The organism is Sulfurimonas sp. NWX79 (assembly GCF_039667035.1).
In the GTDB taxonomy this organism is placed as follows: Bacteria; Campylobacterota; Campylobacteria; order Campylobacterales; family Sulfurimonadaceae; genus Sulfurimonas; species Sulfurimonas indica.
Genome location: NZ_JALCZL010000004.1, coordinates 1 through 57671 on the forward strand (window position 1 = coordinate 1; position 57671 = coordinate 57671).

A 57671-nucleotide genomic window follows, 5' to 3' on the forward strand; every position below is an offset into this window, starting at 1 on the left:
CAAACCCAAATGACAATATAGGTGCAAGATACTCTATAGTGGCTATTTTAGAAGGCTTTGACTCTCAAGAGGAGTATGAAGAGCAGTTTGAGAGTAAAAATGGGATGGGACTTGAGTATGAGGCTCTTGAAAAATGGTTCTACGAGTCTGCTCAAAAGCATTTAGATGTTATTGGGTGGTGGTTTGAACTCGATAATGTGATGTAAAATGAAAAATACTCATATTAATTCTCAATACATAGAGAATATTGATTTTTTTAATTGGCATGATAAAGTTCGTATTGAAGGCAATCTTATCATATATGAAAATATTTCTTTTAAAGATGATGTTGTTCTACATTCTAATAATTGCTTGACCAGGACATGTGATAGATATAATAAACAGTTTTATTGAACACCTTTATATTTTCAGCAGTATTGATGCTTCCACTCATCCAATAGTTTTTTTATTTCACAGGCTAAGTTTAGGCTATTTATATTATCAGTTTTTAATTTCAATAAGAAAGTACACAAGAAGATAAGTTCTCAAATCAACTCTTCTAAAATTAAAACAATAATGAAAATTTCATATTCATATGCTAAAGTACCAAAGTGATTATTCTATTGGGAGTTGTGAAATGATGTTTAACAAGATGCAGTTAAAGACAAGGTTATATTTAACACTTGGAGGTTTGATATTTTTAGTCTTTATCATCGGTGAGTGGAGCTTGTGGCAATCTTCTCAGATCAATAAACGAGTCGATAATATTTACACACAAGAGGTTGTTCCTTTAGAAAACATATCACATTTAAAGGGTGCTTTGTATAGAATACGAGATAGAAGCTTACGACTACTTGATGCAAAAGAGCCTTTAGAAATCAAACATCACAAAGAGATTATAGCCAAGCAGGTACAAAGAATTAAAAAAGAACTTGACTTTTATGACAACACCAGACTCTCAAAAGAGGAGCAGTTAGAGCTTGAAAAGTTTCAAACAAATTTTCAAGAGTATCTTTCTATTATTTACAATAAAATTTATCCTAATCTTTTAAAAAAGAGTGAAAACGAACTTGAGCCAATTCTCTACAAAGAGGCTATTTTTGAGTTTCGCCAAGCAAGAGAGGCACTTAATGAACTCTCAGAATACCAGATACAAAGAGCAAAACTGAGACACCAACACTCTGATGAGATTTTCAGTAAGCAAGTTATTATAATTCAGCTTATTATTTTAGTTATAGTAAGTTTCAGTGGTTTTTTTGCAAAAATGCTTATGAATTCTATTATAGAACCAATTAAGCAGATAAATGAGGTACTTACTACCATTTCTCATGAAGATTTTTCTAAGCGTATTCGTGTCACATCAGAAGATGAGTTGGGGAAGATGTCTCAGATGCTTAACAACAGTATAGCGATGCTACAAACGACTTTTCATGAGCTTTCAACTCTAGTCAATTATGATAAACTGACAAATCTGCCAAACCGAAAAATGTTTCAAGAGGAGATAGAGAAGTGCATAAGTAGATGTCACAAAAGTGATGAACTCTTTGCAGTGATGTTTATTGATGTTGATAATTTTAAAAATATTAACGACACTTATGGACATACAACGGGAGATAAACTTTTGGAGATTATTGCAAAAAGGATGAAAACACATATTCGCTCCAATGATCTACTTGCACGACTTGGTGGTGATGAGTTTGCCATACTGCTTCAAAATATCAAAAATCCAACAGTACCTGGCAATATCGCAAACAAAATTCTAGATACTATGCAAAAACCCATCTATATAGACCAGCATACTATCTTTACCTCCATATCTATCGGTATATATGTTTCAGACCACCAAAACGAATCACGCGAAAGAATACTCTCATATGCTGATGTTGCGATGTATGCTGCAAAAAATTCAGGAAAAGCAAAATACATCTATTTTAATAAAAAAATGTATGAAAAACAAGAATCTGAAACATTGTTAGATATTCAACTAAGAGATGCTGTAAAAAACAGAGAGTTTCGAGTATTTTTCCAGCCTATAGTCGAGCCAAAAACAGAAGCACTCTACGGCGTTGAGACACTACTGCGATGGGAGAGAGATGGAGAAGTTATCGCTCCTGCTAAGTTTATAGCCAAACTTGAAAGTAATGGGATGATTCTAGATGTCACTTATATGATTATAGAAGAGGTTTTTGAGATGATAGAGCGAAGAGGATTTAAAAATGTAGTTTCCATAAACCTTTCCATCTTACAGTTTTATGATGAAAACTTTATCCCATTTTTAAAAAGGGTATTGCAAAAGTATCCATCAATCAACCCTCAAAAAATCTACTTTGAGATAACAGAGAGTGTTTTTGCTCAAAACAATGATCTTATTTTTAGCACTATGGAACTTATTAAAAAGTTAGGCTTTAAGTTTTCTTTGGATGATTTTGGGACCGGGTACTCTTCATTATCGTACATTAAAGATTACCCAATTAATACTATAAAAATAGATAAAAAATTTGTTGACAATCTTTTAGATGATGTAAGAGCACAAGAACTGCTTGAAGGGATTGTCTATTTGGCAAAAACACTGCATCTTACTATTGTTATAGAGGGAGTTGAAGATGCTGCAACACTCAAAAGTGTCACAAAACACAACAGTGTAAAAATTCAAGGTTACTATTTTTACAAACCAATGACAAAGGAGTCATTTGAGAGACTTTTAGATTAAATATGAAATATATTTCATATTTAAATCATCATAAATTCATATCGGTTTGCTAGTATTAGATAACTTTAAACAAAGGTGCTTATATGTTGAAAAACATTACTATTAAACAACAACTCCTCATTGTTCCTGTCGTAATCTCCCTTGCATTTATCTATCTCTATTTTGCTATTGATTCAAATTTGGACAAACTTGAAGATAAAAGTCAAAAAGCTTCCATCTCCAACAAAATTGTTAAAGAGATGCTAGAAGCAAGAATAAACGAAAAAAACTATATACAAAGAAAAGATGCAAACTATGCAAATGAGCTTCAAAAACTTGTGCAAGAGAGTTTACAAGAAGCAAATGCTTTAAAGAAGAGTTTTAAAGATCCACAAAACAAGCAACTTGTTCAAGATGTTATAACAAACATAGAGCAGTACTTAAGCCTATTTGAAAAGTTTCAAAAATTTCGAGATGCTTCTTTGGTAGAGGAAGCAAAAATGATACAAGAGGCGAAAGATGTTGAGATAATTGCTTCAAAAGTAAGAGATATTCAAAAAAGACAGCGAGATAAAGTCATACGCACCTCAAAAGATGTACGAGTAATAGCTGATGAGATAGAGGAGGCATCTTTAGCAAACAAAATAGTAAAAGAGCTTTTGTTTATGCGAATAGCAGAGAAAAATTACCTTCGCCGTAAAGATATAAAGTATCAAGACCAAGTAGAGGAATACATCAGAAATATTGAAAAACTCTCTTTACATGTAAAAGATGTTTTAGACTCTCCAAAAAACAAAAAAATGATAGATGATATTTTAAAGGCTTTAAGTGAATATAAAAAAGCTTTTTATACTTTTAGTGAGCTGCGTGAGGAGTCACTTCAGGTAAATAAGCAGATGAAAAAAGAAGCAAAAGAGGCTCAAGAAGCTCTTATGGCATTAAGAGAGGATCAAAAGCAAGAAAAAGAGAAACTCGCTCACAATCTTCAAATGCAGTTGATTACTCTTTTTACAGCTATAGGTTTAGGTGTTATTGTTTTTATGCTTTTTGTATCTACAACTATTAGTAGAAACCTTATGCAGATAGCGAATGCTGCAAAAAATTTAGCTTCTGGAGATGGTGATTTAACAAAGAGAATCCATATTGAAGGTAAAAATGAATTGGCTAATGTTGCCAAATATATTAATCAATTTATTGAGAAGGTTCAAAATGCCATAAGTGAAGCTAAAACAGTCAGTAATGAAGCCTCATCAATATCAAACGAACTCTCTGCTACATCTTTAGAGATTGGCAAACGGGTAGAAGATGAAGCTACTCTTGTAAAATCTATCAACAACGATACAGATCAAACAACACAAGAAGCAGAGTTTGTTGATGATACAGTTCAAGAGATGCAAAAGATCTCACAAAACTCTTTTGAAGCACTAAGTGAAACAACAGCAAAAATAAATACTCTAATCACTACAGTAAAAGACTCTAGTGTTAAAGAAGAAGAGCTTGCACTGAAGATGCAAGAGCTTAAAGAGAGTACCAATGATGTAAAAAGCATACTTGAACTCATAGGTGATATAGCGGAACAGACAAACCTGCTCTCACTCAATGCAGCCATTGAAGCAGCACGAGCAGGAGAGCATGGACGAGGTTTTGCTGTTGTTGCTGATGAAGTAAGAAAGCTTGCAGAGAGAACCCAAAAAAGTCTTACAGAGATAAATGCCACCATCAATGTTGTTGTGCAGTCAGTTGATGAATCAAGCGATAATATGCAAGAAAACGCAAAAGAGATAGCTCAAGCAGCTGAACAGGCAGGTGATGTAGAAGAGAGCATAGACAGTGTTATGGATGCTATAGAAAAATCAAAATCAATGGCACAGGAGAGCTCTTTAGCTGTAGATAAACTCAAAAACAGAGTTGTTGACATCTCCAAAAATATGGCGAAGCTCAATGATGTATCTATCACTAATGCAAGAAGTGTTGAAGAGATTGCTGCAGCAGCTGAGCATCAAAATGATATCATTGAAAAATTAAATGCTCAACTTAGCAGTTTTAAAAGTTAGAAAATGCACAAGCTAGTACTCATTGGAGCATCAACAGGTGGACCAGGGCATATTAAAAAGATAGTCCAACATTTGGATAAAAACACTAAAGCATCATTTATAATAGCCCAGCATATGAACAGTAATGTAATGGAGAGTTTTACTACAGAACTCTCAAATGTTTCCAAGTTACCTCTACACCTTGTAGAAGATAAAACAAAGATTGAACAATCTTCTATCTATATATGTAAAACAAGTTCGAAGTTCTCAATCCAATCAGATTCTATCTATTTAGACTCTTTAGATAAAGAAACACTTTATACACCAAGCATTGATGCTCTTTTTGAGTCTGCACTTGGATGTTTGCCTCAGTATGGAGTTACAGCTGTGATTTTAACAGGTATAGGTGATGATGGATCAAAAGGGATGGATTTACTTTATAAAAAAGGGGCATTGTGCATAGCTGAAAGCAGTGAGAGTGCTAAAGTTTATGGTATGCCAAAAGCAGCATATGAACTAAATCAAAGCATTGAAATCATGCATATTGACAATATAGCCAAATATCTTCAAAATGTTTAATTTTTTTAGAAAAAAAGCTTTAAATTCTCTTGAGTATTCTCACGAGACTAATAGTGTCGAAGTAAATAGAAGTGCTAAAAAACAACTTTATATATACATTGAGAAGCAATCAGGAATAATTTTAGATGAAAACAAACCTCTTATTGAACAAAAAATAGTCGATTATTGTAAAAATAATAATATAGCCTCTTTTTCTAAACTTCTTGAGCATATTCAAGAGAGTACATTTAATTTTGAAGAGTTTATAACCCTCATTACGATTAATGAAACCTACTTTTTTCGTGAGCATACACAGATTCAAGAAGCTTTAGAAAATTATAAAAATACTCATAAAAAATTACATATTTTATCTCTCCCATCTTCAACAGGAGAGGAAGTTTATAGCATTGTTATTACTGCATTAGAGATGAATATAAGTAATTTTACAGTTGTCGGAGTTGATATTGACAAAAATGTTATACAAAAAGCAAAAGAGGGGATCTATAAAGAGCGTTCACTTCATAGAGTCAAACAAGATATTATAGAAAAATACTTTACAAAGAAAAATAATAGTTTTTATGTAAAAGAGGATGTTAAAAAGTTTGTAGAATTTCATATTGCCAATATATTTGAAACAAATCTTACTAAGCTTGGAAAATTTGATATCATTTTTTCTCGTAATATGTTTATATATTTTAATAATGAAAAGAAACTTCAAGCTTATAAACAGCTACAAAAGTTAAAAAAAGAGAATACAACAAACATTTATCTAGGACATGCGGATGTATCAAGTCAACTAGAACATTATATTAGGAGTTGAAGTATGAAAAAAATCTTTTTAGGTACTGCTTTGGTAGCATTTATATCTGTCAATATACAGGCAGAAATTATTGCTGACAGACCAGGTTTTAGTACAGGAACATATACAGTGAAACCTGGAAAGTTTAACATTGAGATGGGATACAATTACACTTTTGACACATTTTCATCTCAAAACAATACTCAAGATTTTCCTCTTTTTGAACTTCGTACAGGGGTTACAGAAGATATTGAGTTTGATTTTTTATGGGATGGATGGAGTACTACAAAAGATTTTAAGGAGAGCCCTACATCTGATATAACCATAGGTGGAAAATATAGCCTCATTAAAAATGAGAAATATAATTTTACATTTATGACACTTGTAACATTGCCAACAGATAGGCAAAGCAGCTTTAAAACAGAAAATATTTCACCACTCATTGGACTTTTGTGGGATTATACACTGAATGAAACTATCTCATTTTTTGGAACATTTCAATCAAGTACTTATAGGGATGAAAAACGAATCTATGATTTTCAACCTGCAGCTGGAATTACTTTTAGCCATACAGAGAAGTTTGCCAGCTTTATAGAACTCTATTCCATCATACCATCTTCATCAATAATACCTACGGAAAAAGTAGTCGATGGAGGTTTTACATATTTACTACAAGAGAATATTCAACTTGATATAAACGGAGGATTAGGACTCAATAGAGAGTCTGAAGACTTCTTTGGACTTGGCATTGCAATAGAGTTTTAACTAGTGTAAAACTTGACTCCTACAAAGGTTCCTTTGCCTTTTTTGCTTCGAATTTTTATAGAGGCACTGTGAAGTTCAAAGATCCAAGTTGCCAAGCTAAGTCCAAGTCCATACCCATCACTATTTGAAAAAGCATTTTCACCTCTATAGTAAGGATGAAAAATTAACTTGAGTTCTTTTTTATCTATTCCTATGCCGTAATCAATTATTGCAAGAAAAATAAAGTTTTTCTTTTTTCTAAGGATAATTTTTATCCTCTTATTTGGTAATGAATATTTTATTGCATTATCAATAATATTTCCAATAGCATGTTGAAGTAGTTTTTCATGTCCGTGCATTGAGATTGCTTGATTAATCTCTATATCTATTTTGAGCTGTTTAGCTTCTATCTCACTTTTTTTTGTGTCTAATATAGAGTAGAGGATATCATTGAGTAAAACCCGTTGCATAGAGTTGTTGAGTTTTTGTATATTATTATTTGAGACATAGAGCATTTGAGAGACTATGTTTTCAAGACTAGTTATTTTTTGTATAAATGCTCGCAACTCTGTTGCAAGATTATCTTGAAGTGCTGTGTAGTAAAGAGAGTATTCTAGCTTAGCTTTAAGCTCAGCAAGAGGTGTTTTTAGCTCATGTGCCATATTTGCATTAAATGATTGTGCAACTTTATTTTTTTGATTCAAATAAAAGATTATTTTATTTACCTCTTCTACAAACTGTTTAATCTCTTGAATGTTTTTAGGTATACAAAGAGGTTGGATATTATCATGTAAAATCTCTTTTTCAATACTGATAATAGTATCTGTTATATAACTATTGAGATGCACTAGTTTTATTTTTAGCCAGAGAAAGTAAAGAATGGTAAAAATATTAAATATAATGTAGTATTTTATATATGGCTCTAAAGAGTTCAAATTTTCTAAAAAAACTATATGAACTAAAAGCAGTGTTAGTAAAAAAAGAACTTTTTTATATCTCAAAAGTCTACTCAACAATTTTATAACCAATACCTCTTACAGTGTGTATGATTTTTGTATCTTTAGAACTTTCTATTTTTTTTCTGAGATTATAGATCGTAACATTCAAAAGATTTGGGTCTATAAAGTTTTCCATATTCCATATATAATCTATAATCTCGGTTTTTGAGACAACACTGTTTTTTCTTTTCATTAGTAGCAGAAGAAGATTAAATTCATTGTTTCTTAATTCTATAATTTTATCTCCTTTTTTTAGTTCTCTTGACATGATGTTAAGTGTTAAGTCTCTTACTTTGAGAATATGACTTTTTATGTTAGTTAAGCGTTTTGAGAGTGCACGGACTCGAGCCACAAGTTCTATGAAACGAAAAGGCTTTGTGAGATAATCATCAGCTCCTTTGTTGAGTCCATCAACAATATCGTCACACTCATCACAGGCACTTAACATTAAAATAGGTACACTATTGCCATTGTTTCTAAGTTCAGTACAAAAAGAGCTTCCATCACCATCAGGAAGTACTTTATCTAATATAATAACATCATAAGTTTTCATCTGAATATATGATTTGGCTTCATCAATTAGAGATACACTATTGACATGCATCCCCTCTTCATATAAACCTCTAGTGAGTGTTGCTGTTAGTTCTTTATCATCTTCTACTAAAAGAATGTTCATTTATACTACTCTCATATTTAGGTTTATAGTTATTATTTTACAGAAACTTGACAAAGAAAATCATTAAGTTTGATTAATCTTTAAAGCTATCACGAATTTTTAAAAATTTATCTAAATTCTCAAAAAAGAGATCAACAAGTTTTGGATCAAAATGTTTAGCACTCTCTTCTTTAAAAAGTGCTAATATTTTTTCAAGTTCCCATGCTTTTTTATAGACTCTATCACTTCCAAGTGCATCAAAAACATCAGCAATTGCTGTTATACGACCAAAAATATGAATCTCATTTCCTTTTTTTCCTCGAGGATATCCGCTGCCATCCCATTTTTCATGATGTGTATATGCAACTACAGCTGCGGCTCTGAGTGTTGGTCTTTTTGATACTTTTAAGATATTAAAACCTATTTCAGCATGTGTTTTCATAATCTCAAACTCTTCAGGGGTGTGTCGTCCAGGCTTGTTCAAAATAGCATCAGGGATGGCAACTTTTCCGATATCATGCATCGGAGATGCAATAAAAAGTAGATTGGCATTTTTTTCACCTAGTCCAGCTAAAAGTGCAAGAAGCTTAGAGTATTCTGCTACTCGTTTTACATGGTTTCCTGTCTCTTGAGATCTACTCTCACCAATCTCACCCATTGTGTAGATAATCTCTTTTTGTGTCTCTTCAAGCTCTTGATGCACTTTGACAACTTCAGTTACATTGTGCATCAAGTGCACATACTCCTGTATGTCTTCATTTTTATCTATAAGTGGGTAAATAAATGTATCGGTATAGAAACTTTTTCCACTTTTGTCAATATTTTCAAATAAAAAAGAGACAGTTTTTTTATCTTGTAACTGCTTGTGCAATTTGTCGCAATCACCTTGTTTTATATGTTTAATCGCTCTAATAGATTTACACTCTTTTCCATATAACTCATTTTTTGAGTAGCCACTAAGTTGTAAAAAGTTATCATTTACATAGATGATTTTTCCACTTTTATTGGTTTTCATAACAGAAATAAAACTATTTGTAGCATCTTCATGCTGTTTTAAGTAGTTTAAATTATTTCCTGATATCTCAAGGTTTTCTTCTAAAAGCTCCTTATATGCTTCAAGTTCACTGATATCAGTACGAATTGATATAAATTCTACAATATCACCATTTATATCTAGTATGGGCTTAATAGTACTTTTTATATAGTAAGGATGTCCCATTTTAGTACGATTTTTGATGACACCTTTCCATGTTTTTTTTGATAGAATCGTTTTCCACATTGTTTTAAAAACTTCTGCTGACATATCGGGATGCCTTACTATATTGTGGGGTTTTCCTATAAGCTCTTCTTGGGTGTACCCAGAAACCCTGCAAAACTCATCGTTTGCATAGGTAATAATCCCTTTTGTATCTGTTTTTGTTACTAAAGAGCTCTCGTCAACTATCTCTTTATACTCAGAAACCATCTGTTGTGAGCAAAGCAGTTGCACTCTTTTTCGATATGTCGTTACACTTAAGTCAACTTTTAATGTGAACTCTTCTATGTTAAAGGGCTTTTTTATAAAGTCTGAAGCTCCTAGTTTTAAAGCAGAACGAACCACTTCAGGGTCATTGCTTGCAGAGAGGATGATAACAGGAAGATGACAATATTCAGTCATTACTTTTAGCTCTTGAAGAAGCTCTAAACCATGTTTGTCAGGAAGTTCCATATCTAAAATAAGAGTACTGATACTATTGCTATACAGTATCTCTAAGCCCTCTTTTGCATTTAAGGCAGTAAGTACATTGTAGTTCTTTACATGTAATAGAGATTCTAACTGTTTACACATAAATTTTGAGTCATCTATAACCAAAATGGTATCTTTTTTATTGATTTCTACATTTTCAATAATTTTTGCAATTGATTTTAGAGAATATGAAAAAGTCTTATCTTTTACAAGATAATCTAAAATTCCTTTTTTAAAAAGTGTTTCTCTAATCTGAACATCAACTTCAGACGTCAAGATGATTAATTTGGCTTGGGAAATTTGTTTTATTGTATCAACAAGTTCTTCACCAAAAGCATCAGGAAGATTAAGATCTAAGATAATAAAGTCAAAGTGATCTTCTTGAAGAAGATTTTGTGCATCATTGAGAGTGTATGCTTGTTTACTCTTAAAGTTTTTGTTTTTAGAGAGTTCGCTAGAAATAGCTTTATTAAACATCTCTGAATCTTCAACAATTAATATATTGTACTCAACTTTTTCATCAATTGTATGATAGATATCATCACAATAAAGCATTATTTACCCCCCCCCCATTAGAGGTCTTTTCCTGTAATATTTTATCAAGTATTTTAAAAACATCCATACTGTTTTTCTCCATTGTTTCAAAATCTTCGAGGTATTGTTCAAAATGAAGATTTTGTTTCATTTTTTCAAAAATCTTTTTTGTTGAGTTATGCACAATGGCATGAGGAGACTCTAAAAATTTGTAGCTTTTTGTTTGTGAAAACTGTTTTTCTCCATCACCTTTCTCATACCACTTACCAAGTCTACAATTATGATGATCCACAAAAGAAAACTGCTCTTTTGCAGTTAAAATAGAATAGTAAGTATTGATTTTCCATAACACATGATCTAGTTTTGCCAAAGACATAAAAGTATGATTATTTGAAAGATACATTGTATCAAAAGTTTCAAGAAGTTGTAAAAAGTCTTGTTGTAAGTATCTACTTAATCGATTCATAGATTCATTGGAATTTTGAATTAAGCTTTGCATCTCTACAGATTGTTCTGAGACACTACTGACATCCTGTTTCATAGATTGCAATGAAAGTCCTATCTCTCCTACAGCTTTATCAGTTTTATCTGCTAGTTTTCGCACTTCATCAGCAACAACAGCAAAGCCTCGACCATGTTCACCCGCCCGAGCTGCTTCAATGGCAGCATTTAAAGCAAGCAAATTGGTTTGATCTGAAATATCTTTAATAAGTTGCAGTATTAGTGAGATATCTTCTGTTTTGGAAGATAAGCTTTCAATATTTGTAATAGACTCATCCGCTAAAACTGTTAAACCCGATAATTTTTCTACAATTTCATTAATTCTCTCTATGTCCATTTTTATACTGCTTGAGAGTTCTGTAGTTTTTTCTAAACTGTTTTTAGAAGCATCAATAGCATCTGCCATATTTTTTTGTATATCACTAATGTTGTTTTTTAAATTATTGTTTTGTAATTGTGCGAGTGTGTCAAATGCAGAGTGCATACAAGAGGAATCAGTATCTTGCACTTTGAACTCTTGCAATTCTTTTGCAAGATCATCATAATCTTCCTGTAACTTTTCATGTTCAGATAAAAGTTGGTAATACTTTTCTTTGTATTTATTTTTAAACATCGATAATGCCTTATGTACTTTTAATTACTTAGGATTATAGTTAAGTATTGTGAAATTTATATTTATTATTTATGAAGTTTATTTCATAAATAAAATCTAGTAGTATCAAATGCAAAATAAGAATCTTTCTAAAGTTGATTAATCTTTATTATGTAGAGCTAAATTGGAATTTTCTTTACGATTTAGTTCTTGTTTTATAATTTCTTGTGCATCAATAAAACTTTTCCCATGTATCCTTAAATAATCATCAGCGATTGGAAATGTATGGTAAATATCGGTAAAATCATCCCACCAAGGATGATTTCCTTGAACCCCCATGTCACCTATTAGGCAACTACCTGGAAATTTTTTTCCATAAAATATAGCAAAAAATTCTTTACTTTCAAGTTTTAATCCATAACATTTAAGATAAAACATATTTGACTTAAGTTCTTTTACAAGTCTATATAAATCATATATTTGACTTCTCCCTCCAGCTCCTACATGATTGCTAATATGCCAAATTTTTGTACAAACCATATAATACCAATCAGAAAATCCTAGCATAATAAATGTTTCAGCGATATCTGATTGATTTTGAATAAAATATATTCTTTCTGGATTGAGTTTTATAATATCATTTAAATAATTCATTGGACTATAGTATAAATATGAAACCTCAAATGGATGACCTTTGCCCTCATTAAGCCAATGGTAATTAATACGAAAAGTGTGACAAAATTGCTTGATGAAGTCAAATGTAGGTTCAATACGTCCTGTGACAATATTATCTAAGATACTTCTTTTTTCTAAGTTTAAAATTTCTGATAAATTGGCAATAGTAAACTTGTTGTATTCGGAACGATTTTCATTCATTAGAATAATTATTTGCTGAAACCGCTGTGCTAATAACATGGATTCAGTTTCTATTTCTACAATAGGAGGATTTATATTTGGAGAGGTATTTTGTGTAACAGTCACATATTCTTGATCTGATTTCTTTAAACTTTTGTCAATTTTATTAGCAATCCAACTTGCTATTATACTTAATCCAAAATCCGGTGGTGTCATATACAGTTTCCTCAAATATATTTGTAACTTGATAACATCTTATCATAAAAAAAACATAGAAGTATTGATGATCTCCTATGAAAAGTAAAGTCTTTTTTCTTCAATATTAGAAAAATGTTCATTATCAAGTAGTAAGCATTTTTTAAGTTCTTCTGTGTATATTTTTGTTAATAAATTTTCATTTTTACCACAATCACCTAAATCTTTCCACCATTTAATATAATAATGCATCAATATTTTGAGCATGAATGACATAGGTGTTAATTCACGTTTGACTGGCCATCTATTTTCAGCATGAAATCCAATGTGAAAATGTGCTGTAGGATGATAGTTTTCACAATATTGATTTTTTGATAAATCATATCGTATTAATGGAATATCACTTGTAAAAAATTCTTCAGATAAAAACTGTTGATATTCTTCTAATGTAATTTCATTATTTTCGTACATATGTTCAATTTCTATTTTATTTTCTTGGTATTCAACAAATTTATAGGGATTTGGATAGTAAGTAAAACGCAAGTCAAAATTTTCTTCTCCTGTTTTTTTGTTTATAATTTTAGTTCTTGAAAATTGAAAAAAAGACTTATCTATTAACATGAAATTAAAGTCCTGATATTTTGTCCCAATATCATACAATCTTTTATATGATGTTGACTTTCTTGCATTTTTTTTAAATTCGCTTGATGCAGATAAAGAAGTTATGCATCCAGCCTGAAATAATAAATTATATTGATCTAAAAATTGTATACACTGAGTAATATTTTTATTAAATTCACGATTCAATATCATCCTTTTCAAATAACATTTTTAATTGCTCTTTTGAATATCCTTTCTTTTTTAAATCTAAAATCATCTGTTGAAACTCTTTCATCTCTTGTGGATTAGTATCCAAATCTCTTTGTATTGTTCTTATCTCTTGAATTGTAAATCTTAAATTTGGAGAGTTATCTAAACTTTGTTTGATTTCATCAAAGAATACATTAATATTTTCACCTGCTCCACTAACTCTAAGCCATGCTTTAGTTCTGGTAAATGCTGTAAATAATTTGTTTCTACCTCTTATTGTATTTCGTTGTGAATATAGAGCATCAAGTCCTGCAGCAAAGACCATAGCGGCTTCATTCCCTTTAGCTTTATGTACAGTAGATAATGTAACCATATCTTTTATACTAAAAGGGGGTGCGGCAAGTGTAGATGCTTGAAGATTATTTGAACGAATACCTTTTTCTGATAAATATAAAGATAATTTAGAAAAATATGCTTTAACATAACGATCATCTAAAACAATAACAAGTAAATCCTGGGGTTTTAGTCCATCTTTAATAGCTTCCTCTATTTTATCTGCTATCCAATGGCATTCTTCTCTTAAATCTTCTGCTTGATAACATTGAATAATATCTTCTTTCTTTTGATAATTGTAAATTGAAAGTGGACTATTCTCTTTATCTCTTCTTACGGTAACAGTATCCCCAATATCAAAGGACTGATTGCCTTCTACCGTATAACCTACATCTCTCCAATGATTGGCATCTTCAAGCTTTTGAACATGTTGCGGAGAATACAAACCAAAACCTAGTGCATGTGCAGTAATTAAAACCTCTAATGGATTTCGATAACACTTATAAAGAACTAAATCATTTTTTTGTGTTGCATGCAAGTCTCGTTGGAATAGACTTAAATCAATACATGGCTCTCCATTACTATCATTTCCAAATAACTCTTGTGGTGTTCTTTGATAAACATTAAATATAGATTGTAGTTCATCATACGCCCATACTATATTTTTTCCATTTCCATTTTCCCCATGTGCTAATTGATAACAAAGTTTAAAAAACTCATTTGGTAAATCTTGAGCTTCATCTATTAAAATATAATCATATTTACTTTGAATATCATGCTGAATAATATCATTACAAACCACTTGAAACACATCATCAGAACTTATTTTTTTAGCCTCTTTAAAGGAAAGTATCTCTAGTGAATTATCAATACATGCATTATATGCAACACCATCAATACTTCTTCCTCCCCAAGAATGAAGAATATCAATTAAATCCCAATTTGGTTCTGTACCAGCATAGTGCCAATAAAATTTAGTTATTAATTCTTTAATTAAATTATAAAGACTTTTCGTATAAAAAGTAAATAATATTTTTTTATTAGGATATTGCAAATGAATATTAGCTACTTTCATTGCTAAAACTATTGTTTTACCTGAGCCTGCTAAACCACGAATTCTTTGTGGTCCATTAATTAAGCTAATAGCTATTTTTCTTTGTTCTTCATCGAAATTAGATATTTCCTTTTCTAACTCAATTAAAATATTTGATTTGCTTGTTGGATCCTCCGAAACTTTTTCTCTTTTAGTAGTTTTAGATAAAGCTTTTGAACCTTCAATAATAGACCTGGATTCATTTAAAATATTATCTTCAAGTTTCTTATCTAACTCAATTTCTTTTAGTGTTTCAGATATTGCTGAAAGAGATGTCAATATATTGTTTTCCAACTCATCATATTTGTTTGTTGTAGATAAGTATAAAAAGCTATCTAGTGGTATTGCTAAATTTCTTTTATTTATTCTTATGATTTTACTTCGTTTTAAAGAGGTTTCTATAAAACTATATAATTGTTCAAGACTTTCATCATCTTCAATAATTTTATCTTCGCTAGATGGGTAAAGCAAAATTAATCCATGATAAGGTGATAGAATAACCAATCTGGCTTTAATTGAGACATCATCATAATCTTTAAATATAGGAAAACCATAGTAGATAATTGCATTTTCTAATCTTAGTTCAGTTGAATTTTTTTCCAAATAATCAAGTATAGTACTATCAATACCTTCTGGTTGGATCTCTGTTGCTATTATTTTTTCCACGCTAAGAACCTTTTTGTAATATTTCAGATTATATCTAAATTTTGTTTATACAAATTTTTAAAAATTCAAGTCACAACATCCACAGTCCACCCATTCCCAATCATCTTATACCTCTGAGAGTTAGAAACTCCCTCTGTATAGTTATCGGGTAGTGTCTGAAGCCTCTCGCACTCCAAAGGTGTGAGTTTTCTGACATATCATTTTTTACTGTAGTGCATAAATTCATAATTCGCTGCAGTTAAACAGTTAGACTTTTCTATCATAGCCCTTCATCTTCTTGTTTTTGAGTTTAAAAATGTAGCATCAAAGCACTCTCAAGGTTTTATCTCACAGTAGCCTTTTTTGGTGTTTTCTCACACTAAAAGTATTTTAGGTCACTGGTTCCCTCATGAGTTAGCTGTAAGAGTTGGAGACTTATGGTTGATATCATAGACTCTTTTGCTACTCTCAAACCCTGCTATATCTACTTTGGCAACAGGTTTTAGTCCGTTTACACTCAGTTTTGAGTTTTCTAAAATTGTGAAGTCTTTAAATATTAACTGCCTTCTTGATTTTAAGAAGTAGTTTTTTACACTTCACCCACAAGCATAGTGTGCATCAAGGCAGTATGATTTACTTCTATCGGTTACACCATCTTCTAATATATTTGCTAGAACTATATTTTTGTCTTTTGGTTGTGTTATATTTGGGATATTTGTCCAGTAGAGTCTTACTCTATTTTGGGCAGAGACAAGAGAGCTGTTTATCATGATGGGTTCTACTCACAGGTATTTACTTATAACATCTTGGTACTCTTTTTTCATTCTTACATTTTCAAAGAGGAAGTACTTTGGTTTAGTGAGTTTTAGTACTCTTACATACTCGAAAAAAAGTTTACTTCTTTCATCTTTGAAATTCAACTGCTTCCCTGCGAAGCTAAAACCCTGACATGGACTTCATCCTATAAGCAGGTCTATATCTTTTGGGAGATTTGTTTTGTTAAGATTTTTTATATCTCAGAGTTGTATGGTGTCTGGGTAGTTTTTAAGTGCGATTTGTATGGCATACTTATCTATCTCACTTGCATAGTAGGCATCTACTTTTATATTTGCTCTTTGTAATGCCACTCTTCAACAACTCATCCCGTCAAACAGGCTTAATACTCTCATAATAAAAATAGTTTAAAAAATAAATTTGACAAAAGTCTACTAATGTGTATTATAGTTTATGTAAATTTCAAAAGTCTGTACAAAAATGTAGAACAAAGTATATACTAGTTGACTTTACTCTATCACTTACACTTTTGCAAAAACAAATTTACACCAAAGTAGAAAAACGGAAGTTACAGTTTTACATATCTGCTTTCACAACTGCACCAACTGTCAAACTGAGTCTTTAGAGTCTGGGTGTCATTGAATAAAAAAAGATTTTTAAAATTCATAAACACACTCTCACTCTTTACTCTATCCATAACAGCTCTCATGCAAGAAGTTGAATCAAACAGAAGTAAAACTTTACTTCCTTTTTTTTCGTTAAGTGTAACAGATGGCAACCCCTCCTGGAGTGATCTTATATGTTTTTGCAACTGTTGCATCACTCTTTTGGTATCTTGACCGTTATATATCTCAAATGTATAAATTTTTATCTCACCATCTACTTTTAGTTTCATAATGGCATCAGGGATAAAAAACGAGCCGTCTGCAAATATCAGTTTGGTTTTTGCTTTGAGGGGTTTTTCTTTTTTGGTACTTCAGGTGTGATCATAATAGGTGTCATATAAAAGCACCTCTCATCATCTACTCAGTATATGCTTATAAAGCCCAATTTGAAAATCTATTGCATGTGTACGGTGGTAATAGTCTCGAAAAAACATACTACTGCTGTTTTTTGGCATTTTTATATTTTTCTTTTTATAGTGCAGATGCTCTGTAAGGAAGTTTTTTCATTTTGGTTTGAGATGGTAGTAGTTTTGCAGTTTTCACAACTTTGGATCAACTCCAAAAGTGAGCTTTCATATCATATTTAAAAGAAGCAACTCTTTGTATGTAGGGATGAGATTTGGTTTGTGTTTGGCAACTCAAAGCTTTATAAGTTGAGAACTGTTTAAAAATTTAAAGATACTCAGAGCTTCGAGTATTTTTATGGATCTCTCTTTTAGCATAAATTTTTGGTTAAAAAATAGTCTTTAGAGCCAAAGGTTTTGGTTAAAGATACCAAGGATGATGATTTTGTTGTTTGTTTTGTCTATCTCGTAAGGTATGGTATAGCCTATAAATACAAGCTCCCTTACATTCTCATCATTCAGCTTGAATCTTTTTCTGTGAATATAGGGTTTATCTGGAATTTGGTTGATTTTCACAAGCAGTTCGTCATAAAATGCCAAGGCACGATTGACACTGTCTTTTGCTATAAAATCAACAATTACCTCAAGTTCATCTTTAAATCTTGGTGATTTCTCTATAGTCAAAGTTGAGATACCAACTTTTCTCTAATGCTCTGTAATCCATCCATTAACGGAGTTGTTTGCATCTTAGAGCTTCTATACTCTGCAACCCGTTTGGCTATCTCATCATCAAGTGAGTTTTTTAACTCAACTGCACCTTCTGGAAGAGATGCTATAAAGTTTTCTACTTTTGAGACATATTTCTCATCCACATTTAGCATCATAGTCATTGCAAATCCCTTTAAACTTATACTGTAATTATACCATATCTTAAGTTTTACTCCACTGCATAGAGTGGTTTAGCTTCCTCTTTTTTGACAGGCTTTTGGGTGTAATACCTCTCAACCTGTTCTTGTTCAAATTTTTTATACATAGCACTCTCCATCTTGTTTTTATCTCATAGAAATAGCTTAGGCACTTGGTATTTGAATGGTTTTACAAAGTTTGAACTGATGTAAAAATTTCATACAGTGAGTTTTTGTAAGGCTTGTTTTTCTATGCCTGTCTCTTTAGCGAAGTAGTTTATCTGTGAGTAAGAGTTTGCACCTATGATTTTTACATTTGTGTTACTTGTAATTGACTCTTTGAGCATTGGGTTTATATTTTTTCATAGCATTTGTGAAGCTAGTGTAATATGAAGTGAGTATTTTCTACTCTCTTCAAGTATTGCTTTTACAGACTTAGTGGTGTAGTTTTGAAATTCATCTATAAAGAGGTTTACAGGCATTCTGTACTCTATTGGTATATTGGCTCTATGTATTGCGATAGACTGCACCAGTGCCACTATAAACCTCCCTAATGCCTGAGATACATCACTTCAGAGCATTCACTTTGAGAGATTAAAGACTATTATCTTTTTTTGGCTTATGAGTCCTTTTAGGTTTATAGTTTCATTGACACTTGTTATGTTTGTAAAAATATGTGAGTTTAAAAGTGATTGTATTTTTACTGCAATGGATTGCTTTGTGATTGAGTAAATTGGCGAATTGAAATTATCTTTAAAAAACTGTGCAACTGCAGGATTTTTTGACTTGGTTCCAAGTAGCACCAGGTCTTCGTTATTTTCAAGCATAAATCTTTGCAGATCTCTGAGTGAGCTGTTATCTCTTTTTAAAAGAACTGCTATACAAGGTACTAAAAGTGATTTCATATTGAGTGTCAGTGAAGAGGAGCTTTTTATCATCTCTTCAAATACAAGGGCTAGTTCGTTTGAGTAGATGTCTATCTCATTATCATTTAGTTTTACTGCAAATGGATTAAGTGCAAATACTCCCTGTTTTAAAAGTTTTGGGGTGAAGTAGACCACTCTTGTTTTATCAAGATATTTGTTTGAGATTATCTCTTTGGCTACATCTCAGTGAGGGTCTATTACTATGACTGAGCTTTTATTATTGGCTATTTGAAAATTTATGAGGTATTTGAGTAACTCACTTTTTCAACTTCCAGTCATCCCTGTAATGAGACAATGCTTTTTAAACTCACTTGGATATATCTTTTTACTAAAGAGATAAAAAGAGAGGTTGGTTCGTAGTTTATAGACTGTCTTTTTTATAAAATTTATCATTTTAGTTGTAATTATGGGTGTAATTTATATTAAAAATGTTCTGGGAGGTGTTGGCGACACTTTTAAAGAGATTTTATTCAACTATATAGCACAGTGCTATATTTTAGAGAGTGAGATGTCATCTTCTTTATACTTTTGAGTAGTGTGTTTATCCCAAGAGGGAGACTTGAATCCTGTTATCTCTCACTTGTCATTTTTAATAGGAGTGAGTGTTACATTATCCATAATGATAAGATTTGTGCTCTTTTGACGGTAAAAAAAATATATTTTTGGAACTCTATTTTTTGGAAAAAGCTCTACGATTGATTCAAAAATTTCTCTCTCTTGTTTATAAGCAAGAGAAGCTATCTGCTCAATAATATTGATAGCACTTGCTCTTCACTCTTGTCAGATACAATCAAGATCATTGATATAAAAACTGTTTTTTAAAAAGTCATAATAGTAGAGATAATAGGCTCATCTATTTCACACAGCAGCATTTGGAATAAATACAGCTTTTATAAGATGCTCTTTTTTCTTAGTGTAGATTTGTAGTAGATTTTCAAATAGGCTCATAAATGTAATCTTAAGTTATAAAAAGCTTTTTTAGCTTGTAGTCTTATTACATCATATCTTTTGAGATATTGCAAATATTTAACCACTCTATTTTTTGTTAGCTATTTTTTAAAAAAATCACTATCGATTTAATAAATATTTTAATTCAATATATTTTAGGATGACGAGTGTTGGCATAACAAAGGGGTTAAAAAAAGTTAAAGTACCCATTTGTGGGTAGTTTTTTAGAGATAAGACCACTTTTATGGGTGCAAAAGTATCTCTTTATGGGGAATTATGAAATTTTGAGTTTTACTACTACACAATATTTTCATAATAAGTGTCAAGCCAAAATATTTGCAATCTGTAGTCTTTTCATTATACTTGATAGCAGAACACTCCTAAAGCCTTTATTTATAAAAAAATAATTATCTATAGTATAAAAGCTTTACATACATTTTCTCAAGAGCTCCTTTTTAGCAGATGGACTAATTTAAAATATTGGAGTGTTCTATATACTAAAAAATATTATGACAAAAACACTAAACGATAAACTCATAAAAAACTCTGCTGTAGTTGCCATATCCAATAAAATCTCACTTCTACAGAGAAAACTTTTTAATTTTCTCATCGCATTTGCATATGTAGAGTTGAAAGAAAAAGAGAGTTTTACCATAGAGTTGCACTATCTCAAACTTATTGTAGGGTTTAACTCTAAAAACCTCTCCTATTTAAAAGAAGCCCTTAAAGGGCTGATGGCAAGTGTAGTGGAGTTTAATATACTCTCAAAAGATAAAGAGGCTTGGAGTGCAACAACACTGCTATCATCTGTAGAGTTTGGCGAGTGAAGATGCACTTACTCTTTCTCGCCAGTGCTAAGAAAAAGACTCCATGAGCCAAATATCTATGCAAAAATAAAACTCTCTACTATGAAGCTCTTCTCCTCCAAATACTCCCTGTGCCTCTATGAGATATTTGTCGATTATCAAAGTATCGGACAGACTCCCATCATCGCACTTGATGATTTTAAAAAACTTATGGGAGTAGAAAAAGAGAAATATAAAGAGTTTAAAAGATTCTCTGCAAGGGTTATAAAACCTGCTATAGAGGAGCTTAGCACCATTGGATGATATGATGTAAAAGTCTCCTACACTAAAGAGAACAAAAAAGTAACTGCTTTAAAGTTTCACTTCAAAGAGTTACAAAGATGAAAAAAAGCTCAAGAGGAGATGAAAGTGTTTAAAAACTTAGACTTACAAAAAAAGCTTGTAAGTGAGTTTGGACTCACACTCAGACAAGCAAAAAAAGTTATCACTACCTATCCAGTGCCATACATAGAGGAGTCACTCCAAATCATAAAGCATAAAATCCACCAAAAACTTATAAAAAATATACCTGCTTATACTCTAACAGTATTAAAAAATGACTTTTATCCCACTCTCAAAGATAAACAAAAACTCCCCGTACTATCCAATTCTAAAGGAGATGCACGAGAAAAATGCACTCACAAAAACAGACTGGAAGATTCTCAAGGTACAATTAGCGGGGATTTACTACATAATGCAGACAATCATCCTCTACCTAAAGCTCAAACAAAAGCTACTAAACATTTTTACTCTCTCGACAAAGCCTGACAAGAAAAAATAATCAAACAATTTGAAGAGGAAAAAATACAGAGTGACATACTTCAAACTATTTATGAGAAAGAGGGAATTGACGGAGTTTTAATAAAAGCCATGTTTTTTTCTTGGTTTGAAAAAAAAGAGGAAAAATCCTCTTTTGCTAGTAGTTAGTGATATAGAGTTCACTTACTATTTTTCTTCTGCTTTTAGATGATCCTCAAAGTGTATAGGCAATCTCCTTTGAAGAGATAATTTTAAAATCCTTATAAAGCTCTCTAATCTCGGAACAATCATTATAAGAGAGTAAAAACTTTCACTCTATACTCTTTAGATTGTCTCTTAAAAGTGTATGCTGTGCTTTTTTAAAACCTCATGCATAGTAGTTCTCATATTCATAATATGGTGGATCAAGGTAGAAAAAAGTATCTTTTTTATCATACTTTTTTAAGATATCTTCAAAACTCATATTTTCAATAGTGACAAATTTAAACCTATCACTCCATCTTGTAAAACTTTTCCATAGGTTTTTAGGTTTCCTTCAAGATTTGGAACTCATTGCAAAATTATTTCCTCTGCTTCAGAAGCTTTGTGAAACCAAATAGTAAAAATATGCTGCTTTTTCAATATGATTTCTTGGTGTATAGTTTTTTAACCTGATATTGTTAAAAATTACACGGCTGATAAATAAGAGGTTGAGATAGTGCGATAAACTTTGTGGATAATTTTTTATTACCTGCCAAAGATTAATAAGATCGTTATTAATATCATTGACTGTTTCTAGCTTTGAAGGCTCTTTCGCAAAAAAGACACTCAGTCCTCATCCAAACACTTCCACATAGTGCTTATGCTCGGGAAAAAGAGAGATGATCTCTTTTTTTAACTTGCTTTTACCACCAACCCAGCCTATTGGGCTTTTTAATGGTGTTGATTTTTGTAGGGTTACTTTATTCATATTTGTATGGTTAAGAGATAAAGTGACTTCATTATAAATAAAAATTTTGTTTTGTCAAATAAAAAAGATATTTTATTTGTTTGGCTCAATAATCCCTTTTTCTATGAGAAGCTTTTTTATAACATAGCCTGCTGTCCTGTCATCTCTATCAGCATACTCTATAAGTTGCTTTTTTTGAGTGGGGGTCAGAGCAACTGAGAGCGAAACATTAGCTTGCTCTTTTTTAACCTTTGAGCCTACAGGGCGTCCAGGCTTCTTTTTTTGTAAATCTGCATGGGTGATTTTTACTTCATTGTCACTATTTAGTTTATTGAATTTTGCTTTTGCCATAATATTTCCTTGTAGTTATTTATATTATATTTAACCATAGTTAAATATAACTTTTTATGAGGTTCATAAGATCTTGCATCTTGGCACTTATTTTTCTGTATGTGTGTCTTTTAAGTCCTGATGATGCAGCTAAAGAAAGGATAGAAAGACCTTCATTTTCAGAAGTTTGCAGAGCTCTTGTATGAGGAATGATAAAGAACTCCAAATCATTACTTTGCAGGGTTTCTTTTAGGTACTCTATTGCATCAAGTGCATCTTGCTCTTTTATAACAGCATTTATAACAAATAATACAGGAAGACCAAGATTTTTCACTCTTTCATAACTCTCAAGTGTCGTTCCCAAAGAGTTGATAGTTGGATTAAAAGGGATAATAATTAGATCTGCACCCTTAGCTGCAATATCTACTCTCTTATCGTCAAAGCCTCCAAAATCATAAATTACATCACCTTGAACTACCTCTGGCAATTCATCTTTTAATCCAACTTTATACACCATATCATCACTAAGAGTTTGAGATAAAACACCATAGGGATCCAGTTCTAGAATAGTTGCATCAAAGTACAGTGCTATCTGAGTGGCAAGCATAGATTTACCAACCCCGCCTTTTTGGTTAAAAATAATTATCTGCATTTTTTTACCTTTATTTATAATTCTTAGCACTAGTATATAATAGAGTATATTAAATTATCTTGTTTATACTTAATTATAATATAAATAACTATAATCAGATATAAACATCCATCATCATAATCACTATAAGTTACAACTTATCATCCCTAATCAAGCCTCATCTATTACATGATCTTCCATACTTCTTGATTTACACAAGATTTTTTATAACTTTATAGATATAAAAGCAAAATAAAAAATATCAAACATTTAAAAGTAAAAAATACAACATCCCCTCGTGGGAGGTGTAGGATGTTGTATTTTTTGCACTGTTTAAATATAACTACCTATATTTTATATTTTTACTTTTATACTATGAGAAAAAAGTTACAAAAAATGCTTGATGAAAATCAAGGAACTATTACAGCTGCTGTAATAGAAGATGCTCTAGATTATGGATATGATGATCCACAACAATTTTTTGAAGATTTACTACAATATGGATGTCAGTGAGGTACTGTTTCATCAATGATATACTACAATAATACACATAAGTTCTATAATACATATTATGATGAAATCGAAGATATTAGGTTAGAACTTCAAGAAGAGTGAATTTTATCATCTGAATCAATTGACATGGATCTAAAAAATTATTATGCATGGTTAGCATATGAACATGTTGCATATAATATCTACAACGAACTAGAAATGGAAGGCAGTTAAGCCTTTCATTTTTTATACTTAAATTTATGTTCGTAGAAACAACTGGCTACTAGAGGTTGACTAAATCAAAAATTATGCGTTGTTGATTGCAAAACAGGAGAAGTAGGAAAAAGAGAGAGGCAAGTTTGCACAGAGTTACAATATTCTCCTAAAGTCGACTATTGTATACCTAGCGCAACTTGCTCAGGGACTCTGTCCCTAAGAACCCTTATATAAAATTATTCAGTTTGGATAGCTTTATCTTCTACGTTTTTTTTGTCATTAATAGGTTTTTTTATTTCTACAATTGGAACGATATTCTCTTCCACTTTTTTTTCTACAAATACTTTTAGCTGCTCTTGAGGTTGTTTTTTCACTGGTTCTGATAATTTACTTTGCAATTCTTCAAGACTAAGTCCTGCTAGATCTTTATACGACATAGCAGTTTTTGTTGATATAGGTTCTTTTTTCCAAGACTCTTCTTCCCGTCGTCTATATCTACGTTTTTTTGATGCTTTATGAGTAGGAATTTCTGATGAAACTGTATCCTTTTGTTTTAGCCCGTGTAAGTATATCTCTTTTAGAGTATGACTAATGGTTTTATTGTTGGTACCTGCATGAATATTAATTAATTCATTATATTCTTCATTAGATAAAGATATAGCAACCCTCTTAGTTTGTTTATCAGTTTTAGAAAAAATATCTTCAATTTTAAATTTAAATGTATGATTAGCAGTTGCTAAAATAGATATAGAAACGAAATTATCTTGATATGCTTCTGTTTTTTCGTTTAAATTATTACAGATCTTGTTTAATGTATCCTCATCTATATCATTGAATAGACTATTTAAATACAGAAAACTCTCTTTTTTTACCTTTCCAGCTTCCACGGTAAAGCGATAAGTTTTAACTTTGCGTCTATCTTGAGCTACTTTGTTAGCATCAGAACTAACGATAAAACTTTTTTCAATGTCATTAATAATTGTGTACACAAGTAACCTCCATATGTACAATTTTACTCAATTCCATATGAATAAAAACTTAAATTTAATCAAATTGACTCACTTAAGCTTCAAAAAAGAAAATATACTATAAATTAACACTATATGAATTGACTCATTTTAGGTTAATTTAATAAATTAAAGGGAGATGTTATGTTAGATGAGGAAAAAGTAATAGTTGAACTACTATATAAAAAGTTTGGATGTGTCCTATTGTCTAAGTCTGAATGTAGCCGTGCTATAGGTCGTTCTATTAGTTCTTTGGACAGGGATCGTAAAAATGGTTGTGGTATTCCATATTTGCAAGAGAATAGGTCCAATGTATATTACAGTATAACTGATATTGCTAAATATATGTCAGATAGAAAAATTAAAACTGTCTCTATCGATATATATTAATTTTTAAATGGTTTACAATCATGAAGAAATCTTCAAATATAAAAGTAACAATCAGTATCAGCCAAAAATTCTACTCTCAGCTTCAAAAGCAGGCGGAGGCAGTTGATCTGACAGTCAATACACTCTTAAAGCAGAGTGCACTTTCAGCTTTTAATAAAGCAGATGTGGCATTTCTGACATCAGAACAAAGAATTGTCATTAAAGATTTTACTCTTAATCAGATAAAGCTATCACAACTGCTACAACAAATCAACCAAAAATTTGATACTGATGGTAAAAATGCTTTTCCTCTAGAACAGCTTTTAGAGTATATGAAACAATATCATGAGCTCTTTGTGAAGCTTATTGAGGATCTAAAGGCTTCCAAATGATTAATACATATCAAGGAATTAAAAGTGCAGCCGGTGTCACTGGTAGACTAAAGTACATCAACAAGCCAGATGCACTTGTATATACAAAAAATATGTTCTCTTTGGCAGATGATATCGATGGACTTAATAATGAGTTCATTGAAAATGCAAAATATCTAAATGGAGCAAGAGGTAAAAACCTTGCATTTTCAGAGATACTCAGTCTTCCTCCATCAAATAATGTTTCTAAAGAGGAAGAAGTGCAGGCACTTAAAATTTTGGTAGATGAACATATCAGATTAAGAGGCTTAGATAATCATTTGGCAGTAATTGCTATTCATACTGATGCCAATCAGACACATGCACACTGCCTTTTTTCAAGTAATACTTTATTTGGCACTCACAGACACAGAGTCTCAAATAAAGCATTTTTGCATTCACAACAGGAACTAGAGCGAATACGAAACGAGAAGTTTCCACATTTAACCCAAACGAATCATTACAGCAAAAAGCTGGAACGACGAATAAAACTGGCAGAAGGAAAAATGAAATATCTGCGTGGTGCAATTACACAGAAGCAAAAGCTTACAGCTACTTTTAAATATGCACTTACAAAGCAAACTAAAAAAGAGTTCCATGATTTTTTAAAATCTAAAAATCTCATTATTTATAAAAGAGGAGCAAAAACAATTGGACTGAGAGATCTATCCAAAAAGAAAAACTACAGATTAGAGACTCTTGAAAAAGGTTTGAGAGCAAAATATCTAAGCTATGAGAAGAAGCTTAATATCACTCAGAAAAAACAACAAATTGTTGAAAAACCTAAACAGATTAAAAAGACTCCACATCTGGAGCAACAACTCAAAAAAGGAGGCAAAGGTCGTGGTAGATGATAAATTAAAGCAGCAATTAGCACGAAAACAACAAGAGGTACAGAGATTGAAAAACTTAAATAAAAAGATCTCTCAAAGAAAATCAAAAAAGCAAGAGAAACCCTCTACATCAGATGACCTGTTTCTAAACTTTTTTTCATTCTTAAAATTTGGGTAGAGGAGGAATATTATGGAGCAGCTATTTGCACTATTGCTATTTACAATCGTAATGTATGTAATTATCATTAACTTTTTCAAAAGATTTTTGGGACTATCACAACAGAGTGAACAACTTATTATCCTCAGTATATTGAAGGGTGTATTTTACCCATTCAAATACATACTAGGTTCTATCTATGGTATCTTTCATCTACAAGGGTTTCTTGGGAGTCGTGACAGAAAAAAACTAATAAGCAGATACAACAAAGGTCTGTTAATAGATGCAAAAAAAGGGTTAAGATTAAGCGAAGAACACTCTTTTCAAAATCTTTTAATTCATGCAACCACAGGTTTAGGTAAAACTACATCTATGATTATCCCTATGATTTTAGATAAGGCAAATCATAAAAAAAACAGTATGTTTATTTTAGATCCTAAAGGGGAGATATGTAGCATAACAGGAGGCTATCTTCAAAGAAAAGGGTATGAAGTAGTTGTTCTTGATCCTAATAATCTTGATATAAGCATTGGATTTAATCCTCTTGAATTTGCAAAAAACTCCGCAGATATTGAGCATATTATGCGTTCACTTTTATACTCATCTAGCAATGGGAGCAGTGGTGCTCAGGATCGCTTTTGGAATGAGAGTGCTGTAGCACTCCTGACACTTATTGGAAATCTACTTCTTGCAATTGGGGATAAACAATATATGAACCTTGCTAATGTGAAATATCTTTTAAGTAGTTTTTCAAGTCAAACAAACAATGAGATGGATAATGTGGTTATCAAATATGGTGATGCTGATTTAATAATGGAGTACAGACAGTTTAAAGCCTATGATGATACTGTGAAACTCTCTGTGCTTGCAACAGCAAATATGGCTCTCTCATCTATTGCAAATAATGATGCATTAAAAAGAATAATGGCAAGTCCATCCTATGATCTTAAACAGATGAGAACTAAAAAAGTGGCTCTATTTTTATCAATTCCAGTGCAATCAGCATCACAGTATAGTTTTTTAGTATCTAGTTTTATATCTTCATTGATGTACAACGCACTACTTAATAAAATTCCCACAAAACAGGAGAACTCTGTTTACATGTTCTTAGATGAAATAGGTAGCTTTAAAATAAATGACCTTGATAAATATATAACGGTCACGAGAGCCTATAAAATAAGTGAAATTTTAGCCATACAATCAGTGAATCAGGTTGAGCATCTCTATGGCAAGGCTGCTGCAGAGACTATTTTAAATGGTGGTATTGGCTCAAAAATCTTTTTTGGTGGTGCCAATAATAATCTGGCACAACAAATAAGTAGCATGATTGGCAAAAAACAGACACTTATTCAAGGCAGAGTGACTCAACAAGATGTGATGCAGGCATCTGAAGTAAGAACTCTTAAAAATGGAGAAGTACTCGTTTTTATTCAAAACAATAAGCCATTCAAACAAAAACTGACACCTTACTTTAAGCTATCTAAATTTAAAAGAGCCACAAAAATTAAATTTCATCCTAGCATGGTAGCACATATTGTGGATTATGTTAAGTACATTGACTTGAGGAGTATATGATGGAATGGTTATTGGATTATAATGATTTTTTACTTGGAATTATCTGGCTGTTTAATAAAAATGATCCCTGGGTGTTATTTGTCTTTATGCTTATTTTTATAACCTATATTAAAAGTGCATCTAGCTATTCATGGCAGAAACTACTCTTTTTTTATGTAGTGAAATATCTCAGTTATTATCTTGCATATGTTGCAGATATTAATGATAATTTGATACCAGATGCAACAATGAGGACCTTTGCTATATCTCTCATGGCATTTTTTTATCTTTTTTCCTATGTTGCTATTAAGCTTTTATGGTTAAATGTGCTTATTTTTAACAGAGATGATCTTATATATGATCTAAAATTTCTATGGAAATTTCTTAAATATTCATTTTCCAAAATAAAACTTGCATCAAAAAGCAATCAAAATACAACACCATTGACATCCCAAAAAAAATCTTCAAAACAAGAAGTACAACAAAAGCCAAAAGAAACAATGAAAGTACAGGTACAAAAAGAAGAGCCTAAAACAAAGAATCTCATGCTTCCAAAAGCCGCAGAGATTAAAATAAACAACAATGGTAAAAAAGTATATACAGATAAAGGAGATGTGTATACTTTGCAAAAACAGATAGGGTTTGGAGGAGAAGGAACTGTTCATATTATAACCAAACAGCTACTGGCAAAAATATTTCATCCAGATAAAGCCACCAATGAAAAACTCAAAAAGTTACAAAAGTTTTTATCTATGAGAAAAATAGCTTCTGTTGTTTTTCCAGAAAAAATTCTCTATGATAAAAATAAAAAATTTATAGGCTACACCATGCCTCAAGTCTTTGGAGTCAAAGAACTTGGTATCTTACATAGTAAAAAAAATAGAGAAAAATATTGTCCGAATTGGACATATATTGATTTACTTGATCTCTCACTTAGCATTGCTAGTACTTTACAAAAACTACATGACGCAAGAATTATCGTTGCTGATTTTAATCCTCGCAATGTATTAGTGAAATCCCCTAAGAAAATTTATTTTATTGATATAGATAGTTATCAAGTTGATAGACAACCCTCAACGGTAGGAATTATGATGTACACCCGTCCAATTCATATTAAAAAATCACATAAAGAGTATTTAAAAAACAGAGCTGATGATCTCTATGCTTTAAGCATGATGATATTTCAAAACTTAACTTCAGGAGGCAACCCATATACCACAAAACAAGGAGGTACAGAGGAGGATCTCATTCAAAGACATGAATTTGCATTTAATGTTAAAGAACCCCATAAATCTAATGCTAATAGTGCACTTATTAATGCATGGTCAAACTTATCTATAGAACTTCGTCAATTTTTTGAAGATGTATTTAGATATCAAAAACCAGTATTGCTAAGTACACTCACTCAGGCTCTTCAAGCTCACAGAAGAAGTCTGATGCGTGTACAAACCAAAACAAGGAGTAAATAAGTGAATGTAACTGTGTGTGAGTTAGAATAAAAATATATTTAAACTAAAAGGACAAAGAAAATTATGGCTAAAGCAACGTTGAACCTAGACAAACCATTTAAAATTGAGTTGGATGATACTGTAGATAATACTACATTAATTCCAGTTAGTGTTCTTGCAGATGTAAGTTACTCTATGGAGGGAACACCTCTGCAAGAACAAGGTGATGCAATACAAACATTTATTGAAACATTAGAAGCTGATGATTATACTCGAGCAAGTATTGAACTCTCTATTATGACATTCAGCAATGACGTTAAAGTGATACATGACTATTCATTTGTTGAAGATATCTATTTCGAAAATAATTTCGTAGCAGAAGCTTCTACATATATGGGAAAAGCTATTGATTATGGAATTGACTCACTTCAATCAAAACTCAAAGAATATAAGAGCAAAGGAACTTTATATAAAGCACCATTATTAGTGTTAATCACAGATGGAAAACCATCCGATGATATTACAGCGTCTGCAGACAGATGTGCGGATTTAGTTGCAAGAAAAAAGTTAACCTTTCTTGGCATTGGAGTAGGAGATGATGCAGATATGCAGGAGCTTAAACGCTTTAATCCTAATGGTAATGTGTTAAAATCTCCAACATTTGAAGATTTAAAAGAGCTTTTAGTGTGGGTTTCATACTCTTTATCTGCAGCAAGTCAAGCTGGACCAGGGGAAGAGGTAGAAAATCATGTTGAACTTGATCCAAAATTCAAACTGTTTTAACAAGATGAATTTAGTAACTGCATTTGCTACCGAACAGGGAGTGTCACATAAAATTAGTGATACTCCTTGCCAAGACTCAGTTTTAGTCAAACAGGAAGATGGTTACTTGTTTCTTGGATTGGCAGATGGTGCTGGTAGTGCAAAACATAGTGATATAGGATCAAATCTTATACTCAAATTCTTGGCAATGCATATGCAGATATCATTTGAATACTACAAAAAAAATGTAACAATAGCTAATAAAAATTTATTAGCTAGGATTCATTTGGCATTAGTAGCTATTGCTAAGATGAAGAGAGTAGAAATAAAAGATTTATCATCTACTTTGCAGTTCATCACAGTCTATTATGATGAGTTTATTATAGTTCATATTGGAGATGGTGTAATTGGTGTGCTTGATGAAGATGAGAACTTATCAGTTCTATCAGAACCTGAAAATGGAGAGTTTTCACATATCACATATTTTACTACAACGCTTGATGCAAGAAAAGTTCGTATTTACAGAGGGGATATGAAAAACTTAAATGGTTTAATCTTGATGAGTGATGGAGTCGAAGAGTCTCTATATAACTATAAAACAAAAACACTCGTACCAATCACAAAAGAGATCATTCAATGGCTAGACTATGGCAGTGAAGAAGAGGTGTCATCTGCATTGGATGAGAATTTAAAAAATGTATTTGCAATCAAATCATCAGATGATTTAAGCATTGCAATTTTAAGAAAAAATCAAATAAAGGATAAGTCGTGAAAAGTTTTAATATACGAGGCAATAGAGTCAACATCCATAATGACCATAGAATCTATGTCAATGGAAAAGATACTAAAATGAAAGTATGGAGCAATAGTTTAACAAGGCATAGTGATGTAAACTCGGGAGCTGAGATAAAAGAGATATCAGGAATGGACTTAGAGTCTGCATTATACTTGAAAGGGTGGTTGTGAAAAGTATTGAAATCAACTTTTCAACTTAAAGATATAGAGCTTTATTACCTCTATATCTCTTCACTATTCTATCAATTCTTATCAATATTATTTTTATCAGACGGACTTGTCACGGACTTAGATTATATTTCCTAAGCTTAAAGTAGTTCTATGAGTTGCTCTAAAGTTCTTATTTTGGGGAGTTTGAAGTGGCTCCGGATACTGGATTCGAACCAGTGACCAAGTGATTAACAGTCACCTACTCTACCGCTGAGCTAATCCGGAATGTGAAGAGTGAAATTATAGCTGTTAAATCTTAAAAAATCTTTATTTTTCTATAAAATAAAAGCGATATAATTGCGAAAAATTATTATATTTGAATAAGGACAGAGCAAATGGCACAAGTTGCAGAAAATATTGGATGTCAAAATAGAGAATGTATTGCAAAAGATGAATGTAAACGTCAGCTTATTGCAAAAAACGGAACAGCAGTTGAAATCAAAGAGTTTGGTGGTACTGCTGAGAAAAAATGTGGAAAATTCCTTCCAATAGACTAATGAAATACTTTTTACTCTCTTTCATTTTTCTTTTTAGTGCATGTAGTATTAAAAACTATGAGCATACAGAGAGTAAAATCGTAACGATTAAAACTCCAAAATTAAAATTTTCAGATATAGGTTATTTACGACATAGTGACAAAGCTCTCGAGTTAGAGCTTTTTGTTGCTGGACATGTTTTTAAACGAATCAATATCAATCATCTGATTTGCGTGAGTGATGAAGGATGTATATCTAAAGAGGGGTTTAACAGTGAGTACCTCAATAGTGCATATCCTCCAAATTTACTGCAAAATATACTTTTGGGGCATAGAATCTTTGATGGAGTAAATCTGACAAAGAGTTCTTTTGGATTTACACAGCGTATTCTCACACAGGATGTAGATATTAAGTATGTTGTAAAAGCAAAAGAGGTCTATTTTAAAGATAGAAAAAATCATATACTATTTAAAATTAAGGATATAAGTCGATGAGCAGTAAATTTGTTGGCGCACATGTAAGTGCAAGTGGAGGTGTTTACAATGCACCGTTAAATGCGATGGAGATAGGGGCAAAGGCTTTTGCTCTCTTTACAAAGAACCAAAGACAGTGGGTTGCAAAGCCATTAGAGAGCGAAACGATAGAGAAGTTTCAAGAGAATTTGGTAAAGAGCGGTATAGAGCCAAAGCATATATTGCCACATGATTCTTATCTTATCAATCTAGGGCATCCTGAGAGTGAAAAACTGGAAAAATCTCGTGCAGCATTCATCGATGAATTGGAGCGTTGTGCGCAACTTGGACTGGACAGGCTTAACTTTCATCCAGGAAGTCATTTGGTCAAAGTAAGTAAAAAAGATAAAGAGAATCCTGAAGTAATGCAGCCAATAGAAGATAAATGTTTGGATGTAATCGCAGAATCCATCAATATCGCACTTGATAAAACAAGCGGAGTAGCTGCAGTTATAGAAAATACGGCAGGGCAGGGGAGTAACCTTGGCTGGAAGTTTGAGCATATTGCACATATTATTGACAAAGTAGAAGATAAAAATCGTGTAGGTGTCTGTATCGATACTTGTCATATGTTTACAGCGGGTTATGATATCAGAACACGTGAAGCGTACGATAAAACATGGAGTGAGTTTGATAGGATCATAGGCTTTCAATACTTGATGGGAATGCACATCAACGACTCAAAACCGCCACTTGGTTCTCACGTGGATAGACATCACTCTTTAGGAAAAGGAGAGATTGGTTTGGATGCTTTTAGATTTATAATGAATGATGAGAGAATGGATGATATTCCTTTGATACTTGAGACGATTGATGAGAGCATCTGGGCAGAAGAGATTCAGCTTTTATACTCTTTTGAGAATAAATAGTGTAATATGGTTGCACTAATTTTTTTGGGAGAGATGAAAATGAAAAAAGTAGCACTGTTGTCTCTGGTGGCAAGTTCAATTTTAATGGCAGGTGGGTATAAGATTCCAGAGACGTCAACAAATGCGGTAGCACTGGGTGCTGCAAATGTTGCGCACAATCAAAACAATGCAGATGCAGCATACTACAATCCTGCAAAAATGGTCTTTATGTCTGATGAAAATCATATTGAGGCTGATATAACTTATATTGGGCTTGATAAGGTTAAATGGAAACCAGTAGCAGGCAATGAAATTCAATCTGAAAGTGAAGATTTTGTAATTCCGACTCTTCATTATGTTTCTGGGGCCCTTGGGGATAATGGTGCTAGAGTTGGTGTAAGTATTGTTGCTCCTGGTGGGCTTTCTAAGCGTTGGAAAGATGCTCCTGCTGTATATAAAGCAGAAGAATTTACATTAACAACTATTGAAGTAAATCCGACAGCAGCTTTTAAAATTAATGATAAGTTGGGTCTGGCAGTTGGTTTTAGAGTGATTTATTCAGAAGGAATAGTAAAAAGTACTTCTCCTATAGGTTCTCGATATATGGAAGGAGATTCAATAGATTATGGTTATAATTTAGCTTTGGCTTATAATCCTACATCTGACATAGAATTAGGTTTAACATATCGTTCAAAAATTAATTTAACTGAAGAAGGAAATGCTAAACTTTATTCGGATGCAGGTAGTACTAAATTTTATGATGGGTGGTCAACAGTCTCTATACCATTACCAGCAGCATTAGACATAGCAATAGCATATACGTTGCCAACAAACACTACATTAGAAATTGTATATGAAAAAACATATTGGTCTGCATATAAAGATTTAAATTTTGATTATACAGTTCCTATGCCTGCAGCATTTGATGCATCTATACCAAAAGACTGGAAAGATACTAACACATTTCGTTTCGGTCTTACACAAGAGCTTGATGACCTGACTCTTATGGCAGGTTTAGTAATTGATGAGAGTCCTGTACCAAATAAAACTATCGGCTTTGAACTTCCAGATACGGACTCAACTGCAGTCTCTTTAGGTGGACGTTATAAAATCAATGAGAGTATTGATGTAGGTCTTTCAGCACTTTATTCTATGCATGAAAATAGAACCATTAGTGCATCAGATGCAAATGACAATGGTCTTGTTGGAGGGTTTAGTGATGGAAACATCTTAATCATCTCTGCGGGGCTAGGTTATAAATTTTAAGGAAATATTTGAAGACATTAGTTAATTTTTTAAAGACAAAGGATGTAGCAAAGTCAGATATCTTTATACACCTTAAAACAAGTGTGGCAGAGGCAAATATCCTTCGCCATATCGCTCAAAAATATGTTGAGGGACAGGATGATGTTCTTGTACTTTCACTTTTGGAAGAGCTCTACAAAGATGATGGATACAAACATTTGAATCATCTCATCGAAGTAAAAAACCTTTTGGAACTCGGCTGGTTGCATCAGCAGAGTTTCACTCCTATCAAAATCTCAGAAGTAACACCACTAGAGCTTCTAAATACAGCAGTAGGACTTACACCGAGTTTTTTAAAACTGCTACAAGATGGTACATTAGATTTGGATTTGCCAGATGTGAAGCCTTATGCAGACCATTTGGAGTATCTACAAGACCAGTTTTTTAGAATAGAGTTGTATCAAAAGATGTCTGTTATTCGTCAAAATGTGCATGAGCACTCTTTAGGCATTGACAGACTCCAAAACAAGCTCAAACTTTTAGAAAAACGTATTGAAGAGAGAGTGGAACAGACTTCAGAAAATCTTGTACTTGACAAGTTCTTTAAACAAAAAAAGATGAACAACTATGAGCAGGTTATCTTCATCGCACTTCTGCGTGAGGAGTACAGTGCAACAGATGCATCTCTGCGTGAGATGAACACATTGATAGAGCTGATTTCTATCGATGAGTATGAGAGAATTAAAAACCGCTCACTCTTAGAAGAGGGTTCTCACTTGCTGAGCAGTGGTATTATCGATTATGAAGAGATGCTGAATCCTTTTGGTGGAATTTCCCGTTCTTTCTACATTGTGGACGATGTGCTCCAAAGTATCATTCATCCGCAAAAGACGAAAAAGGTAACACGACTCAAGCTGAATGCTCTTGTAGAGGAACAGGATATCTTTGAGCTAATCGACAGTGAGACATCCTTGGAGGATGTTGTGCTTAACAGTGAAACAAAAGAGACGCTTGAAAATCTTATGAAACAGGTTGATAAAGAGGTTGTAAATCGTCTTGTAAAATGGGGTATAAAAAGTAAAAAAAGCGGTATCGATGCACGCATTATTTTTTACGGTCCGGCAGGAACAGGAAAGACGATGACGGCTTACTCTCTGGCAAAATCGCTCAAGCGTCAGGTATTGGCATTTGATTGTTCAAAAATTCTTTCTATGTATGTGGGTGAGAGTGAAAAAAACGTACGTAAGATTTTCGATACTTTTTACGAACTGAGTGAGAAGACAAAAACAGAGCCGATTTTACTACTAAATGAAGCGGATCAGTTTTTAGGAGCAAGAAGTTCTGGGAATATTACAGGTTCAGATCAGATGCACAACCAGATGCAAAATATCTTCTTAGAACAGATTGAGAATTTTCGAGGCATGCTTATAGCAACAACCAACTTGCTTGAAAATATTGACAAAGCTTTCTCACGTAGATTTAACTACAAGATAGAGTTTAAAAAGCCAAATAAAGAACAAAGACTTGAGCTTTGGAACAAAATGCTACCAAAGAGTGCACCATATGAAGATGGTTTCGATGTTACAAAACTTGCGGAGTATTCACTAACGGGCGGACAGATAAACTTAATCGTTAAAAATACGGCATACAAAGTAGCTGTTAGAGAAGAGCCTCTTTTCACATTTGAGGATTTTATAGATGAAATTCGTAGAGAAAGAGATGCAAATTTCGACAGTGAAAAGTCTATGGGATTTTTAAATAAGTAAATTTTTCATCTACTAACGATTCGCTAACATTAGTATGTAACAATACAACATAACAAACCAAAGGAGTTATGATGAAAAAAGTAGTGATAATAGCTTTATCTCTTATTGCAACGGTTGCAATGGCTAAAGGTCCAAGTGGCGGTGGCGGCATGGGTGGTGGAAGTGGCTACCGTTCAGGCGGCGGTGGCGACAGTTCACAGATGAATCAAAACCAATACGAACATCAGTATAAATACCAATATAAAGGCTTAAAAGAACAAGGTAGTGGCTCTGGAAAAGGTCAAGGTGATGGTTCTGGGCAAGGTTCTAAGTCAATGCAACAAAACAGAACGCAGTCACAAAATATGGTACAAACCTATTAATTAAAATAAACAAGAAGATGACTTAAATATCTTTTTTAAGTCATCTTTTATCTCATTTATATTACAAAATTACACACATTTTCTCTCATTTAAAAAGCTGTGTTGCGATAAGTGACATTTTCAATATCTTCTAGCTTATAAAACTTTTTTTTAATACTCTTTTTGATATAGTGCAGTAACTGTTTTTTCTAAATGCAAAAGCATACAAGCCATTAACACAGGCTGTTTATAAGCGTTAGAAGACAAATATTAAGAAGAGTTATATTTAACATAAATATTGCTCTTAATTTAAAAGGTAGGTTATATGGATCATATAGTGACTTCGAATCCGTATTTTGGGGTATTTGTACTATTTGTAATTACATTTGGTGCATTTATGGCTACGACTGTAATCGCTCGTTTGGCGAGTCGCGCGTTAGCTGCAAAAGATAGTGAAAAGATTAAGCTTTCTGTTTATGAATGTGGACCAGAAATCACAAAACAACCAAATAGAGTGTCGCCACAGTTTTACCTGTTCGCACTGCTTTTTTTACTCTTTGATGTTGAGATTGTGTTTATGTTTCCATGGGCAGTTGACTTCAAAGTTTTAGGTTGGTTTGGATTTGCTGAGATGATTATGTTCATCTTATTATTGGCAATCGGTTTCGTATATGCATGGAAAAAAGGAGCGCTAGAATGGCACAACATAAAGTAAATTATACACAAGACGGTGGACTTCCGGTTGCACTGACTTCTATTGACAAGATTGTAAACTGGGGGCGTTCAAATTCACTTTGGGCATTAACATATGGTCTTGCTTGTTGTGGTATTGAGATGATGGCATCAGGTGCATCTCGTTTTGACTTTGACCGTTACGGAACGATCTTCCGTGCGTCTCCTCGTCAGGCAGATGTTATGATTGTAGCGGGTACGCTTACAAAAAAACATGCTGAGTTCATTAAGCGTCTGTATGACCAAATGACAGAACCAAGATGGGTTATCTCTATGGGTTCATGTGCAAATACTGGTGGAATGTTCAATACTTACGCAACTGTTCAGGGTGCAGATAGAATTATTCCGGTTGATCTGTATCTTCCTGGTTGTGCTCCTCGTCCTGAGACACTTCAGTATGGTGTAATGTTACTACAGAAAAAAATCCGTGCAAATAAAGCCGGAAATGCACAAAAAGCGAAGAGGTTAATGTAATGAGAGCGTATAAACCTAAAGATGATGTACAGGCAAAAGCCTACTATACAGATAGATACTATGTAGCACCACAGGTTCCAAAGCAGGACGTTGATTGTGATGAAGTGTTTGCAGCTGACTTAGAGGCTATCAAAGCAAAGTTTGAAGTAAAAGACGCATACATTCAAGTAGAGCAGATGGTAATCTACATCAATCCACATGATATTTATGGTGTGTTAGAGTTGATGCGCGATGAACTTGAGTATACACAACTCTCAGAGATGAGTGCAATCGATTGGCTTGCAAAAGACAATACATTTGAGATCTTTTATCAAATGCTTTCTATGACAAAACGCAAACGTATCCGTGTAAAATATTTTATTGAGAACGGTCAGGCAGTTGATTCTGTAGAGAAACTTTTCCGTTCTGCTGACTGGTCAGAGCGTGAGATGTATGATATGTTTGGAATCGAAGCAAATGGACATCCGTTTATGAAAAGAATCCTTATGCCTTATGATTGGCAAGGACATCCACTTCTTAAAACTTATCCGTTAGAAGGTGACGAGTTTGCTGCGTGGTATGAAGTAGATAAGATCTATGGAAAAGAAGCACGTGATATCATCGGACCTGAACTTCGTGATACAGCAAGAGTTGACAGATATGACTCTGAGCGTTTTGCTCGCCTTGGTTTTGAAGTACCAAAAGGAACTGAGATTACAGATGATATGGAACCTACAGTTCAAGAGTATCAAGAAGATGGTGGAGTATTCCTAATTAGAAAAGTAGATAAAGAGTCATCAAAAGTTATTGATGATCCTCAAAGATAGGGTGGTAGAAATATGGCACAAGTAAAAAACAGATTAACACCGTTTTTTGAAAACATTACATTTGACAGAGAAGATAATGAACTCATTCTTAACTTCGGTCCACAGCACCCTTCTGCTCACGGACAGTTACGTCTTATGCTTCATCTGCAACAAGAGCAAATCGTAAAAGCACATCCGGATGTTGGATATCTTCACCGTGGTATGGAGAAGATGGCTGAGAATATGATCTATAACGAGTTTATGCCTACTACTGACCGTATGGATTATATCGCTTCATCTTCAAATAACTATGGTTTCGCACTTGCAGTTGAGAAGCTCATCGGTCTTGAAGTACCGCGTCGTGCGAAAGTAATTCGTATGCTTCTTTTAGAGATCAACCGTTTGATGTCTCACCTTTTCTGGTTGGCAACAACTGCGCTTGATATCGGTGCAATGACAGTATTCTTATTTGCTTTCCGTGAAAGAGAGTACTTAATGGATATTATTGAAGGGTATTGTGGAGCACGTTTAACACATGCTGCGATTCGTATCGGTGGTGTTCCTTTGGATATTCAAGATGACTTTTTACATCAGTTAAGAGTTTTCTTAAACAAACTTCCACAAAACATCAAAGATTACGAAGATCTACTTGATAGCAACCGTATCTGGAGAATGAGAATGGAAGAGGTTGGTGTGATACCGACTGAAATGGCACTCTCTTGGGGCTGTACAGGTCCAATGTTAAGAGCTTCTGGCGTTGCATGGGATATTCGTAAAGAAGAACCATATGAGCTTTATGATGAAGTAGAGTTCAATGTTCCTTGGTCTGACAAGGGTGATAACTTCGCACGTTACCGTATCTATATGGAAGAGATGAGAGAGTCTGCGAAGATTCTTTATCAATGTATAGAGATGTATGAGAAGTGTGAAAAAGATGGTCAAACTGAGCTTATGGCACATGCGCCTAAATATATCTCAGCACCAAAACTTGACATTATGACACAAAACTACTCTTTGATGCAGCACTTCGTTCTTGTAACACAAGGTATGAGACCACCGGTTGGTGAAGTGTATGTACCGACAGAGTCTCCAAAAGGTGAACTCGGTTTCTACATTAACTCTCAAGGTGGACCGTATCCATACAGACTCAAACTTCGTGCGCCGTCATTCTGGCATACAGGAATCTTAACTGACCTTTTACCAGGTCACTATATTCCGGATGTTGTATCTATCATTGGTACTACAAACATCGTATTTGGAGAGGTTGACAGATAATGAAAAGATATGATTTAAGACATTTAAAAGATAATTTTGAACCTCGTATGAAAGAGATTTTAGAAGAGAAACACAAGCCGACTGAGACTTTGATTTTTCTTTTTGAAATAGGTGACTTTACACCGATTCAGCGTTCAGCTGATTTGGTAAAAGAGTGTGGGTATGAGTTATATAACTCACTGAAGTTTAACGAAGTCGACTGGACTATCGTAGTTAAAAAATAGGGATTTAATGTGAGTAAAGTCTATTTTTCTACTTGGAAAGGTGAGTCTATAAATAATATAGGCAAACCTGAAGAAGAGTGGGAAGAATCAGCTTATAACCTGCCGGCACAATACGACGATCATCGTGACTCTAAAGCTTTTATTGGCTGGGACGGTGTTGCACTCTTTCATGAAGATGTGGATGTTATTCGTCTTGCTATGGAGTATGCTGCACAGTATCAAGAGTATAGTGAAGCATGTGGTAGATGTGCACCTGGGCGTTGGGGTGGTCGTATTTTATATGACGTACTTGATAAAATCGCTCGTGGTGAAGGTGAAGTAGCTGATTTGGACCACTTGAAAGAGATTGGTAAAAGTATGCAAGTCACGTCAAAGTGTGAGATTGGTAAAACTGTACCAAATCCTATCCTTGACTTGATGACACACTTTGAAGATACATTTTTAGAGTGTATCAATGAGAAGAAACAATCAAAACATTATGAAGAGAGTATCGGTTATATTGCAAAAATCACGGCTCCTTGTACAGATGCGTGTCCAAGCCATGTTGATATTCCTGCATATATTGAGGGTGTAAGAGACCTGCGTTTTGATGATTCTCTAGAAGCTACACGTCAGACTATGCCGCTTGCGCATGTTTGTGGTCGTGTTTGTCCACACCCATGTGAAGATGCATGTCGTAGAACAAATCTGGATGAGCCTATCTCTATTATGTCACTTAAGCGTCTTGGTGCTGACTGGGAGACGGACCATGGATTTGACTTTTTCCATCCTATGGAGAAAAAACCGTCAATTGATAAGAAAATCGCCGTTATCGGTGCAGGTCCTGCAGGACTTACAACGGCTTACTACGCTGCTGCAGAGGGAATCGATGTAGATGTTTACGAAGAACTTCCTGTTCTTGGTGGTGAGGTAACAGTTGGTGTACCTGAGTACCGTATGCCTTGGGATAAGTACGAAAAAGATATCGAATGTGTAAAAGATCTGGGTGTGAACTTTATCACAAACCGTAAAATCACAGCTGATGATATGCGTAAGTTTGAAAAAGAGTATGATGCTGTTATGGTAGCTACAGGTACTCGAATCTCTAAAAAAGTTCGTTGTGAAAATGAGCGTGAAGAGATTAAGGGTTACTGGGGTGCTATTGATTTTCTTGACTGGGTAAACCTTTATGAGAAGTTTGATATAAAAACGCCAAAATCAGTACAAGAGCAGCAGATGCTAAGCCAAGACTTTGTTGACTTGACTGGTAAAACAGTTGTCTGTGTTGGTGGTGGATTTACTTCGATGGACGTTGTCCGTTGTGCGATTCGTGCCAATGCGAAAAAAGTCTATATGGTTTATCGTCGTGACGAGAAGACAATTATTCGTAATACAACCTATGAAGAGTATCATGAAGCTGTAGAAGAAGGTGTAGAATTTCTTTTCCACTCTGCGGTAAATAAGATTACAACGGATGAAAATGATATCTTGCGTGAGCTTTTAATCGACAAATTTGAACTTGTACCTGATCCTGACGGTGGACGTCCACAGTTGGTGAAAATCGAGGGTGAGTCATATACGATTGAAGCAGACTACTTGATTCCTGCTGTTTCTCAGTCAGCTGATTTAGACCTGCTTCCTGAAGAGTGGGAAATCGAGAAGACATCATGGGCTACTATCAAGACAAACGGGAAAGACTATATGACCTCACGCAAGGGTATCTTTGCTTCTGGTGACTGTGAATATGGTCCGATGACGATTGTAAATGCAGTTGGCCAGGCAAAACGTGCAGCTTCTGTAATGTCCCGTTATGTTCAAACAGGTGAGATTACGCTTACTGATGAAGAGATTATGGAAGATCACTTGGCAAAACTGAAAGTCTATGACAAGAAAGAGAAAGTTACAGGTTGGCTTCCGGGTCTTCCGCGTGAGCACTCTGCAGTTTTAACTGTTAATGAGCGTAAAGACAACAACAAAGAAGTAAATCTTGGTTTCACACAAGAGCAGGCTTTAGCTGAAGCAGAGCGATGTATGCGTTGTTATTATATCGCTATGGTTCAGGCCTAGGAGTTGATGATGAGTAATACAATTAACTTTACAATAGATGGCAAAAACGTAACAGCGAACAAAGGTGAGACAATCCTTCAAGCTGCACGCAAAAACGGTGTCTATATTCCAACAATGTGTTATATCTCAAAGACTTCTCCATGTGCATCTTGTCGGATCTGTTCCGTAGAGGTTGAGGGTGTTGATGGATTTATTCTATCATGTAATACACCACCGACTGAAGGCATTGCAGTAAAGACAAACTCTCATGAGCTTGAGCGTGAACGTCAAAACATTATGAAGCTTTATGATGTAAATCACCCTTTAGAGTGTGGTGTATGTGACAAGTCTGGTGAGTGTGACCTGCAAAACATGACGTTGGAGTTTGGTGTCACGCAACAGGAGTTCTCTGCAAAAGATCAGCTCCGCAGTGTAAAAGACTGGGGACTTATCAATTATGACCCTGCACTTTGTATCATGTGTGAGAAGTGTGTGCATGTTTGTAATGAAGTAATCGGTGATGATGCAATTGAAGTGAAATTTGGTGGATATAGCTCAACTATCATTCCAAAAGATTCCGATACACTTGATTGTACTTTCTGTGGTGAATGTATTGCAGTTTGTCCGGTCGGTGCACTTGTAAGCAGTGATTTCAAATACACTGCAAATGCATGGGAACTATCACGTGTTCCATCAACGTGTGCACACTGCTCAGCTGGGTGTCCACTAGAGTATGAGACACGTCACTCTGGTATCAATGGTGATGATTCAATTTACAGAGTAAAAAATAATTTTGAATTTGCATCACTCTGTGGAGCTGGACGTTTTGGATTTGATTTTGATGTACAAGCTGAAAAAGATGAAACAAGATTCACAGCAGCATTAGAAGCAATTCAAAATGCAAGTGCCATCCGTTTTTCATCAATAATTACAAATGAAGAGGCGCTGATTTTACAAAAAATGAAAGAGAAGCTTGGTCTGAAACTTTTTAATGAAGATGCAAGACTCTATGCTCACTTTATGAAAGCTTATGCATCTGTAAGTGGAAAACTTCACGCAAGTGCAAACCTTGAAGCGATCAAACAGGCTGATGCTATCGTTATAGTAGGAACAAGAGTCGCAACAGACAATCCTGGTGTTCGTTATGCTTTAACTACTGCAGCACGTCATAACGGTGCAAAAATCGTCTATGCACATCCTATGGAAGATGCATTGATGAAAAACACTGCAACACAGTTTATGAAGTATGAAGTAGGAACGGAAGAGGGTGTAATGGCTCTTCTTGCAAATGAACTTCTAAAAAATGCAGACCTTGATGATACAACAAAAGCCTTCTTGGATGACCTTGATTTAGGATATCTTGAAGCAGAAAGCAACGTAGGTGATGATGAGCTCTCTTTTATGAGTAAGTCGTTTATGCGTGCCGAGAAAAAAGTACTTGTAATTGGTGCTGATATGTTTGCTCACGCAAGGGCCCAAAACATTGCCAAACTCGCAGCGACAATTGAAAAATATACAGACTTCTCACTGCTTGTTGTACCAAATGAGGTGAACACTGTAGGTGCTTCACTTATCTGTGATTTAGACGTTGATGAAGATTTAAGCAGTGTTGTTGGGTATAACGCTCATGGAGAGTATATAATTGCAGCCGACGAAAATGCAGACTTAATCGTTCCAGCACTCAACCAGCAAGAGGGAACTGTTGTCAGTATTGATAATCAGGTGCTACCGTTAAATGCTGCACTTGGCTTTGATGGGTACGAGCTTAATGATATAGCATCTGCATTTGATATTGAAGCTGAGAATACGATTGATTATACAAAAGAGCTACCACAGTCTGCTGGCTTTAAAGGAGTAGAGTTTGATTCACTGGAGAACTTCTTAGGGGAGTTTGGTGAAGATGAGCGTGGTTATCAGCTTGAGAGTGTAGAGTGTGTAATGGATGGTGAACTTGAAGAGGTAGCGGAACTTCCGGAGTATAACGGAACAGTTGTCTATCAGGCAAATCCTGTATTACAGTTTAACAGCTTTACAAACAAAACGAAGCAGTTGGAACGTGACACAACTCTAAGAGGCTCTGCACAGTTTGCAGCAGCAGCGAAGATTAGTGATGGCGATGAGGTAGAGATTAGTTTAGGAGATTCGATACAAAGAAGAGTCTTTAAACTAGATGATGAGTTAAAAGGAACAATTGCACTTAACCCTACGTTTGATAGCGGTTATGATTATGGCAGTTATAGATTTCTTAAATCCAAAATAGTGAGAGTAATGTAATGAGTAAAATAGTCATAAACATTGATGGAAAAGAGATTGAGACGCAAGAGGGAGAGTATCTTTTAAATGCTGCCCGTGCGAACGATATCTTCATTCCTGCAATATGTTATTTAACGCGTTGTAGTCCAACTCTTGCATGTCGTATATGTCTTGTTGAAGCAGATGGTAAGCAGGTTTACGCTTGTAATGCCAAAGCAAAAGACGGAATGAACATTACTACAAGCACAGAGAATATTGAAAAAGAGCGTCGCGCTATTATGGAAGTTTACGATGTAAACCATCCACTGCAGTGTGGTGTTTGTGACCAATCAGGAGAGTGTGAGCTTCAAAACTATACACTTGAAATTGGTGTAGATTCACAAAGTTATGCAATCAAAGATGTAGATAGAAGTAGCCATGACTGGGGACATCTTCACTACGATCCGGGTCTCTGTATCGTTTGTGAGCGCTGTGTAACTGCATGTAAAGATATGATTGGTGATAATTCACTCAAGACTATTCCTCGTGGTGCAGATGCAATCGATGCTGAGTTCAAAGAGAGTATGCCAAAAGATGCTTATGCAATGTGGAATAAACTCAACAAATCAGTAATCGGTCTTACAAATGGAACAGATGTTCTTGACTGTACATCATGTGGTGAATGTGCTGCAGTTTGTCCGGTTGGTGCACTTGTAGATACGCATTTTATGTATAAATCAAATGCATGGGAGCTTAAGCAGATTCCTGCAACATGTGGACACTGTTCTGCAGGTTGTCAGATCTCTTATGATGTGAAGCATACAAGCATTGAAAATCCGGAAGATAAGATTTACCGTGTAATGAATGAGTGGAACTATGTTTCACTTTGTGGTGCGGGACGTTACGGATTTGATTATCAAAATGCAGATGCTGTAAAAGATGAAGTAGCATTTAACGCAGCACTAGAAGCATTCAAAAAAGCTGACACGATTGCATTCACTTCTACTATTACAAATGAAGAAGCGCTTTTACTGCAAAAGATGAAAGAGAAGTTTGGATACAAACTTATCAACCCTGAAGCAAAAGCATTCCAGACTTTTATGAAAGATTACTCTGAGATTAGTGGTACAAAACTTTACAGTTCTGACTTAGAGCGTGTACATACGACTAACTTTATCGTATCAATCGGATCAGCATTAAAAACTGATAATCCAAATGCTCGTTATGCTCTTAATAACTCTCTTACAGTAAGCAAGGGTGCAGGAATCTATTTCCATCCGGTAGCCGATCCGATTATTGAAGGTCTTGGTAAAGGAATCATGACTGTAACACATGCTCCACTGCAAGAAGAGATAGCACTTTATCTATTACTTGACCTGTTTGGTGATAAAGAACAGATGCCATCTAAAATCAGTGAATATTTAGCATCATTTCACTCTGAAAAAACAATTACAGTAACTGAAGTAGTTAAAGAGAAAGTTGTTGAAATCGTTAAAGAAGTGAAAGTGAATGAAGAGACGGGTGAAGAGGAAGAGATTGAAGTAGAAAAATCTAAAATGGTCTCTAAAAAAGTTGAAAAAGAGGTTGTTGTTGATGATAACAAACTTTTAGAGCTTTTAGGTGCAGATGATAAATTTATGGAGACTCTAGAGAAAAACCTTAAGAAAAAAGAGACTTTTGCTCTTATGGTTGGACCGGATCTCTATACACATCCAAAATCAAAAAACCTTGCACGTTTAGTTGCACTTGTTGAAAAATACACGAAATTTGAACTTGTAATGATCCCATCTCTTACAAATACACTAGGTGTAAGCCTGATTTGTGAGCTTGATGATGATAAAGGTTCTTATACTGTTGGTTACAACACGGATGGAGACTTTGTACTTTCAGCTCTTGGTGATGGTGATTTAGACATGCCGGCAATGAACCAGCAAGAGGGAACATTAACATCTGTTAATAAGCGTGTAAACCCTACAAATGCAGCGATTGGTTATAACGGTTATGAGCTCAATGATATTGCAAATGCGCTTGGCTTTGAAGCTGAGAATGTTATTGACTATACAGTAGAACTTCCAACGGCTGTTGGATTTAAGCACGAGGAGTTTGACAACCTACCAAATCATTATGAAAATGATGGTACTGAGATGCGCGGTTATGTGTTAGAAAATGTAGCAGTTACACTATCTGGTGATGAAAGTGTAGATAAATTCAGCGATGACAAGCTTGAAGGTAGTATAATCTACTTAGCTAATCCTGTGAGACAGTTCACTCCATTTACACATAAAACGACTGAACTTGATGAGGTAAGCGGTATCTATATGAGTGAGGAATTCTTGTCAAATTCTGACTTCAATGAAGGTGATACTGTGAAAATTACAACTGACAATGGTGAATTAACTGCAAATGTAGTCAGTGATAACAAAATAAAAGGTTCAATTGTAGTTCTGCCTACTTTTGATAAAAATCTAAATTCAGAGGCTCTCTTTAGCGGATATCGCTTTAGTACAGCTTCGATAGAAAAGGTGTAATATATGGACAGTGCATATTTAATTGAAACGATAATCAAAGTCGTTGTAATTCTACTTATATTTTCAGCTTTAGCTGGTATTGGTACATATTTTGAGCGTAAGGTTCTTGCATTTATGCAACGCCGTTTAGGACCAATGAATGTTGGACCGTACGGACTTTTGCAAGTTGCAGCAGATGGTATCAAACTCTTTACAAAAGAGGATATTATCCCTACGAATGTAGTTGGTCCTATCTTTAAGATTGCACCTGTAATTACTGCAGCTACAGCATTTATGGCTGCAGCGGCAATTCCTTTCTTACCACCATTTGAGATTTTTGGATATGAAGTACATCCAATCGTAGCAGATGTGAACATTGGTATTTTATATGTTTTAGGTGTGATGGCAGTAGGGCTTTATGGTCCGCTTCTTGGTGGTATGGCATCGGCAAATAAGTTCTCTTTACTTTCAGCTGCGCGTACCGCTGCAGTATTTATCTCATATGAGGTTGTAACAGGGCTTTCACTGCTTGCTCCTATTATGATGGTAGGTTCATTATCACTTATTGATTTCAATGAGTACCAAGCTGGTGGTATCGGTGATTGGATTGTATGGTCACAGCCTGTAGCATTTATTCTTTTCTGGATTGCTGCTTTTGCTGAAACTGGTCGTACACCATTCCACTTGATTGCAAATGACCACGAGATTATTGATGGTTTTGGTACTGAGTACTCTGGTATGAGATGGGGTCTTTTCTTCATCGGAGAGTACGCAAACATGTTCTTTATCTCATTTGTAATTCCTTTAATCTTCTTGGGTGGTTACGGTGATGGCTCATTACTTGGAGCACTTGGTCTTCTTGGAAAAATGTCGTTCTTCTTCTTTTTCTTCTTATGGACAAGAGCTGCATGGCCAGATGTGAGACCTGACCAGTTAATGTGGTTATGTTGGAAAGTACTTATGCCAATAGCGGTGATTAATGTTGTAATCACTGGCTTTGTGATGATGTTTTAAGGGGATATGAATGAGTTTAGAAGCATTTAACAATAGAAATGTAGCAGAAGGTGATTACTTTCTCGTTGACATAGAGGACTATCCGACAACAGGTTGGGATAAGTTCAAGCGTGTAGTAAAGAGAACTTTCAAAGGGGAGCTCTTTGTAGGTCTTTGGGTAGTAATGCGTGAGATGATTCGTTTTGATATCCATACAGTTCAATATCCTCAAGAGAAGATGCCGATCGGTCCGAGATACCGTGCAGTACACCAGATGAAAAGACTTTGGGAATCTGATACTGAGCGATGTATCGGTTGTGGTCTTTGTGAAAAGATCTGTATCTCTGATTGTATCAGAATGGATACTCGCATCGATGAGAACTCTCGTAAAGAGGTTACAGAGTATACAATCAATCTTGGTCGTTGTATCTTCTGTGGATATTGTGCAGAGGTTTGTCCTGAACTTGCAATTACACACGGTGGTGAGTATGAGAATGCAAGTGAGCAGAGAGAGCACTTCATTATGTATGAAGATATGTTAACACCGATTGACAAGATGAAAGCTGGTAAGCAGCTTGAATTCGAAGGTTTTGGTGCGATTACACCACATGAAGACGAGCGTGTTAAGAAAACACCTCTAGCATATTAAGGAGTATGGATTATGTTTGAAGCAGTAGCGTTTTACTTGTTTGCATTTTTAACGATAGCGATGTTTTTTATAACAGTGACTACATCGCAAGCGTTATATGCATTAACTGCATTGGCAGCGGGAATGATTTTTATATCGGCATTTTTCTTTATCCTTGGTGCTGATTTTTTAGGTGCGATACAGATTATCGTCTATACAGGTGCTGTAATGGCTCTTTATGCCTTTGGTATGATGTTCTTTGATACGACACGTGAGGTTAAAGAGAAGAAAGGAAACAAATACATTATTGTTGGACTTTCAACTCTTGCAGCAGTTTTAATTGTTGTGATTTTCGCAGCTCCTATGGTAAGTGAAAATATTGTAGCACTTTATCCTGTGATTGAAGGTGTTGGAAATACACAGCTTGTAGGTGTGATTCTTTTTACAAAATACCTTATTCCATTTGAAGTTGCAGCGATTATGCTACTTGTAGCAATGGTTGCGGGAATTGTACTGGCTGGTAAGAAAATGGATCTCTCTCTTACACTTATGAGTGCTGAAGAAATCGAAGAGATTAAAAAAGAAAAAAATAAAAAGGTGCTTTCATGATGGAAATAGGTTTAAATCATTATCTTGTTCTATCTACGATCCTGTTTGCAATAGGTCTTGTAGGTGTAATGAAGAGAAAGAACTTACTTTTATTGTTTTTCGCAACTGAGATTTTACTAAACTCTGTAAATATCGCTTTTGCTGCGATTTCACACTATTATGGTGACTTAACTGGTCAAATGTTTGCATTTTTCGTAATTGCAATCGCTGCTTCAGAAGTTGCTGTAGGACTTGGTCTGTTAATTGTATGGTATAAACGTCATGGAAATATCGACCTAGAAACTATGACAAGTATGAGAGGATAAGCTATGGAAACATTATTATATATAGCACTTTTTGCACCACTTGTTAGTTCAATGTTTTCTGCGTTGTTCACGACAACGCCAAAGAAAACATTTGTTGGTGTAATCGCTTCACTATTAATCTTTACTTCTTTTGTGAGCAGTAGTTTACTCTTAGCATTGATTGTAGTTAATGGAAGTGCACCTGTTCATGTTGAGATGATGACATGGATGGCGACTGGGGATTTATATATTCCTTTTGGGTTTATTGTTGATGAAGTATCAGTTACTATGATGATGGTTGTAACACTTGTTTCTACTATCGTTCATATCTACTCTATCGGTTACATGGATCATGACAAGGGCTTTAACAGATTCTTTGCATGGTTATCAGCATTCGTTTTCTCAATGATGGTTCTTGTTATGAGTGATAACTATGCTGGTCTTTTCATCGGTTGGGAAGGTGTTGGTCTTTGTTCTTGGGGGCTTATCGGATTCTGGTTCCACAAAGAGAGCGCTACTTGGGCAGCAAATGAAGCATTTATTATGAACCGTATCGCTGACCTTGGAATGTTGATTGGTATCTTCTTAGTATATTGGAATACAGGTACACTTCAGTATGAAGGTGCATTTGAAGCATTTCAAACATTAGACACTGCTACACTAACTTGGATCGGTATCTTCTTGTTTATCGGTGCAATGGGTAAATCAGCACAGTTTCCACTCCATACGTGGCTTGCAGATGCGATGGAAGGTCCTACTCCTGTATCGGCTCTTATTCACGCAGCAACAATGGTAACAGCGGGTGTATATCTTGTTATTCGTTCAAATGAGCTTTATAGCTTGATCCCTAATGTAGGTCTGTTCATCGCTTCGCTTGGTGCATTTGTTGCACTCTTTGCAGCATCGATGGCACTTGTTAACCGTGATATGAAACGTATCATCGCATACTCTACACTTTCACAGTTAGGATATATGTTTGCAGCAGCTGGTCTTGGTGCATACTGGGTGGCACTTTTTCACCTTATGGCTCACGCATTCTTTAAAGCACTCTTATTCCTTGGTGCTGGTAACGTAATGCACGCTATGCATGATGAACTTGATCCGTTTAAAATGGGTGGACTCAAGAAGGTAATGAAGTGGACTTGGATTATGATGACTATTGCTTCTTTAGCATTAGCAGGAATCTTTCCATTTGCAGGTTTCTTCTCAAAAGATACAATCTTAGAAGCAGCATTTGCAGAGCATCACTTTGTGATTTACGGAGTACTTCTCTTTACTGCAGGTTTGACGGCATTCTATTCATTTAGACTTGTAGCACTCATCTTCCATGGTGAAGAGCGTTACAAAATCTTTGGTATTCATCCACATGAAGCATATAGATTTATGCTTGTTGCGATGAGTCCGCTTTTAATTCTTGCAATGATTGCAGGTGTGCTTCAAGAGCCGTTCTTCCATATGATTGAAGAGATTTTATCAGCACATGAGTATCATATCCATTCACATACTACACTTTGGATTATGTTAGTTGGAACACAGGTATTCGTTGCTTTAGCGATTCTTTATGCATATAAAAAATATGCAAACGCATTTATTAAAGTACCAGATGGTACAAGTGCGATTGAAAACTCATTTGCATATAAACTTTTATACAATCAGTACTATATTCCTTATTTCTATGAAGAGTATCTTGTAAAACCATATAAAGAGATCTCTGATATGTTCTGGAATAAAGTCGATATGAAAATTGTTGATGCAAGTGTTGATGGAATTGCAGGTATCATCTATGGTACTGGTGAAAAAACAAGAGCAATGCAGAGTGGTAACCTCTCTACAATGTTAAAATGGATGGTAGTTGGTCTTGTGGTACTACTTTCATTAGCTGTAGTTTTTGGACTTGCAGCAAGATATTCTGATAGTATCACGGTGATATTATCAGGTTTAGGAGTTATGTAAATGTTAGATCATATTTTATCGATTTTAATCTTCTTTCCAGCAATTGCAGCTGTGTTTGGTTTTATGATTCAAAAAGATAGTATTCGTGCCTACGGTATTAGTGTGGCAGCTATCGAGTTTGGATTGTCACTGTGGTTATGGTTTGCATTTGATGGAAATGTGTCTGGAATGCAGTTTATGGAGAACCTACCGTTAGTACCGTCTTTTGGTATTAACTACATCTTAGGTGTAGATGGAATTTCTCTATTTATTATTGTACTTGCAGCATTCTTTACGATGATAGGTATAGCATCACTTACTGAAACTCCTAATGAAAAGAATATGATTATCACGCTTCTGTTCTTACAAATGACGATGGTAGGTGTATTTGCTGCATTAGATGCGATTGTATTTTATGTGTTTTGGGAGCTTTCTCTTGTTCCAATGCTTTATATTATTGGTGCATGGGGTGGACCACTTCGTATATATGCGTCGATTAAGTTCTTCCTCTATACATTTGCAGGTTCACTTGTAATGCTTGTTGGTATGCTTTTTATGGCATACTTTTTCTACCAAGCAACAGGTGTATGGTCTTTTGCACTGCTTGATTGGTATAGACTGATTTTACCGGAAACGTTCCAACTATGGCTATTCGCAGCCTTCTTTATCGGTTTTGCTATCAAGGTTCCAATGTTTCCATTCCATACATGGTTACCGTATGCGCATGGTCAAGCACCGACTATAGGTTCTGTGATACTTGCGGCAATTCTACTTAAAATGGGTACATATGCATTTATCCGTTTTTCATTGCCACTATTCCCAGATGCATCGGCAGCGTTTATGGTTCCAATCGCTGTAATCGCGATCATTATGATCATCTATACTGCGATGGTTGCATACGCGCAAAAAGATGTGAAGCAGGTTGTTGCTTATTCATCAATCTCACACATGGGTGTTATCATCCTTGGTACGTTTGCACTTAATGTTGAAGGTATTACAGGTTCAATCTTTTTAATGATTGCTCACGGTGTTGTATCTGGGGCTCTGTTCTTACTTGTAGGTGTTATCTATGATAGACGTCATACAAAACTTATGAGTGAATTTGGTGGGCTTGCACATGTTATGCCGAGATATGCAACTATCTTTGGTATCATGTTAATGGCTTCAGTTGGTATGCCACTTACAATTAACTTTGTTGGTGAGTTCTTATCACTTTTAGGATTCTATCAACAATCTCATATCTTGACACTGTTAGCTGGAACTGCGATTATCGTTGGTGCTATTTATATGTTGTCAGCATACAAAAAAATGTTCTTTGGTGATGTTACAAAAGAGGAGAATAGAAATCTTCCTGATATAAACAAAAGAGAGTTGGTAGCACTTATTCCTCTTTCAATAATTACGATCTGGTTAGGTATCTATCCTAAACCAATTTTAGAGCCTATCAACAACTCTGTTGAGGCAGTTGTACAGTTAATGCATAATAAAGCACAGACAGAGTTGGCAAAAGAGAGAATTCCTAATCTGGTTAAAGAGAGAGTTCTAGTTATCAAAAAAACTGTTATTGAAGAGGAGGTGCACTAATGTTGTCGCCAATCAATGTTTCAATGGAGTCATTAAACTTAATGACTCTTGCACCAATGCTTATACCGGTAGTTGGCGCACTGTTAATTCTAGTAATAGATATTATTAAAGGCGGTCTGCATAAATCATTGTATGTAGTGCTTAGCCTTCTGTTTTTGGCAATGGATTTTGTTGCTGTAGCAGATTCTAGTGGTGTCTTTATGGCAAATGGTACAACACTTGGTCTTTTTGATGTAATGCTGATAGATGGACTTGCTATTCTTGCACAGTTTATTATTGTCGGTGCATCAATGCTATTTATTCCACTTGCAATGACACACAAGCGTTTTCATGAGTTTTCATACCCTGAGTTCTTCGCACTCTTTTTGTTTATGATTGCAGGTTTTCAGTTTATGGTTGCCACTGATAACCTTATCTTAGTGTTTGTAGGTCTAGAGACTTCTTCTTTAGCACTTTATACACTGATAGCTATGCATAACCGTGACAAATCTTTCGAAGCAGCTGTGAAGTACTTTACTATGGGTGCATTGGCAGCAGGTTTCTTTAGTTTTGGTGCAATGGTATTTTATGCGCTTACTGGTTCTGTTGAGATTAACAAAATCGCACTTGTTCTTGCTGCAAACGGATATGCTGACATGGGTTTTGTGCTAATCGGTGTGGCATTTTTCTTAGCTGCATTTGGTTTTAAACTTTCACTTATTCCGTTCCATACATGGGCACCGGATGTTTATGAAGGAAGTTCGGCTGCAATGGCTGGATATATGTCAATCGTTCCAAAAATCGCTGCTTTTGTTGTTGCTATGAGATTCTTTGAATTCTTAGTGCATAGTGGTATTGTATGGCTTGATGTAGTACTTTACATTGTTGTAGTTATAACGATGACGGCTTCAAATATGTGGGCACTTGTTCAAACTGATGTGAAGCGTATGCTTGCATACTCTTCTATCTCTCATGCAGGTTTTGTAATGGCTGCAATCCTCATCGGAACGACACAGGCAAATGCTGCGCTGTTCTTGTATTGGATTTTATTTAGTTTTACCAATCTTGGATCATTCTCTATGCTTTGGATGTCAAGACAGAAACATCTTCCAGATTATCAGAGTTCAGACCACTCATACAATAAGTTTGCAGGTATGATTAAAACTGCACCGATTGCATCTGTGATTATGGCACTGTTTATGTTGAGTCTTGCAGGTTTACCACCATTTGCACTTTTTTGGGGTAAACTCTATATGATATCTTCAGCAGTTACAGGCGGTTATACAATTCTTGCACTAATCATGGCACTTAACTCTGCAATTGCAGGTTACTATTACTTAAAACTGATCGTTTATATGTTTATGAAAGAGCCGGTTCAAGGGAATGATGGTCATGTATATGTTGCAAATGCAACGTTGGCACTAAAAACCATTATCGGTATAGCAGCGATAGGAACTATATTTGCTTTTGTAGCGATAAATCCAATTTTAGAATTTGTTACAGCATTTGTATACAACAGTGGATATTAAATAGACCTAGCTTATTTTTAAAGGAGAAGAGCAATTGTTCAAACATATACTCTTAGCCTTTATAGCACTACAGTCTTTTGCATTGGAGATATCAATCGATAGTGCAAAAGACAACTTTACAAAATACTCCATACTCTATATCACAAATAAAGAAAATTTTGTCTGTCATGAATTAAAAGATGATTTCTCTGTTACAAAAGAGATTATCTGTGCATTTTCAAAAAAACCTCTAAATGATATTGAAAATTTACAAAACGATTTTTTTCAAGTGAAAAGTTTTCAAAAAAAAGATACCTATTTCATTTCAATAAAACCTTTTCACAAGATGAAACTCTATGCGGAAATCTTTGATCTGACAGAGGATGACACTGTATTCTCAGCTGATGTTAGTATTGCAAATCGATGGAGTATCATTGGGTATAAAGAGAAGCTTCCCTTGATAAAAAGTGAAGAGAAGTCAACTTTGGCAATTAACTTTCCATTTTATTTGGATAAAGATAAGCTTCCCTATGTAGGAAGCCTTGATTTAGAAGGAAATCCGGTACATATTAAAAAAGTAGAAGATGTGACAGAGTATCTTAAAGTCAAAAAGTATTTTGCCACAAAGCGTTATGATGATGCTTTGGATATGATTGATGATATTTTATTATCTTATCCAAATACCCTTTTTAAATCAGAACTCATTTATTACAAAATAAAAATCTATAACAAAATAAAAGATTATGAAAATGTCATCAGTAATGCAAAAGAGTTTTTGCGAGAGTACTCTTCAGATGAAAATGTCCCTGAAATACTTTCATTAATGGCAAAGGCTTATGCGCAAATCGGACAAAATACAGACGCGGATTATTTCTTTGACAGACTCTTTAGTGAGCATAAAGGAAATATATTTGCAGAGTGGGGCTATATCTATAAAGGGGAGATGCTTGAAGCATCGGGTGGAAACACTGAAGCGATCAAGTACTATAAAAAAGCACTCTATAAGACAAAAGATTTAGAAGTGGCTGCTGCTGCAGCATATCATCTAACAGAGATACTCATGGCACATTCACCGAAGAAAGCTGCGAAGTATGCACTCAAAATTATTGCTGCTAAACCAGACTATTTTATGCAAGACCTAAAAATGTCACAAAAGATAATGAACAGACTTGCCGAAGCAGAAGAGTATAAAGCAGCAGCAGCTATTGCAGAGGCGATGCTCCAAAGTATGGGCCCTACTTATGATGAGTATGAAGAACTTCTTAAAAACAGAGCACTTTGGCTTGCAAAAACGAAAGATAAAGAGCGTGCTATTAAAGCTTTAAATGATTATATGAAAAAATTTCCAGATGGAGACTATTTTGATGTCATTCAAACTGCAAAAGATGGACTCTTCTTTGATGATAGTGATACAAATGCAAGTAAGAAGTTGGCTGAGTATGATAAACTCATAGAAGAGTATGCCGGAGACGATATAGCTCAGCGTGCTCTGTATGAAAAAGCAAAACTGCTTTTAGAAGAGAAAGATTATGAAGCAGTTCTTAATTTAAAAGATTCATTAGAAGAGTTACAAGAGAAGTATACTGATGTGGAAGATATCATCAAGCAAGCTGCTGTAGGATTGATGGAAGTGTCACTCAAGCAGCAGAACTGTAAAAATGTTTTGGTCATTGCCAATGATTATAATATTACACTCTCAAATAGTTGGGATGATGGAATTTACACATGTGCAATGAAAGGCGGTGACTTCCAGCTTTCAAAATCAATCGCATCGAAGAATCTTAACTCCAAAAATATAGATTTCAGAAAAAAATGGCTTTATCGATATGTCAAGATTGATTTTGAGACAGGAAACTATAGTGAGGCGGTAGATGTCGCAAAAGATTTGATCGCTCTCATTGACAATGCAAAAGAGTCGCCATATAAAGAGATATACAGATACCTTTTTGATGCTTATGAGCGCTTGGGACAAAAAGAAAATATGATCGATGCTATGGCAAAGATAGAAGAGGTATTTGGCTTTGATTATAAAGATATAGATAGATATGTTGCTATGGTCAGCTTGGGAAGTGAGCTCAAAGATGACAATATGATTATAAAATATGCATCAAAAGTCATGGATATCCAAAATCGCTCTCAAGCTCACGCACAGACACCATATATAGAGTTTGCCTTATACAGTGCATATATGAATAAAAATGAATTTAATAAAGCATATAAGGTCATAGCATCACTTAATAGCGTTAATCTCACTAATAAACAAAGAGCAAGACAAAAGTATCTGCTTGGAATGGTGCTGAGTAAATTGTGGAGAGATGAAGATGCTACAAAAGCATACAGCGAAGCGATAGAAGCTGATCCAAACTCTGCATGGGCAAAGCTTGCAAAATCAGCTTTAGAGATTTAAAGTTCTAAACAGTCACTGATACTGTAAAGGCCTGCATCTTTGTCTGCAAGCCATTTTCCAGCACGAAGTGCACCTTTTGAGAATGTGTTGCGTGAGGTTGCAGTATGGTTGAGTTCAATGAACTCTCCATCATTATAAAAACCTACAGTATGACGACCAACAATATCTCCACCACGAAGAGCCATAACTGCTATCTCATCTTTTGTTCTCTCACCAATGTTGCCATCACGACCACTTACACGAACTTTATCGATGTCA

General features: G+C 34.4%; 59 protein-coding genes, 1 tRNA gene and 1 pseudogene (1 of these 61 running past the window's edge). 39 read left to right on the forward strand and 22 right to left on the reverse strand.

Translation table 11 applies throughout. From position 1 onward, the window contains the following. From MNY27_RS02705 to MNY27_RS02730, 6 genes are all read left to right on the forward strand, one after another. The coding region (locus tag MNY27_RS02705; RefSeq protein WP_346391830.1) for a hypothetical protein at nucleotides 1-206 on the forward strand (206 nt) is incomplete at its 5' end. A gap of 410 nt (nucleotides 207-616) precedes the next feature. Next, nucleotides 617-2689, forward strand: a complete 2073-nt coding sequence (locus MNY27_RS02710; protein WP_346391831.1) for an EAL domain-containing protein — start codon at nucleotides 617-619, stop codon at nucleotides 2687-2689. A gap of 83 nt (nucleotides 2690-2772) precedes the next feature. Beyond that, nucleotides 2773-4722 carry a methyl-accepting chemotaxis protein gene (locus tag MNY27_RS02715; protein WP_346391832.1) on the forward strand — a complete coding sequence of 650 codons (1950 nt, stop codon included), beginning with the start codon at nucleotides 2773-2775 and terminating at the stop codon, nucleotides 4720-4722. Between the two features lie 3 nt (nucleotides 4723-4725). Next, nucleotides 4726-5280: a chemotaxis protein CheB gene (locus tag MNY27_RS02720; protein ID WP_346391833.1), complete on the forward strand. Its 555-nt coding sequence runs from the start codon at nucleotides 4726-4728 to the stop codon at nucleotides 5278-5280. Then, nucleotides 5273-6079 (forward strand): CheR family methyltransferase, encoded by an 807-nt coding sequence (locus MNY27_RS02725; protein ID WP_346391834.1) that lies wholly within the window; start codon nucleotides 5273-5275, stop codon nucleotides 6077-6079. The genes MNY27_RS02720 and MNY27_RS02725 overlap by 8 nt, the downstream gene beginning before the upstream one ends. Nucleotides 6080-6082: 3 nt before the next feature. Then, complete coding sequence (locus MNY27_RS02730) at nucleotides 6083-6823, forward strand: transporter (protein WP_346391835.1); 741 nt, start codon at nucleotides 6083-6085, stop codon at nucleotides 6821-6823. Here the strand turns inward: MNY27_RS02730 and MNY27_RS02735 are convergent. The 15 genes from MNY27_RS02735 to MNY27_RS02805 form a co-directional block, all read right to left on the reverse strand. Further along, nucleotides 6820-7650 (reverse strand): HAMP domain-containing sensor histidine kinase, encoded by an 831-nt coding sequence (locus MNY27_RS02735; RefSeq protein WP_346391836.1) that lies wholly within the window; start codon nucleotides 7648-7650, stop codon nucleotides 6820-6822. The two genes, MNY27_RS02730 and MNY27_RS02735, sit on opposite strands and share 4 nt — an antisense overlap. Before the next feature lie 157 nt (nucleotides 7651-7807). Further along, the gene (locus MNY27_RS02740) at nucleotides 7808-8476 is read right to left on the reverse strand and encodes a response regulator transcription factor (RefSeq protein WP_346391837.1); all 669 of its coding nucleotides are present in this window, start codon (nucleotides 8474-8476) and stop codon (nucleotides 7808-7810) included. A gap of 73 nt (nucleotides 8477-8549) precedes the next feature. Continuing rightward, nucleotides 8550-10736, reverse strand: coding sequence for a response regulator (locus tag MNY27_RS02745; protein WP_346391838.1), 2187 nt, complete (start codon nucleotides 10734-10736; stop codon nucleotides 8550-8552). Then, nucleotides 10723-11829 carry a methyl-accepting chemotaxis protein gene (locus MNY27_RS02750; protein ID WP_346391839.1) on the reverse strand — a complete coding sequence of 369 codons (1107 nt, stop codon included), beginning with the start codon at nucleotides 11827-11829 and terminating at the stop codon, nucleotides 10723-10725. Before MNY27_RS02750 ends, MNY27_RS02745 begins: the two co-directional genes overlap by 14 nt. Before the next feature lie 138 nt (nucleotides 11830-11967). Beyond that, nucleotides 11968-12879, reverse strand: coding sequence for a hypothetical protein (locus MNY27_RS02755; protein ID WP_346391840.1), 912 nt, complete (start codon nucleotides 12877-12879; stop codon nucleotides 11968-11970). 75 nt (nucleotides 12880-12954) lie between these two features. Further along, the gene (locus MNY27_RS02760) at nucleotides 12955-13665 is read right to left on the reverse strand and encodes a DUF2290 domain-containing protein (RefSeq protein WP_346391841.1); all 711 of its coding nucleotides are present in this window, start codon (nucleotides 13663-13665) and stop codon (nucleotides 12955-12957) included. Continuing rightward, nucleotides 13655-15760 carry an ATP-binding domain-containing protein gene (locus tag MNY27_RS02765; protein ID WP_346391842.1) on the reverse strand — a complete coding sequence of 702 codons (2106 nt, stop codon included), beginning with the start codon at nucleotides 15758-15760 and terminating at the stop codon, nucleotides 13655-13657. Before MNY27_RS02765 ends, MNY27_RS02760 begins: the two co-directional genes overlap by 11 nt. A 575-nt stretch (nucleotides 15761-16335) precedes the next feature. After that, complete coding sequence (locus tag MNY27_RS02770; RefSeq protein WP_346391843.1) at nucleotides 16336-16509, reverse strand: hypothetical protein; 174 nt, start codon at nucleotides 16507-16509, stop codon at nucleotides 16336-16338. Between the two features lie 572 nt (nucleotides 16510-17081). Next, on the reverse strand, nucleotides 17082-17408 hold the full coding sequence (locus tag MNY27_RS02775) for a hypothetical protein (RefSeq protein ID WP_346391844.1): 327 nt from the start codon (nucleotides 17406-17408) through the stop codon (nucleotides 17082-17084). Between the two features lie 516 nt (nucleotides 17409-17924). Continuing rightward, a complete protein-coding gene (locus MNY27_RS02780) occupies nucleotides 17925-18206 on the reverse strand; it encodes a type II toxin-antitoxin system RelE/ParE family toxin (protein WP_346391845.1) in 282 nt (93 codons plus the stop codon). Continuing rightward, nucleotides 18203-18412 carry a hypothetical protein gene (locus MNY27_RS02785; protein WP_346391846.1) on the reverse strand — a complete coding sequence of 70 codons (210 nt, stop codon included), beginning with the start codon at nucleotides 18410-18412 and terminating at the stop codon, nucleotides 18203-18205. Before MNY27_RS02785 ends, MNY27_RS02780 begins: the two co-directional genes overlap by 4 nt. 233 nt (nucleotides 18413-18645) lie before the next feature. Then, a complete protein-coding gene (locus tag MNY27_RS02790) occupies nucleotides 18646-18774 on the reverse strand; it encodes a hypothetical protein (protein WP_346391847.1) in 129 nt (42 codons plus the stop codon). Between the two features lie 15 nt (nucleotides 18775-18789). Next, on the reverse strand, nucleotides 18790-18966 hold the full coding sequence (locus MNY27_RS02795; protein ID WP_346391848.1) for a hypothetical protein: 177 nt from the start codon (nucleotides 18964-18966) through the stop codon (nucleotides 18790-18792). A gap of 42 nt (nucleotides 18967-19008) precedes the next feature. Next, a complete protein-coding gene (locus MNY27_RS02800; protein WP_346391849.1) occupies nucleotides 19009-19488 on the reverse strand; it encodes a hypothetical protein in 480 nt (159 codons plus the stop codon). A gap of 129 nt (nucleotides 19489-19617) precedes the next feature. Next, entirely contained in the window at nucleotides 19618-19746 is a 129-nt protein-coding gene (locus MNY27_RS02805; RefSeq protein ID WP_346391850.1) for a hypothetical protein, read from the reverse strand. Nucleotides 19747-20810: 1064 nt separating this feature from the next. On the opposite strand from MNY27_RS02805, the gene MNY27_RS02810 reads away from it, so the two are divergent. From MNY27_RS02810 to MNY27_RS02820, 3 genes are all read left to right on the forward strand, one after another. Then, nucleotides 20811-21128, forward strand: a complete 318-nt coding sequence (locus tag MNY27_RS02810) for a RepB family plasmid replication initiator protein (RefSeq protein WP_346391851.1) — start codon at nucleotides 20811-20813, stop codon at nucleotides 21126-21128. 24 nt (nucleotides 21129-21152) lie between these two features. Beyond that, nucleotides 21153-21410 carry a replication initiation protein gene (locus MNY27_RS02815; RefSeq protein WP_346391852.1) on the forward strand — a complete coding sequence of 86 codons (258 nt, stop codon included), beginning with the start codon at nucleotides 21153-21155 and terminating at the stop codon, nucleotides 21408-21410. Nucleotides 21411-21515: 105 nt separating this feature from the next. Then, nucleotides 21516-21914, forward strand: a complete 399-nt coding sequence (locus MNY27_RS02820) for a hypothetical protein (protein WP_346391853.1) — start codon at nucleotides 21516-21518, stop codon at nucleotides 21912-21914. Nucleotides 21915-22272: 358 nt separating this feature from the next. Here the strand turns inward: MNY27_RS02820 and MNY27_RS02825 are convergent. The 5 genes and pseudogenes from MNY27_RS02825 to MNY27_RS02845 form a co-directional block, all read right to left on the reverse strand. After that, nucleotides 22273-22716 (reverse strand): annotated as a pseudogene (locus tag MNY27_RS02825) (DNA adenine methylase). Nucleotides 22717-22719: 3 nt separating this feature from the next. Then, nucleotides 22720-22854, reverse strand: a complete 135-nt coding sequence (locus MNY27_RS02830; RefSeq protein ID WP_346391854.1) for a hypothetical protein — start codon at nucleotides 22852-22854, stop codon at nucleotides 22720-22722. 72 nt (nucleotides 22855-22926) lie between these two features. Then, nucleotides 22927-23184: a hypothetical protein gene (locus MNY27_RS02835; protein WP_346391855.1), complete on the reverse strand. Its 258-nt coding sequence runs from the start codon at nucleotides 23182-23184 to the stop codon at nucleotides 22927-22929. Between the two features lie 40 nt (nucleotides 23185-23224). Further along, nucleotides 23225-23815, reverse strand: coding sequence for a ParA family protein (locus MNY27_RS02840; RefSeq protein WP_346391856.1), 591 nt, complete (start codon nucleotides 23813-23815; stop codon nucleotides 23225-23227). A 923-nt stretch (nucleotides 23816-24738) separates the two neighbouring features. Continuing rightward, nucleotides 24739-25491, reverse strand: a complete 753-nt coding sequence (locus MNY27_RS02845; RefSeq protein WP_346391857.1) for a hypothetical protein — start codon at nucleotides 25489-25491, stop codon at nucleotides 24739-24741. A 162-nt stretch (nucleotides 25492-25653) separates the two neighbouring features. On the opposite strand from MNY27_RS02845, the gene MNY27_RS02850 reads away from it, so the two are divergent. The 8 genes from MNY27_RS02850 (at nucleotide 25654) to MNY27_RS02885 (ending at nucleotide 32008) form a co-directional block, all read left to right on the forward strand. Further along, nucleotides 25654-25899 (forward strand): hypothetical protein, encoded by a 246-nt coding sequence (locus MNY27_RS02850; RefSeq protein WP_346391858.1) that lies wholly within the window; start codon nucleotides 25654-25656, stop codon nucleotides 25897-25899. A gap of 20 nt (nucleotides 25900-25919) precedes the next feature. After that, nucleotides 25920-26270, forward strand: coding sequence for a hypothetical protein (locus MNY27_RS02855; RefSeq protein WP_346391859.1), 351 nt, complete (start codon nucleotides 25920-25922; stop codon nucleotides 26268-26270). After that, a complete protein-coding gene (locus tag MNY27_RS02860) occupies nucleotides 26267-27142 on the forward strand; it encodes a relaxase/mobilization nuclease domain-containing protein (RefSeq protein ID WP_346391860.1) in 876 nt (291 codons plus the stop codon). The genes MNY27_RS02855 and MNY27_RS02860 overlap by 4 nt, the downstream gene beginning before the upstream one ends. A 169-nt stretch (nucleotides 27143-27311) precedes the next feature. After that, complete coding sequence (locus MNY27_RS02865) at nucleotides 27312-28853, forward strand: type IV secretory system conjugative DNA transfer family protein (protein ID WP_346391861.1); 1542 nt, start codon at nucleotides 27312-27314, stop codon at nucleotides 28851-28853. Beyond that, nucleotides 28853-30301, forward strand: coding sequence for a hypothetical protein (locus MNY27_RS02870; protein WP_346391862.1), 1449 nt, complete (start codon nucleotides 28853-28855; stop codon nucleotides 30299-30301). Before MNY27_RS02865 ends, MNY27_RS02870 begins: the two co-directional genes overlap by 1 nt. A gap of 63 nt (nucleotides 30302-30364) precedes the next feature. After that, nucleotides 30365-31063, forward strand: coding sequence for a VWA domain-containing protein (locus MNY27_RS02875; RefSeq protein ID WP_346391863.1), 699 nt, complete (start codon nucleotides 30365-30367; stop codon nucleotides 31061-31063). A gap of 4 nt (nucleotides 31064-31067) precedes the next feature. Beyond that, nucleotides 31068-31814, forward strand: coding sequence for a PP2C family serine/threonine-protein phosphatase (locus MNY27_RS02880; protein ID WP_346391864.1), 747 nt, complete (start codon nucleotides 31068-31070; stop codon nucleotides 31812-31814). Beyond that, entirely contained in the window at nucleotides 31811-32008 is a 198-nt protein-coding gene (locus MNY27_RS02885) for a hypothetical protein (protein WP_346391865.1), read from the forward strand. Before MNY27_RS02880 ends, MNY27_RS02885 begins: the two co-directional genes overlap by 4 nt. Before the next feature lie 189 nt (nucleotides 32009-32197). Here MNY27_RS02885 and MNY27_RS02890 read toward each other — a convergent pair. Next, a tRNA-Asn gene (locus MNY27_RS02890) sits at nucleotides 32198-32272 on the reverse strand. Nucleotides 32273-32382: 110 nt separating this feature from the next. Here MNY27_RS02890 and MNY27_RS02895 point away from each other — a divergent pair. The 22 genes from MNY27_RS02895 (at nucleotide 32383) to MNY27_RS03000 (ending at nucleotide 57413) form a co-directional block, all read left to right on the forward strand. Next, complete coding sequence (locus tag MNY27_RS02895) at nucleotides 32383-32544, forward strand: hypothetical protein (RefSeq protein ID WP_188109427.1); 162 nt, start codon at nucleotides 32383-32385, stop codon at nucleotides 32542-32544. Then, entirely contained in the window at nucleotides 32544-33017 is a 474-nt protein-coding gene (locus MNY27_RS02900) for a hypothetical protein (RefSeq protein WP_152183348.1), read from the forward strand. Before MNY27_RS02895 ends, MNY27_RS02900 begins: the two co-directional genes overlap by 1 nt. Then, nucleotides 33014-33904, forward strand: coding sequence for a deoxyribonuclease IV (gene nfo / locus MNY27_RS02905; protein WP_152183349.1), 891 nt, complete (start codon nucleotides 33014-33016; stop codon nucleotides 33902-33904). The genes MNY27_RS02900 and nfo overlap by 4 nt, the downstream gene beginning before the upstream one ends. A 6-nt stretch (nucleotides 33905-33910) precedes the next feature. Continuing rightward, complete coding sequence (locus MNY27_RS02910; protein WP_246153806.1) at nucleotides 33911-35149, forward strand: outer membrane protein transport protein; 1239 nt, start codon at nucleotides 33911-33913, stop codon at nucleotides 35147-35149. A gap of 8 nt (nucleotides 35150-35157) precedes the next feature. Beyond that, nucleotides 35158-36894, forward strand: a complete 1737-nt coding sequence (locus MNY27_RS02915) for an ATP-binding protein (RefSeq protein WP_152183350.1) — start codon at nucleotides 35158-35160, stop codon at nucleotides 36892-36894. A gap of 71 nt (nucleotides 36895-36965) precedes the next feature. Continuing rightward, nucleotides 36966-37256: a hypothetical protein gene (locus MNY27_RS02920; protein WP_152183351.1), complete on the forward strand. Its 291-nt coding sequence runs from the start codon at nucleotides 36966-36968 to the stop codon at nucleotides 37254-37256. 304 nt (nucleotides 37257-37560) lie between these two features. Then, nucleotides 37561-37950 carry an NAD(P)H-quinone oxidoreductase subunit 3 gene (locus MNY27_RS02925; RefSeq protein ID WP_152183352.1) on the forward strand — a complete coding sequence of 130 codons (390 nt, stop codon included), beginning with the start codon at nucleotides 37561-37563 and terminating at the stop codon, nucleotides 37948-37950. Continuing rightward, nucleotides 37932-38441, forward strand: a complete 510-nt coding sequence (locus MNY27_RS02930) for an NADH-quinone oxidoreductase subunit B (RefSeq protein ID WP_152183353.1) — start codon at nucleotides 37932-37934, stop codon at nucleotides 38439-38441. Before MNY27_RS02925 ends, MNY27_RS02930 begins: the two co-directional genes overlap by 19 nt. Continuing rightward, nucleotides 38441-39247: an NADH-quinone oxidoreductase subunit C gene (locus MNY27_RS02935; protein ID WP_152183354.1), complete on the forward strand. Its 807-nt coding sequence runs from the start codon at nucleotides 38441-38443 to the stop codon at nucleotides 39245-39247. Before MNY27_RS02930 ends, MNY27_RS02935 begins: the two co-directional genes overlap by 1 nt. A gap of 12 nt (nucleotides 39248-39259) precedes the next feature. Then, nucleotides 39260-40501: an NADH dehydrogenase (quinone) subunit D gene (gene nuoD, locus MNY27_RS02940; RefSeq protein WP_152183355.1), complete on the forward strand. Its 1242-nt coding sequence runs from the start codon at nucleotides 39260-39262 to the stop codon at nucleotides 40499-40501. Next, nucleotides 40501-40725: an NADH-ubiquinone oxidoreductase subunit E family protein gene (locus MNY27_RS02945; RefSeq protein ID WP_152183356.1), complete on the forward strand. Its 225-nt coding sequence runs from the start codon at nucleotides 40501-40503 to the stop codon at nucleotides 40723-40725. The genes nuoD and MNY27_RS02945 overlap by 1 nt, the downstream gene beginning before the upstream one ends. A 9-nt stretch (nucleotides 40726-40734) precedes the next feature. Beyond that, on the forward strand, nucleotides 40735-42771 hold the full coding sequence (locus tag MNY27_RS02950; protein ID WP_152183357.1) for an FAD-dependent oxidoreductase: 2037 nt from the start codon (nucleotides 40735-40737) through the stop codon (nucleotides 42769-42771). Between the two features lie 9 nt (nucleotides 42772-42780). Continuing rightward, complete coding sequence (locus MNY27_RS02955; RefSeq protein ID WP_152183358.1) at nucleotides 42781-45024, forward strand: NADH-quinone oxidoreductase subunit G; 2244 nt, start codon at nucleotides 42781-42783, stop codon at nucleotides 45022-45024. Further along, complete coding sequence (locus MNY27_RS02960; protein ID WP_152183359.1) at nucleotides 45024-47510, forward strand: NADH-quinone oxidoreductase subunit G; 2487 nt, start codon at nucleotides 45024-45026, stop codon at nucleotides 47508-47510. Before MNY27_RS02955 ends, MNY27_RS02960 begins: the two co-directional genes overlap by 1 nt. A gap of 3 nt (nucleotides 47511-47513) precedes the next feature. Next, complete coding sequence (nuoH, locus tag MNY27_RS02965) at nucleotides 47514-48503, forward strand: NADH-quinone oxidoreductase subunit NuoH (protein WP_152183360.1); 990 nt, start codon at nucleotides 47514-47516, stop codon at nucleotides 48501-48503. Between the two features lie 10 nt (nucleotides 48504-48513). Beyond that, nucleotides 48514-49131 (forward strand): NADH-quinone oxidoreductase subunit NuoI, encoded by a 618-nt coding sequence (nuoI, locus tag MNY27_RS02970; RefSeq protein ID WP_152183361.1) that lies wholly within the window; start codon nucleotides 48514-48516, stop codon nucleotides 49129-49131. Between the two features lie 12 nt (nucleotides 49132-49143). Beyond that, complete coding sequence (locus MNY27_RS02975) at nucleotides 49144-49719, forward strand: NADH-quinone oxidoreductase subunit J (RefSeq protein ID WP_152183362.1); 576 nt, start codon at nucleotides 49144-49146, stop codon at nucleotides 49717-49719. Next, a complete protein-coding gene (nuoK, locus tag MNY27_RS02980) occupies nucleotides 49716-50024 on the forward strand; it encodes an NADH-quinone oxidoreductase subunit NuoK (RefSeq protein ID WP_152183363.1) in 309 nt (102 codons plus the stop codon). Before MNY27_RS02975 ends, nuoK begins: the two co-directional genes overlap by 4 nt. A gap of 3 nt (nucleotides 50025-50027) precedes the next feature. Then, nucleotides 50028-51956, forward strand: a complete 1929-nt coding sequence (gene nuoL, locus MNY27_RS02985; protein ID WP_152183364.1) for an NADH-quinone oxidoreductase subunit L — start codon at nucleotides 50028-50030, stop codon at nucleotides 51954-51956. Next, nucleotides 51957-53519 (forward strand): NADH-quinone oxidoreductase subunit M, encoded by a 1563-nt coding sequence (locus MNY27_RS02990; RefSeq protein WP_152183365.1) that lies wholly within the window; start codon nucleotides 51957-51959, stop codon nucleotides 53517-53519. It abuts the gene before it with no gap. Beyond that, a complete protein-coding gene (gene nuoN / locus MNY27_RS02995) occupies nucleotides 53519-55027 on the forward strand; it encodes an NADH-quinone oxidoreductase subunit NuoN (RefSeq protein WP_346391866.1) in 1509 nt (502 codons plus the stop codon). Before MNY27_RS02990 ends, nuoN begins: the two co-directional genes overlap by 1 nt. Nucleotides 55028-55061: 34 nt before the next feature. Beyond that, nucleotides 55062-57413 (forward strand): tetratricopeptide repeat protein, encoded by a 2352-nt coding sequence (locus MNY27_RS03000; protein WP_152183367.1) that lies wholly within the window; start codon nucleotides 55062-55064, stop codon nucleotides 57411-57413. Here MNY27_RS03000 and dapB read toward each other — a convergent pair. Next, nucleotides 57410-57671: the 3' end of a 4-hydroxy-tetrahydrodipicolinate reductase gene (dapB, locus tag MNY27_RS03005; RefSeq protein WP_152183368.1), read on the reverse strand. Its footprint extends 512 nt past the window's final position; only the last 262 of its 774 coding nucleotides appear in the window; its start codon lies beyond the right edge, outside the window; its stop codon occupies nucleotides 57410-57412. The genes MNY27_RS03000 and dapB overlap by 4 nt on opposite strands.

What these genes read in the sequence shown, in the direction of transcription:
- MNY27_RS02730 (WP_346391835.1), top strand. Translation starts at nt 6,083, where the DNA reads ATGAAAAAAATCTTTTTAGGTACTGCTTTGGTAGCATTTATATCTGTC.
- MNY27_RS02785 (WP_346391846.1), bottom strand. Translation starts at nt 18,412, where the DNA reads ATGACTATGATGCTAAATGTGGATGAGAAATATGTCTCAAAAGTAGAA.
- MNY27_RS02875 (WP_346391863.1), top strand. Translation starts at nt 30,365, where the DNA reads ATGGCTAAAGCAACGTTGAACCTAGACAAACCATTTAAAATTGAGTTG.
- MNY27_RS02855 (WP_346391859.1), top strand. Translation starts at nt 25,920, where the DNA reads ATGAAGAAATCTTCAAATATAAAAGTAACAATCAGTATCAGCCAAAAA.
- MNY27_RS02810 (WP_346391851.1), top strand. Translation starts at nt 20,811, where the DNA reads ATGACAAAAACACTAAACGATAAACTCATAAAAAACTCTGCTGTAGTT.
- MNY27_RS02840 (WP_346391856.1), bottom strand. Translation starts at nt 23,815, where the DNA reads ATGCAGATAATTATTTTTAACCAAAAAGGCGGGGTTGGTAAATCTATG.
- MNY27_RS02895 (WP_188109427.1), top strand. Translation starts at nt 32,383, where the DNA reads ATGGCACAAGTTGCAGAAAATATTGGATGTCAAAATAGAGAATGTATT.
- MNY27_RS02770 (WP_346391843.1), bottom strand. Translation starts at nt 16,509, where the DNA reads ATGATAAACAGCTCTCTTGTCTCTGCCCAAAATAGAGTAAGACTCTAC.
- MNY27_RS02945 (WP_152183356.1), top strand. Translation starts at nt 40,501, where the DNA reads ATGAAAAGATATGATTTAAGACATTTAAAAGATAATTTTGAACCTCGT.
- MNY27_RS02920 (WP_152183351.1), top strand. Translation starts at nt 36,966, where the DNA reads ATGAAAAAAGTAGTGATAATAGCTTTATCTCTTATTGCAACGGTTGCA.
- MNY27_RS02900 (WP_152183348.1), top strand. Translation starts at nt 32,544, where the DNA reads ATGAAATACTTTTTACTCTCTTTCATTTTTCTTTTTAGTGCATGTAGT.
- MNY27_RS02715 (WP_346391832.1), top strand. Translation starts at nt 2,773, where the DNA reads ATGTTGAAAAACATTACTATTAAACAACAACTCCTCATTGTTCCTGTC.
- MNY27_RS02750 (WP_346391839.1), bottom strand. Translation starts at nt 11,829, where the DNA reads ATGTTTAAAAATAAATACAAAGAAAAGTATTACCAACTTTTATCTGAA.
- MNY27_RS02870 (WP_346391862.1), top strand. Translation starts at nt 28,853, where the DNA reads ATGGAATGGTTATTGGATTATAATGATTTTTTACTTGGAATTATCTGG.
- nuoN (WP_346391866.1), top strand. Translation starts at nt 53,519, where the DNA reads ATGTTGTCGCCAATCAATGTTTCAATGGAGTCATTAAACTTAATGACT.
- MNY27_RS02910 (WP_246153806.1), top strand. Translation starts at nt 33,911, where the DNA reads ATGGTTGCACTAATTTTTTTGGGAGAGATGAAAATGAAAAAAGTAGCA.
- nuoD (WP_152183355.1), top strand. Translation starts at nt 39,260, where the DNA reads ATGGCACAAGTAAAAAACAGATTAACACCGTTTTTTGAAAACATTACA.
- MNY27_RS02775 (WP_346391844.1), bottom strand. Translation starts at nt 17,408, where the DNA reads ATGAAACTAAAAGTAGATGGTGAGATAAAAATTTATACATTTGAGATA.
- MNY27_RS02725 (WP_346391834.1), top strand. Translation starts at nt 5,273, where the DNA reads ATGTTTAATTTTTTTAGAAAAAAAGCTTTAAATTCTCTTGAGTATTCT.
- MNY27_RS02960 (WP_152183359.1), top strand. Translation starts at nt 45,024, where the DNA reads ATGAGTAAAATAGTCATAAACATTGATGGAAAAGAGATTGAGACGCAA.
- MNY27_RS02745 (WP_346391838.1), bottom strand. Translation starts at nt 10,736, where the DNA reads ATGCTTTATTGTGATGATATCTATCATACAATTGATGAAAAAGTTGAG.
- MNY27_RS02975 (WP_152183362.1), top strand. Translation starts at nt 49,144, where the DNA reads ATGTTTGAAGCAGTAGCGTTTTACTTGTTTGCATTTTTAACGATAGCG.
- nfo (WP_152183349.1), top strand. Translation starts at nt 33,014, where the DNA reads ATGAGCAGTAAATTTGTTGGCGCACATGTAAGTGCAAGTGGAGGTGTT.
- MNY27_RS02850 (WP_346391858.1), top strand. Translation starts at nt 25,654, where the DNA reads ATGTTAGATGAGGAAAAAGTAATAGTTGAACTACTATATAAAAAGTTT.
- MNY27_RS02790 (WP_346391847.1), bottom strand. Translation starts at nt 18,774, where the DNA reads ATGCTCAAAGAGTCAATTACAAGTAACACAAATGTAAAAATCATAGGT.
- MNY27_RS02925 (WP_152183352.1), top strand. Translation starts at nt 37,561, where the DNA reads ATGGATCATATAGTGACTTCGAATCCGTATTTTGGGGTATTTGTACTA.
- MNY27_RS02935 (WP_152183354.1), top strand. Translation starts at nt 38,441, where the DNA reads ATGAGAGCGTATAAACCTAAAGATGATGTACAGGCAAAAGCCTACTAT.
- MNY27_RS02860 (WP_346391860.1), top strand. Translation starts at nt 26,267, where the DNA reads ATGATTAATACATATCAAGGAATTAAAAGTGCAGCCGGTGTCACTGGT.
- MNY27_RS02710 (WP_346391831.1), top strand. Translation starts at nt 617, where the DNA reads ATGATGTTTAACAAGATGCAGTTAAAGACAAGGTTATATTTAACACTT.
- MNY27_RS02880 (WP_346391864.1), top strand. Translation starts at nt 31,068, where the DNA reads ATGAATTTAGTAACTGCATTTGCTACCGAACAGGGAGTGTCACATAAA.
- MNY27_RS02835 (WP_346391855.1), bottom strand. Translation starts at nt 23,184, where the DNA reads ATGGCAAAAGCAAAATTCAATAAACTAAATAGTGACAATGAAGTAAAA.
- MNY27_RS02990 (WP_152183365.1), top strand. Translation starts at nt 51,957, where the DNA reads ATGTTAGATCATATTTTATCGATTTTAATCTTCTTTCCAGCAATTGCA.
- MNY27_RS02805 (WP_346391850.1), bottom strand. Translation starts at nt 19,746, where the DNA reads ATGATAAATTTTATAAAAAAGACAGTCTATAAACTACGAACCAACCTC.
- nuoI (WP_152183361.1), top strand. Translation starts at nt 48,514, where the DNA reads ATGAGTTTAGAAGCATTTAACAATAGAAATGTAGCAGAAGGTGATTAC.
- nuoL (WP_152183364.1), top strand. Translation starts at nt 50,028, where the DNA reads ATGGAAACATTATTATATATAGCACTTTTTGCACCACTTGTTAGTTCA.
- MNY27_RS02755 (WP_346391840.1), bottom strand. Translation starts at nt 12,879, where the DNA reads ATGACACCACCGGATTTTGGATTAAGTATAATAGCAAGTTGGATTGCT.
- MNY27_RS02720 (WP_346391833.1), top strand. Translation starts at nt 4,726, where the DNA reads ATGCACAAGCTAGTACTCATTGGAGCATCAACAGGTGGACCAGGGCAT.
- MNY27_RS02865 (WP_346391861.1), top strand. Translation starts at nt 27,312, where the DNA reads ATGGAGCAGCTATTTGCACTATTGCTATTTACAATCGTAATGTATGTA.
- nuoK (WP_152183363.1), top strand. Translation starts at nt 49,716, where the DNA reads ATGATGGAAATAGGTTTAAATCATTATCTTGTTCTATCTACGATCCTG.
- MNY27_RS02930 (WP_152183353.1), top strand. Translation starts at nt 37,932, where the DNA reads ATGGCACAACATAAAGTAAATTATACACAAGACGGTGGACTTCCGGTT.
- nuoH (WP_152183360.1), top strand. Translation starts at nt 47,514, where the DNA reads ATGGACAGTGCATATTTAATTGAAACGATAATCAAAGTCGTTGTAATT.
- MNY27_RS02955 (WP_152183358.1), top strand. Translation starts at nt 42,781, where the DNA reads ATGAGTAATACAATTAACTTTACAATAGATGGCAAAAACGTAACAGCG.
- MNY27_RS02830 (WP_346391854.1), bottom strand. Translation starts at nt 22,854, where the DNA reads ATGAATAAAGTAACCCTACAAAAATCAACACCATTAAAAAGCCCAATA.
- MNY27_RS02740 (WP_346391837.1), bottom strand. Translation starts at nt 8,476, where the DNA reads ATGAACATTCTTTTAGTAGAAGATGATAAAGAACTAACAGCAACACTC.